Source organism: Micromonospora saelicesensis, from assembly GCF_900091575.1.
Lineage (GTDB): Bacteria > Actinomycetota > Actinomycetes > Mycobacteriales > Micromonosporaceae > Micromonospora > Micromonospora saelicesensis.
The window spans coordinates 341760-399430 of record NZ_FMCR01000002.1 but is presented as its reverse complement, the minus strand read 5'-3'; the positions used below and the strand labels follow the sequence as shown (position 1 = coordinate 399430).

At 72.0% G+C, this 57671-nt stretch carries 49 protein-coding genes and 1 pseudogene (1 of these 50 only partly in view); 22 read left to right on the top strand and 28 right to left on the bottom strand.

Annotation, left to right across the window (positions count from 1 at the left end; genetic code table 11):
- The 4 genes from GA0070561_RS09775 to GA0070561_RS09760 form a co-directional block, all read right to left on the bottom strand.
- Positions 1–897, bottom strand: the 5' portion of a protein-coding gene (locus GA0070561_RS09775; RefSeq protein WP_091398613.1) for a GH1 family beta-glucosidase. 480 nt of this gene lie to the left of the window's left edge; only the first 897 of its 1377 coding nucleotides appear in the window; the start codon lies at positions 895–897; its stop codon lies beyond the left edge, outside the window.
- A gap of 29 nt (positions 898–926) precedes the next feature.
- Positions 927–1766, bottom strand: coding sequence for a carbohydrate ABC transporter permease (locus GA0070561_RS09770; protein ID WP_091398610.1), 840 nt, complete (start codon positions 1764–1766; stop codon positions 927–929).
- Positions 1759–2751 (bottom strand): carbohydrate ABC transporter permease, encoded by a 993-nt coding sequence (locus tag GA0070561_RS09765; RefSeq protein WP_091398607.1) that lies wholly within the window; start codon positions 2749–2751, stop codon positions 1759–1761. Before GA0070561_RS09765 ends, GA0070561_RS09770 begins: the two co-directional genes overlap by 8 nt.
- 70 nt (positions 2752–2821) lie before the next feature.
- Positions 2822–4120 (bottom strand): ABC transporter substrate-binding protein, encoded by a 1299-nt coding sequence (locus GA0070561_RS09760; protein WP_091398604.1) that lies wholly within the window; start codon positions 4118–4120, stop codon positions 2822–2824.
- 235 nt (positions 4121–4355) lie between these two features.
- Between GA0070561_RS09760 and GA0070561_RS09755 the strand changes: the two genes are divergently transcribed.
- Both GA0070561_RS09755 and GA0070561_RS09750 read left to right on the top strand, forming a co-directional pair.
- Positions 4356–5555, top strand: a complete 1200-nt coding sequence (locus tag GA0070561_RS09755; RefSeq protein ID WP_091398601.1) for an ROK family transcriptional regulator — start codon at positions 4356–4358, stop codon at positions 5553–5555.
- A 229-nt stretch (positions 5556–5784) separates the two neighbouring features.
- Complete coding sequence (locus tag GA0070561_RS09750) at positions 5785–8421, top strand: discoidin domain-containing protein (protein ID WP_091398599.1); 2637 nt, start codon at positions 5785–5787, stop codon at positions 8419–8421.
- Between the two features lie 109 nt (positions 8422–8530).
- On the opposite strand, the gene GA0070561_RS09745 is transcribed toward GA0070561_RS09750, so the two are convergent.
- Positions 8531–9871: a flavin monoamine oxidase family protein gene (locus GA0070561_RS09745; RefSeq protein ID WP_244166135.1), complete on the bottom strand. Its 1341-nt coding sequence runs from the start codon at positions 9869–9871 to the stop codon at positions 8531–8533.
- A 150-nt stretch (positions 9872–10021) separates the two neighbouring features.
- On the opposite strand from GA0070561_RS09745, the gene GA0070561_RS09740 reads away from it, so the two are divergent.
- Positions 10022–10378 carry a YciI family protein gene (locus GA0070561_RS09740; RefSeq protein WP_091398594.1) on the top strand — a complete coding sequence of 119 codons (357 nt, stop codon included), beginning with the start codon at positions 10022–10024 and terminating at the stop codon, positions 10376–10378.
- A gap of 2 nt (positions 10379–10380) precedes the next feature.
- Positions 10381–11601: an RNA polymerase sigma factor gene (locus GA0070561_RS09735; RefSeq protein WP_091398592.1), complete on the top strand. Its 1221-nt coding sequence runs from the start codon at positions 10381–10383 to the stop codon at positions 11599–11601.
- Here GA0070561_RS09735 and GA0070561_RS09730 read toward each other — a convergent pair.
- The gene (locus GA0070561_RS09730; RefSeq protein WP_091398589.1) at positions 11555–13216 is read right to left on the bottom strand and encodes a DUF885 domain-containing protein; all 1662 of its coding nucleotides are present in this window, start codon (positions 13214–13216) and stop codon (positions 11555–11557) included. The genes GA0070561_RS09735 and GA0070561_RS09730 overlap by 47 nt on opposite strands.
- A 235-nt stretch (positions 13217–13451) precedes the next feature.
- Between GA0070561_RS09730 and GA0070561_RS09725 the strand changes: the two genes are divergently transcribed.
- Both GA0070561_RS09725 and GA0070561_RS09720 read left to right on the top strand, forming a co-directional pair.
- Positions 13452–14585, top strand: coding sequence for a carboxylate-amine ligase (locus GA0070561_RS09725; protein ID WP_091398587.1), 1134 nt, complete (start codon positions 13452–13454; stop codon positions 14583–14585).
- Between the two features lie 182 nt (positions 14586–14767).
- Positions 14768–15319: a GNAT family N-acetyltransferase gene (locus tag GA0070561_RS09720; protein WP_091400115.1), complete on the top strand. Its 552-nt coding sequence runs from the start codon at positions 14768–14770 to the stop codon at positions 15317–15319.
- Positions 15320–15380: 61 nt separating this feature from the next.
- Here GA0070561_RS09720 and GA0070561_RS09715 read toward each other — a convergent pair whose 3' ends face one another.
- A complete protein-coding gene (locus tag GA0070561_RS09715) occupies positions 15381–17165 on the bottom strand; it encodes an N-acetylglutaminylglutamine amidotransferase (protein ID WP_091398584.1) in 1785 nt (594 codons plus the stop codon).
- Between the two features lie 98 nt (positions 17166–17263).
- Positions 17264–17695: a MarR family winged helix-turn-helix transcriptional regulator gene (locus GA0070561_RS09710; protein WP_091398582.1), complete on the bottom strand. Its 432-nt coding sequence runs from the start codon at positions 17693–17695 to the stop codon at positions 17264–17266.
- A 97-nt stretch (positions 17696–17792) separates the two neighbouring features.
- On the opposite strand from GA0070561_RS09710, the gene GA0070561_RS09705 reads away from it, so the two are divergent.
- Complete coding sequence (locus GA0070561_RS09705; protein ID WP_208603723.1) at positions 17793–19571, top strand: ABC transporter ATP-binding protein; 1779 nt, start codon at positions 17793–17795, stop codon at positions 19569–19571.
- A 44-nt stretch (positions 19572–19615) separates the two neighbouring features.
- Here the strand turns inward: GA0070561_RS09705 and GA0070561_RS33915 are convergent, their stop codons facing one another.
- The gene (locus GA0070561_RS33915) at positions 19616–20527 is read right to left on the bottom strand and encodes a TetR family transcriptional regulator (protein ID WP_208603722.1); all 912 of its coding nucleotides are present in this window, start codon (positions 20525–20527) and stop codon (positions 19616–19618) included.
- A 109-nt stretch (positions 20528–20636) separates the two neighbouring features.
- Here GA0070561_RS33915 and GA0070561_RS09695 point away from each other — a divergent pair.
- The 6 genes and pseudogenes from GA0070561_RS09695 to GA0070561_RS09670 form a co-directional block, all read left to right on the top strand.
- Positions 20637–21539 (top strand): annotated as a pseudogene (locus GA0070561_RS09695) (ABC transporter ATP-binding protein); the annotation flags it as partial.
- A 119-nt stretch (positions 21540–21658) separates the two neighbouring features.
- Complete coding sequence (locus tag GA0070561_RS09690) at positions 21659–23284, top strand: ABC transporter permease (RefSeq protein ID WP_091398570.1); 1626 nt, start codon at positions 21659–21661, stop codon at positions 23282–23284.
- Between the two features lie 106 nt (positions 23285–23390).
- A complete protein-coding gene (locus tag GA0070561_RS09685) occupies positions 23391–23963 on the top strand; it encodes a hypothetical protein (RefSeq protein WP_091398567.1) in 573 nt (190 codons plus the stop codon).
- Between the two features lie 68 nt (positions 23964–24031).
- Entirely contained in the window at positions 24032–27121 is a 3090-nt protein-coding gene (locus GA0070561_RS09680; RefSeq protein WP_141710341.1) for an NACHT domain-containing protein, read from the top strand.
- 183 nt (positions 27122–27304) lie between these two features.
- Complete coding sequence (locus tag GA0070561_RS09675; RefSeq protein ID WP_091398562.1) at positions 27305–27562, top strand: hypothetical protein; 258 nt, start codon at positions 27305–27307, stop codon at positions 27560–27562.
- A 193-nt stretch (positions 27563–27755) separates the two neighbouring features.
- A complete protein-coding gene (locus GA0070561_RS09670) occupies positions 27756–28325 on the top strand; it encodes a carboxymuconolactone decarboxylase family protein (protein ID WP_244166134.1) in 570 nt (189 codons plus the stop codon).
- On the opposite strand, the gene GA0070561_RS09665 is transcribed toward GA0070561_RS09670, so the two are convergent.
- Positions 28322–29125 (bottom strand): hypothetical protein, encoded by an 804-nt coding sequence (locus tag GA0070561_RS09665; RefSeq protein WP_141710340.1) that lies wholly within the window; start codon positions 29123–29125, stop codon positions 28322–28324. The genes GA0070561_RS09670 and GA0070561_RS09665 overlap by 4 nt on opposite strands.
- A 245-nt stretch (positions 29126–29370) precedes the next feature.
- On the opposite strand from GA0070561_RS09665, the gene GA0070561_RS09660 reads away from it, so the two are divergent.
- Positions 29371–29820 (top strand): ribonuclease domain-containing protein, encoded by a 450-nt coding sequence (locus tag GA0070561_RS09660; RefSeq protein WP_244166133.1) that lies wholly within the window; start codon positions 29371–29373, stop codon positions 29818–29820.
- Between the two features lie 107 nt (positions 29821–29927).
- Positions 29928–30293: a barstar family protein gene (locus GA0070561_RS09655; protein WP_091398557.1), complete on the top strand. Its 366-nt coding sequence runs from the start codon at positions 29928–29930 to the stop codon at positions 30291–30293.
- Between the two features lie 237 nt (positions 30294–30530).
- Here GA0070561_RS09655 and GA0070561_RS09650 read toward each other — a convergent pair whose 3' ends face one another.
- The 8 genes from GA0070561_RS09650 to GA0070561_RS09615 all read right to left on the bottom strand — a co-directional run bounded on the left by GA0070561_RS09650 (position 30531) and on the right by GA0070561_RS09615 (position 41165).
- Positions 30531–32024 carry an FAD-binding oxidoreductase gene (locus tag GA0070561_RS09650; RefSeq protein ID WP_091398554.1) on the bottom strand — a complete coding sequence of 498 codons (1494 nt, stop codon included), beginning with the start codon at positions 32022–32024 and terminating at the stop codon, positions 30531–30533.
- Between the two features lie 150 nt (positions 32025–32174).
- Positions 32175–32900, bottom strand: a complete 726-nt coding sequence (locus tag GA0070561_RS09645; protein WP_091398550.1) for an HD domain-containing protein — start codon at positions 32898–32900, stop codon at positions 32175–32177.
- 82 nt (positions 32901–32982) lie between these two features.
- A complete protein-coding gene (locus tag GA0070561_RS09640) occupies positions 32983–34338 on the bottom strand; it encodes a pectate lyase family protein (RefSeq protein WP_091398546.1) in 1356 nt (451 codons plus the stop codon).
- Between the two features lie 53 nt (positions 34339–34391).
- Positions 34392–35606, bottom strand: coding sequence for a Gfo/Idh/MocA family protein (locus GA0070561_RS09635; RefSeq protein ID WP_244166132.1), 1215 nt, complete (start codon positions 35604–35606; stop codon positions 34392–34394).
- Positions 35596–37086 (bottom strand): mannitol dehydrogenase family protein, encoded by a 1491-nt coding sequence (locus GA0070561_RS09630; RefSeq protein WP_091398542.1) that lies wholly within the window; start codon positions 37084–37086, stop codon positions 35596–35598. The genes GA0070561_RS09635 and GA0070561_RS09630 overlap by 11 nt, the downstream gene beginning before the upstream one ends.
- Positions 37077–38381 carry an enolase C-terminal domain-like protein gene (locus tag GA0070561_RS09625; protein WP_091398538.1) on the bottom strand — a complete coding sequence of 435 codons (1305 nt, stop codon included), beginning with the start codon at positions 38379–38381 and terminating at the stop codon, positions 37077–37079. The genes GA0070561_RS09630 and GA0070561_RS09625 overlap by 10 nt, the downstream gene beginning before the upstream one ends.
- Positions 38378–39811, bottom strand: coding sequence for a glucuronate isomerase (gene uxaC, locus GA0070561_RS09620; protein ID WP_091398534.1), 1434 nt, complete (start codon positions 39809–39811; stop codon positions 38378–38380). The genes GA0070561_RS09625 and uxaC overlap by 4 nt, the downstream gene beginning before the upstream one ends.
- A 25-nt stretch (positions 39812–39836) precedes the next feature.
- Positions 39837–41165: a Gfo/Idh/MocA family protein gene (locus tag GA0070561_RS09615; protein ID WP_091398531.1), complete on the bottom strand. Its 1329-nt coding sequence runs from the start codon at positions 41163–41165 to the stop codon at positions 39837–39839.
- A gap of 236 nt (positions 41166–41401) precedes the next feature.
- On the opposite strand from GA0070561_RS09615, the gene GA0070561_RS09610 reads away from it, so the two are divergent.
- From GA0070561_RS09610 to GA0070561_RS09580, 7 genes are all read left to right on the top strand, one after another.
- Positions 41402–42532 (top strand): LacI family DNA-binding transcriptional regulator, encoded by a 1131-nt coding sequence (locus tag GA0070561_RS09610; RefSeq protein ID WP_091400107.1) that lies wholly within the window; start codon positions 41402–41404, stop codon positions 42530–42532.
- A gap of 19 nt (positions 42533–42551) precedes the next feature.
- On the top strand, positions 42552–43901 hold the full coding sequence (locus tag GA0070561_RS09605) for an ABC transporter substrate-binding protein (RefSeq protein ID WP_091398527.1): 1350 nt from the start codon (positions 42552–42554) through the stop codon (positions 43899–43901).
- Between the two features lie 195 nt (positions 43902–44096).
- Complete coding sequence (locus GA0070561_RS09600; RefSeq protein ID WP_091398524.1) at positions 44097–45080, top strand: carbohydrate ABC transporter permease; 984 nt, start codon at positions 44097–44099, stop codon at positions 45078–45080.
- Entirely contained in the window at positions 45080–45979 is a 900-nt protein-coding gene (locus GA0070561_RS09595) for a carbohydrate ABC transporter permease (protein WP_091398521.1), read from the top strand. The genes GA0070561_RS09600 and GA0070561_RS09595 overlap by 1 nt, the downstream gene beginning before the upstream one ends.
- On the top strand, positions 45963–46664 hold the full coding sequence (locus GA0070561_RS09590) for a hypothetical protein (RefSeq protein ID WP_208603721.1): 702 nt from the start codon (positions 45963–45965) through the stop codon (positions 46662–46664). Before GA0070561_RS09595 ends, GA0070561_RS09590 begins: the two co-directional genes overlap by 17 nt.
- Complete coding sequence (locus GA0070561_RS09585) at positions 46661–47518, top strand: DUF6807 domain-containing protein (RefSeq protein WP_091398520.1); 858 nt, start codon at positions 46661–46663, stop codon at positions 47516–47518. The genes GA0070561_RS09590 and GA0070561_RS09585 overlap by 4 nt, the downstream gene beginning before the upstream one ends.
- Positions 47519–47556: 38 nt before the next feature.
- Complete coding sequence (locus GA0070561_RS09580) at positions 47557–48066, top strand: hypothetical protein (protein WP_091398517.1); 510 nt, start codon at positions 47557–47559, stop codon at positions 48064–48066.
- 119 nt (positions 48067–48185) lie between these two features.
- Here the strand turns inward: GA0070561_RS09580 and GA0070561_RS09575 are convergent, their stop codons facing one another.
- Genes GA0070561_RS09575 through GA0070561_RS33540 form a run of 10 tightly spaced genes read right to left on the bottom strand, consistent with a single transcriptional unit; the run spans position 48186 to position 56871 of the window.
- A complete protein-coding gene (locus tag GA0070561_RS09575) occupies positions 48186–48941 on the bottom strand; it encodes a hypothetical protein (RefSeq protein WP_091398514.1) in 756 nt (251 codons plus the stop codon).
- 25 nt (positions 48942–48966) lie between these two features.
- Positions 48967–49428 (bottom strand): hypothetical protein, encoded by a 462-nt coding sequence (locus GA0070561_RS09570; RefSeq protein WP_091398511.1) that lies wholly within the window; start codon positions 49426–49428, stop codon positions 48967–48969.
- Complete coding sequence (locus GA0070561_RS09565) at positions 49425–50354, bottom strand: hypothetical protein (RefSeq protein WP_091398509.1); 930 nt, start codon at positions 50352–50354, stop codon at positions 49425–49427. The genes GA0070561_RS09570 and GA0070561_RS09565 overlap by 4 nt, the downstream gene beginning before the upstream one ends.
- Positions 50351–50866, bottom strand: a complete 516-nt coding sequence (locus GA0070561_RS09560) for a phage tail protein (protein WP_091398506.1) — start codon at positions 50864–50866, stop codon at positions 50351–50353. The genes GA0070561_RS09565 and GA0070561_RS09560 overlap by 4 nt, the downstream gene beginning before the upstream one ends.
- The gene (locus GA0070561_RS09555; RefSeq protein ID WP_091398502.1) at positions 50847–53516 is read right to left on the bottom strand and encodes a putative baseplate assembly protein; all 2670 of its coding nucleotides are present in this window, start codon (positions 53514–53516) and stop codon (positions 50847–50849) included. The genes GA0070561_RS09560 and GA0070561_RS09555 overlap by 20 nt, the downstream gene beginning before the upstream one ends.
- Positions 53513–53947, bottom strand: a complete 435-nt coding sequence (locus GA0070561_RS09550) for a GPW/gp25 family protein (protein WP_091398499.1) — start codon at positions 53945–53947, stop codon at positions 53513–53515. Before GA0070561_RS09550 ends, GA0070561_RS09555 begins: the two co-directional genes overlap by 4 nt.
- Positions 53944–54282: a hypothetical protein gene (locus GA0070561_RS09545; protein WP_091398496.1), complete on the bottom strand. Its 339-nt coding sequence runs from the start codon at positions 54280–54282 to the stop codon at positions 53944–53946. The genes GA0070561_RS09550 and GA0070561_RS09545 overlap by 4 nt, the downstream gene beginning before the upstream one ends.
- Positions 54282–55874, bottom strand: coding sequence for a contractile injection system protein, VgrG/Pvc8 family (locus tag GA0070561_RS09540; protein WP_091398493.1), 1593 nt, complete (start codon positions 55872–55874; stop codon positions 54282–54284). Before GA0070561_RS09540 ends, GA0070561_RS09545 begins: the two co-directional genes overlap by 1 nt.
- Positions 55871–56734 carry a CIS tube protein gene (locus GA0070561_RS09535; protein ID WP_091398490.1) on the bottom strand — a complete coding sequence of 288 codons (864 nt, stop codon included), beginning with the start codon at positions 56732–56734 and terminating at the stop codon, positions 55871–55873. Before GA0070561_RS09535 ends, GA0070561_RS09540 begins: the two co-directional genes overlap by 4 nt.
- On the bottom strand, positions 56734–56871 hold the full coding sequence (locus tag GA0070561_RS33540) for a hypothetical protein (protein ID WP_167362367.1): 138 nt from the start codon (positions 56869–56871) through the stop codon (positions 56734–56736). Before GA0070561_RS33540 ends, GA0070561_RS09535 begins: the two co-directional genes overlap by 1 nt.
- Positions 56872–57671: the final 800 nt, after the last annotated feature.

The window sequence follows — 57671 nt, the reverse complement described above, 5'->3', positions numbered from 1 at the left end:
CAGCTGCCGGAAGTAGTAGTTCACCCCGAGGAAGTCCGTCGGCGTGGCGATGACCGCCAGGTCACCGTCGCGTACCGGCGGCTCGACTCCGTAGGTGGCGATCATGTCGGCCGGGTAGCCACGCCCGTGGATCGGGTCCAGCCACCACCTGTTGACGTGCCCGTCGGCCCGGCGGGCCGCCGCGACGTCCTCGGGTCGGTCGGTCGCCGCCTCGATCGGGCTGAGGTTGACCACCAGACCCACCGAGGCCGGCCGGGCGGCGTTGGCGCGGATCGCCTGGGTGGCCAGGCCGTGCCCGAGCAGCACGTGGTGCGAGGCGTGCACCGCCCGGGTGAGGTCCCGCTCGCCGGGGGCCATGTTGCCCTCCAGGTGCCCGATCCAGCACACACAGAGCGGCTCGTTGACAGTGCACCAGTCGGCGACCCGGTCACCGAGGCGGGCGGCGACCACCGCCGCGTAGTCGGCGAACGCCTCGGCCGTGGCGCGCTCCGGCCAACCACCCCGGTCCTGGAGGACCTGCGGCAGGTCCCAGTGGTAGAGCGTGACGAACGGCCGGATCCCGTCGGTGAGCAGCGTGTCGACGAGCCGGTCGTAGAAGTCCAGCCCGGCGGTGTTCACCCGCCCGACGCCGTCGGGCATCACCCGGGGCCAGGCCACCGAGAAACGGTACGCGTCCACGCCGAGTCGGCGCAGCAGCGCCAGGTCCTCCGGCCACCGGTGGTAGTGGTCGCAGGCCACCGCGCCGGTGTCGCCGTTGTCGACAGTGCCGGGGGTCGCCGAGAAGGTGTCCCAGATGGACGGCGCCCGGCCGTCGACGTCGACGGCCCCCTCGATCTGGTACGCCGCCGTGGCGACACCCCAGAGGAAGTCGGGTGGCAGCTTGGACAGGTCGGGCACGGGTCGGTTCTCCTCTGGGGTTGGATGACTCACTTGACCGCGCCGGCGGTGAGGCCGGCGACGAAGTAGCGCTGCAGGGCCAGGAACCCGACGACGACCGGGATGCTGACCACCAGCGAGGCGGCCATGATCTGGTTCCAGTAGACGTTGAACTGGGTGGAGTAGCCCTGCAGGCCGACGGCCAGGGTGCGGCTGCCCTCGTCGGTCATCACCGACGCGAAGAGCACCTCACCCCACGCCGTCATGAACGCGTACACGGTGACCGCGACGACGCCGGGCACGGCGGCCGGCAGGATGACCTGGAACAGGGTGCGCAGCGGACCGGCGCCGTCGACCTGCGCCGCCTCGTCCAGACCCCGGGGGATCGAGTCGAAGTAGCCGACCAGCATCCAGATCGAGAACGGCAGCGAGAAGGTCAGGTACGTGATGACCAGGCCGGTACGGCTGGCGTACAGCTCGATGCCGGTGGCATTGCCCAGGTTGACGTAGATGAGGAACAGCGGCAGCAGGAACAGGATGCCGGGGAACATCTGCGTGGACAGCACCGTCACCGAGAAGACACCGCGACCGCGGAACCGGTACCGGCTCACCGCGAACGCGGCGAAGATGGCCACCGCCACCGAGCAGACCGCAGCGATGCTCGACACCACCAGGCTGTTCACCAGGTACCGGGCCAGCGGCACGGTGCTCCACATGTCGATGAACGGTTGCAGGGTGGGCCGGCTGGGCCACCAGGTGAAGCCGTTCTGCACGTCCTGCAACGGCTTGGCCGCCGAGGTGACCATCACGTAGAGCGGGATGACGACGAAGAGGGTGAGCAGGGTCAGCACGATGCGCCGGCCCCAGCGCTCACCGGCGGTCTCACGCATGGTCGTCCCTCCGACGGTTGGTGATCAGCAGGTACGCGGCCGAGACGATCAGCAGGAACAGCAGCAGCGCCACCGACATGGCCGACCCGGAGCCGAAGTCCCAGGTCTTGAAGGAGCTGCGGTAGATGTGGATGGAGATCAGGTCGGCCTGCTCCGGGGCGGAGCCGCCGAACAGCACGAACGGGGTGTTGAAGTCGTTGAACGTCCACAGGAACAGCACCAGCAGCAGCACCAGGTTGACCGGCCGTAGCATCGGCAGGGTGACCGAGCGCAGCCGGCGCCAGAACCCGGCGCCGTCGATCGCGGCGGCCTCGTACAGCTCGCCGGGCACGTTCTGCAAGCCGGCCATCAGGCACAGGAACGCGAACGGCCAGTTGCGCCAGACCGACACGACCAGCAGCGACCAGAAGCTGTTGTCGCCGATCAGCCAGAACGGCCGTTCGTTCATCAGCCCGAGCTGGTCCACGAGCACGTGGTTGACCAGGCCGGTGTCACGTTGCAGCAGGAAGCTCCAGGTGATCACGGCGGCGTAGACCGGCAGCGCGTACGGGGTGAGGAACAGCGCCCGCAGGATCGCCCGTCCACGGAACGGCCGTTGCAGGACGACCGCCGCCGAGATGCCGAGCAGCCAGGCGAACCCGACCGAGAGCAGGCTGTAGGCCAGGGTGATCCAGAACGAGTGCAGCAGTTCCTTGCCGGCGGCGCTGTTCAGGTCGAGCGTCGCCCGGTAGTTCTCCAGCCCGATGAAGGGCGCGGTGGACCAGTCGCGGATGTGGAACTGGGTCAGCTCCAGCAGGCTCATCCAGACCCCGACGACCATGGGGATCACGTGGATGGCGAGTTCCAGCACGACGGCCGGTGCGAGCAGCAGGTACGGCAGGAGCGAGCGGCGGGGGCCGCGGGGCCGGCGGGCCGGCCCCCGGGCCGGCGATCCGGCCCGGGGTTCGCGTCGGTCGGCGTCCGGCGCGGTGGTGCTGGTTGCCATCGGGGTCCTCTCGGAGGCGGTGGCCGTGGCCGGGCTCAGCGCCCGACCACGGCCACCGGTGACGCCTGGGTCAGCGCATCTTCTGCTGCGCGTCGGTCAGCTTGGCCTTCACCGACTCCTCGGTGACCGGCTTGCCGCTGGCCGCGTCGGCGAACAACTCCTTCATCGCGGTCCCGACCAGGGTCTCGAAGGTGCTCTCATCGGGCACCTGCGGCAGCGGGGCCGCGGTGGTGACCAGGGTCTCCTGGATGGTCTTCTGCTCCGTGGCACTGAACGCCGGGTCGGAGGCCGCGGTCTTCACCGCGGGCAGCGAGCCGTACGTCTTGTTGAGGATCGTCTGCTCCTCGTCGCTGGTCATGAACTTGACGAAGCTCAGCGCGCCGTCCTTGTTCTTGGTGTGCTTGAAGACCGCCATGTTGATCCCGGCGACCATGCTGTTGACCTTCTTGCCGCCGGCCGGCGGGCTGGCCAGGAACGGCACCGGTGCCACCCCGTACGCGTCGGCGGGCATGTTCTGCGTCTTCAGGTTCGACCCGGCGGACTGCCACAGCAGCATGGCGGCCTTGCCGTTGGCGAAGTCGGAGACCGACTGGTTCTGCGCGTACTCGGCGTTGCTCGGGTTGGTGATCTTGTCGGCGGCCATGAAGTCGATGTACCGCTTGATCGCCGAGACGTTCTGGGGGGTGTCGAAGGTCGGCTTGCCGGCCGAGTCGAACCACTCGCCGCCGTACTGCTGGCTGAAGGTGAAGGCGTGGTGGGCGTTCTCGGACGGGTTGGCACCCTCGATCGCCAGGCCCCACTTGCCGCCGGTGCTCAGCTTCTTGCCGTACTCGGCGAGCTGCTCCCAGGTGGTCGGCGGCGCGGTGATGCCGGCGTCGGCGAACGACTTCTTGTTGTAGTACAGGCTGTACGCCATGCTGTAGAGCGGCACGGCGGCCGGCGGCTTGCCGGGGGCGCCGGCGGCGGCGAGCGCGGCGGGCACGATCCGGTCCTTGCCGCCGACGGCCTGCAGGGCGGCGTCGTCGAACTCGACCAGCGCGCCGGTGGCCTGCAACGACGCCGACCAGGTGTTGCCGATGTTGACCACGTCCGGGCCCTTGCCGGAGGCGGCGGCGGCCAGCAGGCGGTTGAGCAGATCCGACCAGGGGACCACCTCGACGGTGACCTTGATCCCGGTCTGCTTCTCGAACTTGTCCAACTCCGGCTGGAGGATGGTCTTGTCGGCCTCCAGGCTGGCGCCCTGGTTGCTGGCCCAGTAGGTGAGCGTCTTGGGCGATGCGGCGGAGTCGTCGCCGGAGCCTCCGCAGGCGGTCAGCGAGGCGGCCGCCAGTACGGCGGCGGTGAATATCCCGAGGTGTCGTCTCGACACGGGTCAGCCCTTCCGGTGCGTGGTGGGGGTCCGCCGGCCTTCGTCACCGATAGGGGTCGGGCGACGGGGGCCGGCTGCGGACAGGGTTCGGGGGTGCGCCGTCGGTGTCCGTCGGCGTTTCCCGGGAGTTACATCACGGCTTAATTTATGTCGTCATTAAAGTTGCTGGTCGGTGGGTCGTCAAGCACGAGGCGGTTACAGTCGCCTCGAACGGCCGACAGGAACGAGGTGACGAGTGGAGCTGGCGCGAGCCACCAACCGCAGCGTGCGGTTGCGCAACCGGTCCGCCCTGCTGACCAAGCTCTTCCTGGACGGCCCGCTCACCCGGCAGGACCTGGTGCGCAGCACCGGGCTGAGCCAACCCGCGGTCAGCAACGTGGTGGCCGACATGATCGACGAAGGGCTGGTCGTCGAGGCCGGCGCCGCCGAGTCCGACGGCGGCCGGCCCAGCATGCTGCTGCGGATCGCGCACCGCTTCGCCTTCCTGATCGGCGTGGACGTCGGCGAGACCCGGGTCCGGGTGGAGCTGTTCGACTTCGCGATGACCCTGCTGGCCAGCGTCGAGTACCCGCTCGACCCGGCCCGCACCGAGCCCGACCTGGTGGCCGGGCACGTGCTGGCCGGCATCGAGGCGGTCACCGGTCAGGCCGGGGTGGCCCCCGGCGACGTGCTCGGCGTCGGCATCGGCGTCTCCGGCGTGGTCGAGCAGGGCACCGAGGCCGTCGTGCACGCCCAGGCCCTCGGCTGGGACCGGGTGCCGCTGGAGCGTCTGATCGGCGCCGGCACCGACCTGCCGCTGCACATCGACAACGGCGCGAAGACCCTCGGCCAGGCCGAGATGTGGTTCGGCGCCGGCCGTGGCGCCCGGCACGCCGTCTTCGCGTTGGTCGGCTCCGGGGTGGGTGCGTCGGTGGTGACCAATGGCGCCACCTACCGGGGGGCGTCCAGCAGCGCGGGGGAGTGGGGGCACACCACCCTGGTGTACGGCGGCCGGGTCTGCCGGTGCGGCGCGCGCGGTTGCCTGGAGGCGTACGTGGGGGCGGAGGCGATCATCGACCGCTACCGGGAGGCGCGCCGGGGTCGACCGGTGCCGGGCGAGGACGAGGAGTCCCAGATCGCCGCGCTGGTCGCCGCCGCCGAGACCTCGGCCACCGCCCGACGCGTGCTGGAGGACACCGCCGGCTACCTCGGCGCCGGGGTGGCCAACCTGATCAACCTGTTCAACCCCGAGCGCGTGGTGCTCGGCGGCTGGGCGGCGATGGCCCTCGGCGACCTGCTGCCGGCCGTGCGGGAGGCGGCCGGCCGGCAGGCGCTGCGCCAGCCGTACGAGCAGGCGTCGATCGAGCTGTGCCGACTCGGGGTGGACGCGGTGGCGCTGGGCGCGGCCACCCTCCCGATCGCCCGCTTCCTCACCGAGGGTGGCGTCCGCCGCTGAGCGGGGACGACTGCGGCGCCGTCGGCAAATTACCCAAAAAGAATCCTCGGGATAAATAACGAAGTTATAGATCGATGTCTTGACGCCGTCGCAATCTCGCCGCAACACTCCTACGAGAGCGCTCTCCGACCCGCGACGCCGCATCGGCGGCACCACCCACGGCGCCACGGGGCGAGCCGATCCCATCCGCGCGGCACCCCCTCGTAGCCCTCTATCGACAGGCGATGTCATGACATCTCGTGCAACATCCGTACGCCCGCGTCCTCGACGCGTCGTCCGGCACCTGCTGGTCGGGCTCACCGTGGCCCTGGTCGCGGCGCTCACCCCGACCGGTGCCACAGCGCCCGCGCAGGCCGCGCCCACCCTGCTGTCCCAGGGCCGCCCCGCCACCGCCTCGTCCAGCGAGAACGCCGGCACCCCGGCCTCCGCGGCCGTCGACGGCAACACCGGCACCCGCTGGGCCAGCGCGTTCAGCGACCCGCAGTGGTTGCAGGTCGACCTGGGCGCCCGGGCCACCATCAGCCAGGTGAACCTGCTCTGGGAGGGCGCCTACGGCCGGGCCTTCCAGCTCCAGACCTCCGACGACGGTGCCACCTGGACGACGATCTACTCGACCACCACCGGCACCGGCGGCACCCAGAACCTCACCGTCACCGGCGCCGGCCGCTACGTACGGATGAACGGCACCGCCCGGGGCACCGGTTACGGCTACTCGCTCTGGGAGTTCCAGGTGTACGGCGAGACCGGCGGCACCACGCCGACCTGCGGCAGCACCAACGTCGCGCAGGGCAGCCCGGCGACCGCCTCGTCCAGCCAGGACGCCGGCCTCGCGGCATCCGCGGCGGTCGACGGCAACACGGGCACCCGCTGGGCCAGCGCCGCCAGCGACCCGCAGTGGCTGCGCGTCGACCTCGGCAGCACCCGCACCATCTGCCGGGTGGTGCTCACCTGGGAGGCCGCGTACGCCCGGTCCTTCCAGCTCCAGACCTCGGCCGACGGAGCCACCTGGACCACGATCTACTCCACCACCACGGCCACCGGCGGCACGCAGTCCCTCACCGTCACCGGCAGCGGGCGCTACCTGCGGATGTACGGCACCGCCCGGGGCACCACCTACGGCTACTCGCTGTGGGAGTTGGCGGTGAACACCACCGGCGGCGGGACCGGCGAGCCCCCGGTCGACACGACCGACCCGCGCAACCCGAACCTCGGGCCGAACACGTTCGTCTTCGACCCGAGCACGCCGACGTCGACCATCCAGAGTCGACTGAACACCCTCTTCACCCAGCAGGAGACCAACCAGTTCGGCCCGCAGCGCTACGCGGTGCTGTTCAAGCCCGGCAACTACACCGCCGACGTCAACCTCGGCTTCTTCACCCAGGTCGCCGGCCTCGGCATGAGCCCCGACGACGTCAACCTCAACGGCCACGTGCGTGCCGAGGCGTTCTGGTTCGGCGGCAACGCCACCCAGAACTTCTGGCGGGCCGCCGAGAACCTGTCGGTCACCCTGCCCGCCGGGCAGACCGTGGAGCGCTGGGCGGTGTCCCAGGCGGCGCCGTACCGGCGGATGCACCTGCGCGGCGCGCAGAACCAGATCCAGCTCTGGAACGGCGGCGACGGCTGGTCCAGCGGTGGCCTGATGGCCGACACCCGCATCGACGGCCTGGTCGTCTCCGGCTCGCAGCAGCAGTGGTACTCCCGCAACAGCGAGTTCGGCAACGGCTGGACCGGCTCGGTCTGGAACATGGTCTTCCAGGGCGTCAACGGCGCTCCCGCGCCGAGCTTCCCCAACCCGTCGCACACCGTCATCCCGCAGACCCCGCAGGTCCGGGAGAAGCCGTTCCTCTACGTCGACGGCACCGGTGAGTACCGGGTCTTCGTGCCGGCGCTGCGCACCAACTCGACCGGAACCAGCTGGTACAACAAGACCCCGGCCGGCTCGTCCATCTCGCTGTCGCAGTTCTACGTGGTCCAGCCCGGCACCAGCGCCGCCACCATCAACGCGGCCCTCGCCCAGGGGCGGCACCTGCTCTTCACCCCGGGCGTGCACCGCGTCACCGAGCCGATCCAGGTCAACCGGGCCGACACTGTCGTCCTCGGTCTCGGCCTGGCCACCATCCAGGCCGACAACGGCGCGGTGGGCATGCGGGTGGCCGATGTGGACGGCGTGAAGGTGGCCGGCATCATGTTCGAGGCCGGCACGACGAACTCGCCGGTGCTGATGGAGGTCGGGCCGTCCGGCTCGTCCGCGAGTCACGCCACGAACCCCACCTCGCTGCACGACGTGTTCTTCCGCATCGGCGGGCCGCACGTCGGCAAGGCCACCAACACGCTGACGGTCAACAGCGACAACGTGATCGGCGACCACATGTGGCTGTGGCGGGCTGACCACGCCGCCAGCGGCGTACCGACCGGCTGGACGCTGAACACCGCCGACACCGGGCTCACCGTCAACGGCGACAACGTCACGATGTACGGCCTCTTCGTCGAGCACTACCAGAAGTACCAGACCATCTGGAACGGCAACGGCGGCCGGACGTACTTCTACCAGAACGAGCTGCCGTACGACCCGCCCAACCAGGCGGCCTGGATGAACGGGTCGACCCGGGGCTACGCCGCGTACAAGGTGGCCGATTCGGTGACCAGCCACCAGGCGTTCGGGCTGGGCAGCTACAGCTACTTCAACGTCAATCCCGCCGTCGTCGAGGAGCGGGCCTTCGAGGTGCCCAACAACCCGAACGTGCGCTTCACCAACATGGTCACCGTCTCGCTCGGTGGCGTCGGCACCATCAACCGGGTGATCAACAACGCCGGTGGCACCGCGAACGCGGCCAACCAGCAGGTGTACCTGACCACCTACCCCTGACCGGGGCGCCCGCGCCGGCCCGGTCCTCGGTGACCGGGTCGGCCGGGTAGCACCCAGGGCCGTGGCCGGCCCGGTCCCGCCGAGACCGGGCCGGCTGCGGTCGTGCCGCTCAACCGGCCAGCACCTCGGCCGCCGCCCGTTCGCCGGCGCGCACCGCGCCCTCCAGGTAGCCACTCCAGCGGGTGGCCGTCTCGGTGCCCGCCCAGTAGACCCGCCCCACCGGCGTCCGCAGGTGCGGGCCGTACGTCCGCCAGGTGCCCGGGGTGAGCGCACCGGAGAAGCAGCCCCGAGTCCACTCGTCGGCCGACCAGTCGTACTCGACGAGGTCCACCGGGTCCTCGGCTCGTGGCCCGACCACGTTGGCGAACGCTTCCAGCAGGCACTGTCGACGTCGCGCGGGGGACATGCCGCGAAGCGCGGCGGCGTCAGTGGAGTAGCTGAACCCGGTCAGCACCCCGAGCGGCGAGGTGGGGGTGGAGTTGTCGACCGTCTCGGTGAGCGGACCGGCGCTGCTGGTGGCCACCCCGGAGCGCCCGTCCGCCCGCCAGAACGGCTCCGGGTAGACGGCGTGCACCTTCAGCGCCGAACCCATCGGCATGCGCTGGGTGAGCCCGTCACGCAGTGGAGGCAGCGGCGGGTCGTACCGGATCCGGCCGGCCAGCGCCGGGGCCAGCGCGACCACCACGGCGTCGCCGTCGACGCGCCCGGTGTCGGTCCACGCCGTCGCGCCTTCGACGGTCTGTCCGATGGCTCGCACCGGCGCGGCCAGCGTCAGCGCGCCCTGCGGCAGGGCGGTGGCCATCCGTTCCGCCAGCGCAGCCGGCCCGCCCACGATCCGGTCCTGCTGCGCGCCGCCGGCCATCCCGAGCAACGGCCCGGTCCCGCCCGCGCTGCGCAGGTAGAACAGCAGGTGCAACAGGGACAACTCGTCCGCGCCGGTGGCCAGCAGCCCGCCGGCGAGCACCCGCCCCAGGTAGTCGGCGGTGTCGTGGTCCCCGGCCGTGGTGGCCAGCCACCCGCCGAGGGTCGTTCGGTCCCACCCCTCGGCCTCCGGCGTCGCCCAGGGTGCGGCTGGGTCCAGACGTGCGGCGTACTCGTCGAGCAGGCCGAGCACCCGGCCCACCTGCGCCGGCGGTTCGGCCCGGCGCTCACCGGCCCAAAGCACCGTGGGCGCGCCGACCGATGCCGAGGCGAAGGTGGCCAGCCCGTGCTCGGCGACCAACGCGTACATCCGGTCCTGGGTCGGCCCGATCCACTGCGCCCCCAGGTCGAGCTGCGTGAGCTCGGGCACCCAGCGGGTCAGCACCCGACCGCCCACCCGGTCGCGGGCCTCCAGCACCCGCACCTGGGCGCCGGCACGGCTGAGCGCCAACGCGGCCGCGAGCCCGGAGAAGCCGGCGCCGACCACGACCACCCGCAAGCCGTCGACCACATCGCGGTCTACCCACAACCGTCGCACCCATGACTACCGGCTCCGGTCGCGGCACACCCGGGCCGGGTCGGACGCCGAGAATTTTCCGCCGGCCTGTCGATCTGGGCGGCGGCCGATCGTGTGGAGGATGAGAGGTCGGCGACGCGCCGGCCCCCGCGAGGAGGAACGATGACGCTGTACCTGCTGAGCATCCACCAGCCGCAGGGTGAGCTGCCGCCGGAGCCGGAGTTCCTGGCCGGGGTGATGCGTCAGCTCGGCGAGCTGCGCGACGAGTTGGCGTCCACCGGGTCGTGGGTCTTCGGGCATGGCCTGCACGGCCCGGAGACCGCCACCGTGCTGCGTCCCCGCGACGGCGACGTCCTGGTCACCGACGGACCGTTCGTGGAGGGCAAGGAGTACCTGGGCGGCATCACCATCATCGACGTGCCGGACCTGGACGCCGCCCTGCACTGGGGTCGCCGTTACGCGTTGGCCACCACCCTGCCGATCGAGGTGCGCCCCTTCCAGGGCGGGGCCGGCGACTGACGGTGCCCGACGTGGAGGCGGTGTTCCGCGCGGAGTACGGCCGCGCGGTCGCCGTCCTGGTTCGCCTCCTCGGCGACATCGACCTCGCCGAGGAGGCCGTCCAGGAGGCTTTCGTCGTCGCGGTGGCGCGCTGGCCGACGACCGGCCTGCCGCCCAGTGCGGCCGGCTGGATCATCACCACGGCCCGGAACCGGGCGATCGACCGGCTGCGCCGCGACGCGTCCCGGGTCGACCGGCACGCCCAGGCGGCCCTGTTGTTCGCCGCCGACAGTCCCGTCGAGGAGGGACCGGTGCACGACGACCGGCTACGGCTGATCTTCACCTGCTGCCATCCGGCGCTCGCCCCGAGCACCCGGGTCGCCCTCACCCTGCGGCTGCTCGGCGGACTGAGCACCGCCGAGATCGCCCGAGCCTTCCTGGTGCCGGAGCCGACCATGGCGCAGCGGCTGGTCCGCGCCAAGTCGAAGATCCGCAACGCTGGGATCCCGTACCGGGTGCCCCGCGACGCTGACCTGCCCGACCGGCTGCACGCGGTTCTCGCGGTGCTCTACCTGATCTTCAACGAGGGGTACGCGGCCAGCGCCGGCCCGCACCTGGTCCGCGCCGAGCTGTGCGCCGAGGCGATCCGGTTGACCCGGCTGCTGGTCGAGCTGATGCCGGACGAGCCGGAGGCGCTCGGTCTGCTCGCCCTGATGCTGCTCACCGAGTCCCGCCGCGACGCGCGGACCAACGCCGAGGGTCAGCTGGTGGCGCTGCCGAGCCAGGACCGGGCCCGGTGGGACGCCGAGCTGATCACCGAGGGGCAGGCGCTGGTGCGCCGTTGCCTGCGCCGCGACCGGCCCGGCCCGTACCAGATCCAGGCCGCGATCGCCGCCGTGCACACGGCCGCGCGGCGCGCCGCCGACACGGACTGGGCGCAGATCCTTCAGCTGTACGACCAGCTGACGGTCGTCGCCCCCAGCCCGGTGGTGGCGCTGAACCGGGCCGTCGCGCTCGCCGAGGTGTCCGGACCGGCGGTCGCGCTGACCGAGGTGGACCGCCTCGACCTGGTCGGCTACCACGTCTACCACGTGGTCCGCGCCGACCTGCTGGCTCGGCTCGACCGGGGCGGGGAGGCCGTCGAGGCGTACCGGACGGCTGTCGCCCTGACGGACAACGCGGCCGAACGGGCCTTTCTCACCGCACGCGCGACGGCCCTGAGCGCGCGTCTGCCACCGGGATAGGCCGGGAATCGAGGGAAGCTGTCAACTGATCCAAGCCCAGCGACCCCAGCTCCAGGGCCTGGCGATGGAATGCGCGCCGGTCGCCGGGGAAGGACGAGCGGCCTGCCAGCCACACGCGCTCACCCACCTTGTAGGCCAGCGCCTGCCCTGGCCGGCCCAGGTAACGCGCGAGCTCGGCGGATGCGTACGGCCCTTGATGGCAGCGGTCCTGCAACAGCTTCAGCGCCGCGTCCGCCGTCCACACGGCTCCATCGCCAGATGGCATCGGCAGTCGCAGGTGCAGGCCGATGTCGAGTACGACCCGCGCGGCGCGCAGCAGCTGCATGTACAGGTACCCCAGTCGAGCACCCGGCTGTTCGTAGAACCCGAGCTCGTCCATGAACCGCTCGGCGTACAGTGCCCAGCCCTCCTGGCTGCCGGAGAGGCCGCCGAGCAGGTTGAGCCTCGGCCCGAGGCCTCCCCGGCAGACCTCGGAGCCGAGGTGGAGGTGGTGGCCGGGAACGCCCTCGTGATAGGCGGTGCTGTAGGCGTACCAGGTGGGGAAACTCGCTGCGTCCTCCGGGATGGACCACCAGACCCTGCCCGGCCGCGTCAGGTCCCGCGACGGCCCGGTGTAGGCGATGCCGGACGACGTCGTCAACCGTGACTCGATGCGCCGCAGCGGGGCGGGGATGTCGAAGTGCACGCCGTCCAGCCGCTCGGTGGCAGCCTCCAACAGCTCCTGCAGCCACGCGGCAAACGACTCCCTGCTGTGCAGGGTGCCGGGTGCGTCGGGGCTGGCGAGCCGGGCGAGCACCTCTGGCACGCCCCCGCCCAGCGCCTTCGCTTCCGCGATCAGTTCTGCCTCTGTCGCTCTGAACTCGTCCCAGCCCCAGTCGTACAGCTCACGCAAATCAGGCTGGGCCGCGAGGAAGGTGCGCACCCAGAGTGCGTACCGCTGCTGGCCGAACGCCTCATCCTCGACGGCCTGTGGGGCCAGGTCCGCGGTCAGCATCCCAGCCAGTTTCTGGTACGCCTCTCGGGCGTCCGTCGCTGCGGCCTGCAACGACGCCCGCTGACGCCCCTCGCCGTAGCGATCCACCAGGGCGACATCGTCGTCGATCCAGTTGCGGCAGCGCTGCGTGACGAGCTCCACTTGACGCCGCGCCGGCAGATTGCCGCGCTCTGCGGCGAGTACGAGGCTGCGGGCATACCCGTCCAGGGCGGCGGGGATCGAGGCCATGCGTGCGCCGACACGAGCCCAGGCCTCCTCGAAGGCCGCGCCCTCGGCGCCGGGGCCGGGAACCGCGGCCTCGACGGCCTGGCGGATGAGCTGGAGCGGACCGGTGGCGGCCGCGTGCAGTTCGCGCAGGTCCTCCCCGGCGTCGTGGAAGGCGATACGCGTGTGCAGCCGTTCGGCGAGGTGGGCGTGCAGCGGGCCCGCGGCCGGCAGTGCGTCGCCCAAGCTCTCGAGCTCGCGCAGGGCGCGGGCTGCGAGGTCGGCGCGGGCCTGGTGGCCCTCGGGGCTGTAGTCGGTGAGCCCGTCGACATCCTGCTCGCCAGCCTCGACTACCGCTGTGCAGGGGTCGAGGCTGGCCATGTCGCAGAGGAGCCGATCCGCGAAGTCCTCGATCATTGGGGCCATGCTAGGGCCTTGACCTAGCTGCGTGGTGCGAGCCGCATCGATCGCGGTGCCTCGGCTCGGCCGGGGCGGGGAGGCCGTCGACGCGTACCGGACGGCCGTCGCCTTCACGGACAACGCCGCCGAACAGGCCTTCCTCACCGCCCGCGCGGCGGTCCTCAGCGCGTGTTTGTCATCGGGGTAGGCCGGGAACCCGAGGCACCGCCGCAGCAGGGGATGGGGAGGGGCCATGGCGTACCGACCGACCGTCGTCGACACCGTGCCCGACCTGTCCACCCTCACTCTCGGCGTGGAGGAGGAGTACCTGCTGCTCGACCCGGACAGCGGGCGGAACCTGCCGGTCGCCGACCAGGTGCTCGCCGCGCTGCGTGGCCCCGCCCGGGACCAGAGCCGCCAGGAGTTCCGGCACAGCATGGTGGAGATGGTCACCCCGGTCTGCGCCGACCTCACCGAACTGCGCGCGCACCTGGTGGCGCTGCGCCGCTCCGCCGCGAAGGCCGCCACGGCGGCCGGGGCCCGGTTGGTGGCGGTCGGCGCCACCCCGGTGGCCGAGCCGCACCGGACGGTCCCCGACGAACCGCGCTACCACGCGATGTCGCGCCGGTACGGGCCGGTGGCGCACGACCCGGCGGTGTGTGGCTGCCACGTGCACGTCGGGCTGCCAGACCGGGAACTGGCCGTGCAGGTCTGCAACCACCTGCGGGTGTGGCTGCCGGTGGTGCAGGCGATCACCACCAACTCGCCGCTGCACGACGGGTACGACACCGGACACGCCAGTTGGCGCTCGATGCAGTTGGAACGGTGGCCCAGCATCGGTCCGACGCCGTACTTCGACTCCCTCGCCGACTACGACCGCACCGTCGACGAGCTGATCGCCGCCGGCATCATGCTCGACGCGGCGATGGTCTACTGGTACGCCCGGCCGTCGTCGACGTACCCGACGGTGGAGGTGCGGGTCGGTGACGTCTGCACCGAGGTGGACGACGCGGTGCTGGTCGCCGCGCTGGTCCGGTCCCTCGTGGCCACCCTCGTCGACGACGTACGCGCCGGGGTGACCGCCCCGGACGTCCGGGACTGCCTGGTCGCCGCGGCGCACTGGCGGGCCGCCCACGACGGTCTCGACGGCGAGCTGATCGACCTGCGTGCCGGTGGCACCCGGCCCGCCTGGGCGCTCGTCGACGAGCTGATGGCGGTGATCGCCCCGGCCCTGCTGCGCCACGGCGACCTCGGGTACGTGGTGGCGCAGCTCGCCCGGCTGCGTCGCGACGGCACCGGCGCCACCCGGCAGCGACGGGTGCTGGAGCGCGCCGGAGACCTGCACGTGGTCCTCGACGACCTGGTCGCCCGCACCGCCGCCGGCTGACCGCCGGCACGGTCCACCCTCTTATCTGGACACCTTGCGCTCGGACGGTTCTGCCATTGCCTGGCGAATCCCTCACGTCGTGTGGCATGCGGGTGAGGAGGGTTGCTGGTGCTCGGGCTGGGCACCAGGCCCGATTCGCCCCGCGGCGGACGGCGATAGTGCGGATCATGAAAGATAGGACGATGGCGAGACTCGAAACTCCACGACTCGTGCTGCGCCGTTGGCGCAATGACGACATCATGCCCATGACGGCGATCAACGCGGATCCGGACGTCATGCGCTGGATCGGCAGCGGGACGCCTGCCGATCCAGAACGCACGGCGGCGGGAATCGCCGGCTGCGAAAGCGCCTGGGACGACCACGGGTTCGGGTTGTTCGCGGTCGAGGTCCGCCAGACCAGCGAACTGGCGGGTTTTACCGGCTTGGCGATCCCAACCTTCCTGCCCGAGGTTATGCCCGCGGTCGAGATCGGTTGGCGGCTGGGCAGACCGTACTGGGGACAAGGCTTCGCCACCGAGGCCGCCCACGCAGCGCTGCACTTCGCGTTCGTCGATCGAGAACTCGATCGGATCCTCAGCATCCACCAGATCGGCAACGACGCATCTGAACGTGTCATGCAGAAACTCGGCATGCGGCTAGACCGCGAAACGATCGACCCCTCCTGCAACCGCCCGACCCGCGTTTATGCGATCACCCGCGATGAGTACAACCGCACTCGCGCCATACCGGCCTGACAGGCCACTCGACAGTTGTGAGGTGCCCACAGGGTGCTCCAAGTGTCCAGATAAACCCGGTTCAGCGGATGTCGTGGGTCTGTAGCCACAGCTCCAGCAGGCCGAGCTGCCACAGCTTGTTGCTGCCGGCCGCAGCCTCCGCCCGGTCCGGCTCGGCGAGCAGATGGGCCACGTACTCCGGGCGGAACAGCCCCCGCTCGCGCGCGACCGGCGCCTGCAACGCCTCGGCCACCAGCTCGCGCACCGGACCGTCCACCTTGCGCAGCGCCGGCACCGGGAAGTAACCCTTGGGCCGGTCGATCACCTCGGCCGGCAGCACCTCCCGGGCGACCTCCTTGAGCACGCCCTTTCCGCCCAGGCTGACCTTGTGCTCCGGCGGGCAGTGCGCGGCCAGGGTGACCAGGTCCTGGTCGAGGAAGGGCGTACGCACCTCCAGACCCCACGCCATGCTCATGCTGTCCACCCGCTTGACCGGGTCGTCGGGGAGCATCAGGTGGGTGTCCAGGCGCAGCACGGCGTCCAGCGCGGTCTGCGCCCCGGGCGCGGCGAGGTGCCCGGTGAGCAGGTCCCGGCTGGCGTCGTGCTCCAGCGCGTACGCCGGGCCGACGATGCGGCGCAGCTCGTCGTGGCCGCGGTCGAAGAACGCGGCGGCGAACGTCTCGGCGGCGCCGTGCCGGGGCGCCTCGACCAGTGGCTGGTGGTAGCCGTAGCCGGCGAACACCTCGTCGGCGCCCTGCCCCGACTGGGCCACCTTCACGTGCTGCGCCACCTGCTCGGAGAGCAGGTGGAAGGCGACCACGTCGTGGCTGCCCATCGGCTCGGTCATCGCCAGCACGGCCCGACGGACGGCGGGCACCAGGTCGTCGTCGGCCAGTCGGATCCGATGGTGGTCGGTGTCGTACGCGCGGGCCACCAGGTCCGAGTAGTGGAACTCGTCGCCGGACTCGCCGTCGCGGCTGTCGAAGCCGATGCTGAACGTACGCAGGTGTTGCTGGCCGGCCTCGGCGAGCAGCGCCACGATCAGGCTGGAGTCCAGACCGCCGGAGAGCAGCACCCCCACCGGCACGTCGGCGACCAGCCGTCGGCGTACCGCCGCGCGCAGCGCGTCGCCGATCGCGGCCCGCCAGTCGCCGGCGTCCATCCCGGCGTCGGCGGGCTCCCGCACGTAGTCGGGTCGCCAGTAGACCTCCTCACGGCTGCGCCCGTCCGCCTCGATCACCCGCAGGGTGGCCGGCGGCAGCTTGCGCACACCGCGCAGCACGGTACGCGGCGCGGGCACGATGGAGTGCCAGGACAGGTAGTGGTGCAGCGCCACCGGGTCGATGCCGGTGTCGACGTCGCCGGCCCGCAGCAGCGCGGGCAGGGTGGAGGCGAACCGCAGCCGCCCAGGTGTCTCGGCGAGGTAGAGCGGTTTGATGCCGAGCCGGTCGCGGGCCAGGATCAGCCGCCGCCGGACCCGGTCGACCAGCCCGATCGCGAACATGCCGACCAGGTGGTCGACGAAACGGTCACCCCAGTGGGCGTACGCCACCAGGATCACCTCGGTGTCGCTGGTGGAGTGGAAGGCGTACCCGGCCCGGCGCAACTCCTCGCGCAGCTCCGGGTAGTTGTAGATGCAGCCGTTGAAGACCAGCGCCAGGCCCAGGTCGTCGCGGACCATCGGCTGCCCGCCCGCGTCGGACAGGTCGATGATGGTCAGCCGGCGGTGCCCCAGGGTCACCCAGCCGTCGGCGAACAGGCCCTCGTCGTCCGGGCCTCGTGAGCGCATCGCCTCGGTCATCCGGGTGACCGCCGCCGCGTCGGGCGAGCGGCCGTCGAATCGCGCCTCCCCGCTGATCCCGCACATCAGCCGGGCCTCCCGTCACCTCGCCCCCGACCGGTGCCGGCCGGTCCCGCCGACCGGACGGGGGCGCTGGCTACCCGTGGGCGCGGGGAGCAAACCCGTCAGCCGCGCAGGGTACGCAGGATACGGGCGAGTTCGGCGCGGTCGGTGTCGTTGAGGTGGCCGAAGAATCGGTCGGCCTCGGCCCGGCGCGCGGCCCGGATGGCGGTGCTGACCCGGTCGCCCTCCTCGGTGAGCGCGACCAGTGTCGCCCGGCGGTCGGCCGGGTCGGGTCGGCGCTCGACCAGCCCCCGGGTCTGGAGGTCGTCGACGACCTCGGTCGCCGACCGGGGCGCGATGCGCAGATGCTCGGCGAGGGTGCCGGGGCGTACCTCGCCGTGCCGGGCCAGCACGCCGAGGGCCCGGGACTGGCTGGGGGTGACGTCCCAGGGCGCCAGTGAGTCGCGGGTCTGCCGGCGCAGACGGGACGCCACCGCCCAGAACGTCTCCGCCAGGCTCTCGTCGTCGGCGCTGTCGACGGTGTGCTCGGTCACCGGAATACGGTAGCAGGATATGTGGTTGCTCCCTCATGATGAGGTAACCTCAGCAATATCGCCGACGAAGGGTAGTGCCCCCTTGGAACCCACCCCGATGGGCCGCGACCGCGGCCACCGCACCCTCAGCGCCGAAGAGAAGACGCAGGCCCGTCAGGTGTCCCTGCGCCGCATCGGCCGCCTGTTCACCCCCCACCGGCCCGCGCTGGCCGCCGTCACCGCGATCATCGTGGTCTCCTCGATCATCGCGATGGCCACCCCGTTCCTGCTGCGTGCCGTGATCGACCGGGCCCTGCCGCAGGGCGACGTGACCCTGCTGGTCTGGCTGGTCCTCGGCATGGTCGCCGTCGCGGCGGTGACCTCCGCCCTCGGCGTCGTGCAGACCTGGATCTCCACCCAGGTCGGCCAGCGGGTCATGCACCGGCTGCGCACCGACGTCTTCAGTCACCTCCAGCGCCAGTCGCTCGGTTTCTTCACCCGCACCCGCACCGGCGAGGTGCAGTCCCGGATCACCAACGACATCGGCGGCATGCAGTCGGTGGTCACCTCCACCGCCACCGCCGTCGCCGCCAACCTCACCACAGTGGTCGCCACCACCGTCGCCATGGTCGCGCTCTCCTGGCAGCTCTCCCTGGTCTCGCTCGTGGTGCTGCCGCCGGCCATCTGGCTGACCCGTCGGGTCGCCCGGATGCGCCGCGAGATCACCGCCCAACGGCAACGCGAACTCGCCGACCTCAACGTCACCGTCGAGGAGGGGCTCTCGATCAGCGGCATACAGCTGGCCAAGACCCTCGGCACCGGCCCCGCGCTGATCGACCGCTTCACCGCCTCCTCGGCCCGCCTGGTCGACCTGGAGCTGCGCAGTGAGCTGGCCGGCCGCTGGCGGATGGCCTCGATGAGCATCATCTTCGCCGCCGTACCGGCGGTCATCTACCTCGCCGCCGGGCTGCCCGGCACCGCCGGCACGCTGAGCATCGGCACCCTGGTCGCCTTCACCGCCCTGCAGGGCGGCCTGTTCCGACCGCTGATGGGGCTGCTCAACGTGGGCGTCTCGCTCACCGCGTCGCTGGCGCTCTTCGCCCGGATCTTCGAATACCTGGACCTTCCGGTCGACGTGGCCGACCCCACCGAGCCGGTCCGCCTCGACCCGACCCGGGTACGCGGCCACCTGCGCCTGGAGGACGTCACCTTCGGCTACCCGGGCAGCGACACCGCCGCCCTCGCCGGGATCACCCTCGACGTGCCCGCCGGCACCAGCCTCGCCCTGGTCGGCGAGACCGGCTCCGGCAAGAGCACCCTCGCCGGGCTGATCAGCCGACTGCACGACCCGAGCGCCGGCCGTATCACCGTCGACGGCGTCGACCTGCGCGACCTGCGCCTGGCCGACCTGGCCGCGATCGTCGGCGTGGTCAGCCAGGAGACGTACCTGCTGCACACCACCGTCCGGGAGAACCTGCGCTACGCCCGGCCGGAGGCCACCGACACCGAGATCGAGGACGCCGCCCGCGCCGCCCAGATTCACGACCTGATCGCCGGGCTGCCCGACGGGTACGACACAGTGGTCGGCTCACGGGGCCACCGGTTCTCCGGCGGTGAGAAGCAGCGCCTCGCCATCGCCCGGACGCTGCTGCGCGACCCGCGCATCCTGGTCCTCGACGAGGCCACCAGCGCGCTGGACACCGAGACCGAACGCGCCGTACAGCGGGCCTTCGACGTACTCGCCCAGGGGCGCACCACGATCACCATCGCGCACCGGCTCTCCACGGTCCGCGACGCCGACCAGATCGCGGTGCTCGACCACGGTCGGATCGTCGAGGCCGGTACCCACGCCAGCCTGCTGGACCGCAACGGCCGCTACGCCACGCTGGCGGCCTGAACGCCGGATCACAACCGTCTCGAAACCGTCTCGGAACTGTCTCGTTATGGCGCGGTCAGGTGGCGGTAGACGGTGGCCCGCGAGACACCCAGCGCGGCGGCGATGGCGTCCACGGAGTGGGTGCCCGCCGCGTGCATGCGCCGGGCCGCCTCGACCTGCTCCCGGCCCAGAGCGGCCGGCCGTCCCGGCCGCCGACGTCGGCTCGCCGCCCCGCTCGCCGCGCCCGCTGGCGTCGCCGGGGTCGCGCTCCCCAGGGTCGCGTCCGCGTCCGGCCCGGCGGCGGCGTCCGCGTCCGGCCCGGCAGCGGCGTCCGTGCGCGGCCCGGCTTCGGCGTCTGTGTGTGGCCCGGCGGCGGCGTCCGTGCGCGACCCGGCCGCGGACCCCGCGGGTGGGCCGGCCGCCGTGTCCGCGGGATGCGGGGCCAGCAGTCGGCGTGCGCCGTCGAGCATGTCGGCGCGCAGCACCTCGTCGGGCACGTCGGTGAAGAAGACGACCGGATCGCTGCACGCGCCCACCGCCTGGACCGCGAGAACCCGCTCGCGGCGCCCCGCGTTCGGTCCGGCGATGAGGTCGTTGGCCCGCATCGCGACCTCCATCAGGCGGTGGTACGTGTCGCCTCGACCGACCAGCGCGATGTCGTGGTAGAGCATGCCGAGCGGTCGACGATGAGCGAGTATGACGTCCACCCAGCCCTCCAGGACCGTCCACCGGGCCTGCTCGGTGGGTTGCGTCTGCGCGGCGTCGAGCAGCGTCTCCAGGTCGGCCAGCAGTGGCTCGACCAGGGCGGCGAGCAGGTGCTCCTTGGCCGGAAAGTGGTACAGGATCGCGGTCTTGGTGAGCCGCAGCCGTTCGCCGATCTGCCGCAGCGAGGTGCGCTGGTAGCCGTGTTCGGCGAACAGGTCGAGCGCGGCGCGCAGGATCCGGGTACGGGTGTCGTCCGCGGGATCGGCGGTCATGCCGGCCAGCCTAGCGACGTCCTGACCGGTGGGCACGATCACCGTTGATTCCACTGACCGTCGGTCAGTACAGTGGTGACTCTCGACGCAGCCAACGGCAGGAGGGGCCATGCCCGTCATCTCGATCGGCAACCTGGTCAAGACGTTCGGCGCCATCCGGGCACTCGACGGGCTGGACCTGCACGTCGAGCAGGGGGAGGTGCACGGCTTCCTCGGGCCCAACGGCTCCGGAAAGTCCACCACCATCCGGATCCTGCTCGGGTTGCTCCGCCGCGACTCCGGCGACGCCCAGGTGCTCGGCGCCGACCCGTGGCGCGACGCGGTCCGCCTGCACCGCCGACTCGCGTACGTGCCGGGTGACGTCAGCCTCTGGCCCAACCTCACCGGCGGGGAAGCCATCGACCTGCTCGGTCAACTGCGCGGTGGCCTCGACCGGCGTCGCCGCGACGAGCTGCTGCACCGCTTCGACCTGGACCCGACCCGCCGCTGCCGCACCTACTCCAAGGGCAACCGGCAGAAGGTCGCCATCGTCGCCGCCTTCTCCTCCCCGGTGGAGCTGTACGTGCTCGACGAGCCGACCTCCGGCCTCGACCCCCTCATGGAGGCGGTGTTCCAGGACGAGGTCCGGCGGGTCAAGCAGGCCGGTGCCACAGTGCTGCTCTCCAGCCACGTGCTCGCCGAGGTCGAGGCGCTCTGCGACCGGGTCAGCATCATCCGCGAGGGCCGTACCGTCGAATCCGGCACCCTCACCGAGCTGCGCCACCTCACCCGCACGGCGGTGACCGTCGAGACCGCCCGCCCGGTCAGCGGCCTGGACGTGCTGCCTGGCGTGCACGACGTGCACGAGGTCGACGGCCGCACCCACCTGGAGGTCGAGCCCGCCCACCTCGACGAGCTGCTCGGCCAGCTCATCCGCTTCGGCGTCCGCGCGCTGACCAGCACACCACCGACCCTGGAGCAGCTCTTCCTACGCCACTACGGCGACGACCCCGCCGCCGCTGCCACCGGCGCTCCCGCCACTGCTGCCGCGGGCGCTTCCACCGCCACTGCTGCATCGGGCGCTCCCAGCGCTCCCGCCGCCGGCTCCTCGGACGCCGACGCGCAGGTTGACGCCCCGCACGGCGGTGCCCGGTGAGCGCCCTCACCGGCACGACCCGGCTGGCCCGGCTCGTGCTGCGCCGCGACCGGATCCGCCTCGCCATCTGGATCCTCGGCACGCCCCTGCTCGGCTACGCTCTCGCCGGCAGCGTCGCCAGCATCTACCCGGGCCAGGAGGCCCGGCTGGGCTACGCCACCACCTCGGCGTCCAGCCTGGTCGCCCGCGCCTTCAACGGCCCCATCCACGGCACCGACCTCGGTGCCGTGGTCGTCGCCGAGACGTACGTGACGCTGGCTCTGATCGTCGCGCTGCTGAGCACCTTCGCGGTGACCCGGCACACCCGCCAGAACGAGGAGACCGGCCGGGCCGAACTGCTCGGCGCCAACGTGGTCGGCCGGTACGCGCCGCTCACCGCCGCGCTGTTCGTCATCGTCGCGGCGAACACAGTGGCCGCCGTGCTGCTCGCGGTCGCGCTGGCCGGCGCCGGTCTGCCGCTCGCCGGCTCCGTCGCGGCAGCGGCCGCGATCGGCGGCGTCGGGGTCGCCTTCACCGCGATCGCCGCGGTCACCGCCCAGCTCTCCGTCACCGCGCGCGGCGCCAACGCGCTCGCCGCCGCCACCGTCGGGCTCGCCTTCGTGCTGCGCGCCGCCGGAGACGTCTTCGGCGAACAGAGTGCCGACGGCACCCGAGTGCGCAGCGCCTGGCCGTCGTGGATCTCCCCGCTCGGCTGGGGCAACCAGGTACGAGCCTTCGACGGTGAACGCTGGTGGGTGCTCGCCCTGCCCGTCGCACTGCTGCTCGTCGGAGTGGCGCTGGCGTACGCCCTCGCCGAGCGACGCGACCAGGGCGCCGGGCTGATCGCCCCTCGACGCGGCCCGGCCACCGCCGCGCCACGGCTGCTCAGCCCTGCCGGGTTGGCCTGGCGGATGCAGCGCGGCACGCTGCTCGGCTGGGCGGTCGGGGTGGCCGTGCTCGGCTTCTCCATGGGCATCGCCGGCGACGAGTTCAACGACATGATCGACGCGAATCCGGCCGCCGCCGAAGCGATCAACGCGATGGGTGGCGGGGCCGACCTGATCAACGCGTACCTGGCCGCGATGCTCGGCCTCTTCGCCCTGACCATCGGCGCGTACGTCGTGCAGGCCCTGCTCCGCGTACGAGGCGACGAAGCCGACGGGGTGCTGGAGGCCGCCCTCGCCACGGCGGTCAGCCGTACCCGCTGGCTCGGCACCCAGGTTCTCGCCGCGACGCTCGGTGCGGTCGTCCTGCTGCTCGTCGCCGGTGTGACCACCGGCCTCGGCTACGGCATCGTCACCGGAGACCCGCTCGGCCAGGCCGTCGAGCTGGGCGGTGCCGCGCTGCTGCGCCTGCCCGCCCTGCTCGTGATCGCCGGGGTGGTGACCGCGATCTTCGGGCTGCTGCCCCGCTGGTCGGTGGTGCTGTCCTGGACGGCGCTGCTGGTCTTCCTGCTCCTCGGGCAACTCGGCGCGGTGTTGGAGCTGCCGCAGGCCGCGCTCAACGTCTCGCCGTACACCCATGTGCCGGCCGTGCCCGCCGTCGACCCGGCGGCGCTTCCCCTGGTGGTGCTGGCGGCGGTGGCCGCGGCCCTGCTCGCCGTCGGCGTGGCCGCCTTCCGCCACCGCGACGTCCCGTCCTGAGCCGCGTTCCGTACTGAACTGCCGCCGATGACAGGAACCGGGCCGGGCAACTCGCGGGTGTGGCTCGGGGCGGACGAGGTTGCCTGGTGCTGGCAGCCTCGAGCGCGTGAGCGACCTTCTGACGCAGCTTCCGGCGCTCCTCGGCGTCCTGGTGGGCACCGTGGGCACGATCCTCGCCACCTCCCTCGCCGACCGCGCCCGATGGCGGCGCAGTCAGAGCGTCCGCTGGGACGAGCGGCGGCTCGACGCGTACGTCGACTACGCGCACGCCCTCAAGGAGAGTCACGCGGTGGCGCTGCGGCTCACGGCCGACCACCGGCCGGGATCGCGAAGCCACCCCATCGACCGTGAGGAGGGGCTGGTCCGGTTGGCTGAGGCGGACGCTCGGCGCACCATCGTCTGGGAGAACCTGCTGCTGCTCGGCGACGAGCCGACGGTCGCCGCTGCCGCCCGCTGGCGGGACGCGATCTGGCAGGTCGAACGGCTCGCCCGGGGAATCGTCGAGCCACCATCGGACGTGGCGGGCATGCTGACCCGCGTCGACGAGGCCCGCGACGGCTACTACCGGGCGGCCCGGCGCAGTCTGGGGGTGCGCGGGGGGTCGGTGGAGCAGTCCGCGACGCTGCGGCAGGCGTTCGTCGACCGGTCCACCGCGACGCCGGAGGCACCCGCCACCTGAGTGCGGCGGTGCCGGGGCCCGAAGCGGGCGGGGTGTCCTGGCGGGCGCGGGTCGACCACAATCGTGCGGTGCGGCGTCGCGGGTGGAAGTGGGGATCGCTGGGCGTCGTGGCCGCGCTGGCGGCGGGCGGCACGGCGTGGGTGTGGCTCCGGTACGACTTCGAGAAGGTCAACTGGACCTGGGGCGTCGTCGCCGGGGTCATCGCCGTCTACGTCCCGCTGGACCAGCTCTTTCGCACCGAATCGACGGGTCTCGCCGAGGCGGCCGCCCACCGACGCGCCGCCGCCGACGAGCTCGTGGAGCTGATTCGACGCGATCCGACCGACGAGGCGCTGTTGCGTACCGTCGACGAACCTTACCCGCTGCCGGTGCGGTGGCGCACCGCTCCCGACCGGTTCCTCCCCTCCTGGCGGGCCATCGGCCGATCCAGCTCCGCCGTCCCGGTGGACCTCGCCGGTGGCAACGGGACACTGTGGAGCTGCTACCGGCGCGTGCCCTCTGGGCGGCTGCTGTTGCTGGGACCGGCCGGCTCCGGCAAGTCGATCCTCGCGCTGCGGATGGCCCGGGAGTTGCCCGTGCACCGCGAGCCGGACACCCCGGTGCCCGTATTGGTCCCCGCTGACTCCTGGGATCCCGATCAGGAGGGTTTCCACGACTGGTTGGTCGACCGGATCGGGCGGCGCTACCCGCAGCTCGCGGCCGGTCACCCGCGCCGCGATGCCGTGCTGCGCGACCTCATCGAGACCGACCTGGTGGTGCCAGTCCTCGATGGACTGGACGAGGTACCCGAAGACCGGCTGATCGCCTGCCTCGACGAACTCAACGCACTGCCGACCCAGCGTTTCGTCCTCACCTGCCGGACCTCGGTCTACGAGCGTTACCTGACCCAGGGGGAGAAGCTACGCGGCGCCGCTGTGGTCATGCTCGGACCGCCGGCGCCCGCAGAGGTCGCCGACTACCTGGTGGACGCGGCCCCGCTGCATCAGGTCGACAACTGGACCTCCGTCGCCACCACCCTCGGGGACGCCCCGCAGCTGACCGCCGCCCTCTCCACCCCGCTGATGGTGGCGATGGCCCGCAGCGCCTTCGACCAGCCGGGCACCGATCCCCGGGACCTCGTGCCCCTGGCTCGCGAGCGGGGCCAACGCTCCGTAGAGGACGATCTGCTGACCAGGGCGGTGGATGCCGCGCTGCGGTCCCGCCGCGGTTCCCAGGGGCTACGGCGCTGGGAACCCGAGACCGCCCGGCGCTACCTGGCCTTCCTCGCCGCGCACATGGAGTCGCTCGACGTCCGGGAGTTCCGCTGGTGGCAGTTGGCGAACGCGCAGCCTGGCCCGTTCTGGGCGCTCGTCGCCGGTGCGCGTACCGCGGTGGCGGTGTGGCTGACGCTGACCCTCTCCGCGGACGCCCTCACGGCGACGGCGGAGCTGGTGACCCACCCACCGACCCGGAATCTCCTCGACGCGCTGGTCCGCGAGACGGACGCCCTGGCGATCACGGCCTTCCTGCTGGCCTCCGTCGTGGCGCTGATCCGCGGCTCGGGTCGGGCCGGTCGAGAACGACCCCGCCGGGTGGCGTTCGTCGGTGGGCGCCGGGCGTTTCGCGTCGGGCTGCCCGGCGCGCTGCTCGGCGGGGCTTTCCTGGGACTGTCCACGTTCAGCTTCCTCACCGCCTTTGCGCCCACTCCGCAACTGGTAGCGCTGCTGGACCGCGTGCCGGGGCTGCCACCGTGGCCCGACCCGGCCCGGGCCGCCGTCATGGTCGGTCTGGTGAGTTGGGCGTACCAAGCGGTCCTGGCCGGACTGCGGGTGGACGTCGCCGCGCCCGCCGCCGAACTCGGTGCGACCAGCGTTGTCGAAACCCTGGAAGCGGACCGCGCCGCCAGCGTGGCCTCCGCGCTGGCCAGCGCCGCCACCGGCGTCATCCGGCTGCTCCTCGTCATCGCGGCGCTGCGTCTCACCGGGGTGCTGTCCGCCGTACCGCCGCTGCCGGCGCTGGTCTGGGCCGGGGTGGGGCTCGGGCTGGGCTGGTGGCTGCACCGGCGCGGGGGCGGGGCGTGGCTGCGCTTCGCCCTCACCCGCGCAGCCCTCGCCCTCCGTGGCCGCACACCGCACCGACTGCTCGCCTTCCTGGCGTACGCCGAGACCGTCGGCCTGCTACGCGACGGCGCGGGGGCCTACCGGTTCCGGCACGGCCGCCTGCAGAGCCGACTCGCCGGCGGGTCGGTGAGCGCGCGACGGGGGAGCCGGCTGCGTGAGGAGTTCGGAGTCGAGCTTGCCCGCGCCGGTTACTGGCCGGAGGCGCTGGGCGTCTTCGCTGACGTCACGCAGGCACGGGCCGCGAGCATCGGGCACGCCGACGACCTCACCATGGCGGCGCTGCGCCGGGCGCTGCTGGCCGGGGCGGCAGCGGGCGAGTGGACCCGGCTGGCGAGCCTGCTGGCGCTCATCCCACCACCCACCGAGCCGACGCCGTCGGCGGTGCAGCGGCAGCGGCTCGCCCGGCTGATCGCGGAAGACGCGCCGGTGACACAACTGCTCGTCGCGGCGGAGGAGCTGAGCCAGGCGGCCAACGGCATCACATCGGAGTCCGCCTCCGCGACCCGCCCGGCCGCTCCTGGAGTGCAGGAGTTCCTGGCCGTCCTGCACCACCTGAGCGGGGACGAGGAAGCCGCACGCAGCCGCTTGGACCTGATACGTACGGCTGCCAGCCAGGACCTCGGTGAGCCGGCACCCATCGGTGCGGGACTACTCGCCGGTTTGCTCGTCGACGACGGTGAACCCGCCACGGCCCTGGTCGTCTGCCACCAGGAACTGCTCCTCGCCGATCAACCGCCCGACCGGGTCGACCTGCTGCTCCTCGCCGAGACGTGGCGCTGGTCGGTCGAGGTGATGCGACGCGACACCGACGAACAGGCCGAACTGCGTCGCCGTATCCGAGCGGTGCTGGCTGGGCGGCGCGAGCACCCACGGCGGATCGAGCTGGGCCGACGCGAGCTGGCCGAACTGGGCCTCCAGCTGTGCCACGCCGTGATCGAGCACCAGACGTTGGGTCCGCTCGCGGTCGCGGCGTCCCGACGGCTGGTCGCCGTCCTCACCGAGCCGGCCATCGTGGTGCAGACCGTCAACCGCAGCGCCCCGATGTGGCACGGCGGCTGACGCGTGTTCAGGGGAGATGCCCATTCGATGGAGATCGCTGGCGGATCGTCGCGGTAGCGCCGCCCGTTGTCGGGAGCCGAACCGCACGTCCCCATGCAAGCCTTTAGTTTCACGAACTTCGATGTCCCGGTCTCGGTTCAACGCGGAGCCGCCATGCGCCGTGGACGGTGATGAGGAGGCTTCATGCGCGGACGCAGATGGGCGACCCTGGTGACGGCGGCGGCGCTGGCACTGGGCGGGTTGGTCGGGTTCAGCGCCACTCCGGCTGCGGCGGATCCGCCGGGCGGCACGCTGCGCAACGTCTACTCCGACGGCCAGTTCTGCAACAGCTACGGCAGTGAGGGTGTTCAGACCGGTCTCTGGAGCTGGTACTACTGCGAGTACCGCCAGTACGGCCCCAACGCCCCCGGCTTCTACTTCCTCTGGACCTTCACCTACTAGCGCGCACCTGCTCGGACGGGCGCTCCCGAACCCGATTGGCCGCCGCCGGGTCGACCGGACCGGCGGCGGTCATCCGCCATGGGACAGGTGGCTACGCAGCTGATCCGTCGGTGCGGGCGCGCACGGCCGATTTCCTGACAGCGTCCGCAGTGCCAACGGCGTACCGTCCGGGTCGAGCATGGGGAGGAGTCGGATGAGTTTCCTGCAGCAGGCAGCGCAGTCGCTGGACACCGAGCGGATGTTCGATGCCGACACGAAGGCGATGGGCTACCTGCCCAACTACACCAGATTGTTCGCCCAGAGCCCGGCGGTGTACCTGGCATGGCAGCAGCTCAACGGTGCGGTGAAGGCCGGGATGGAGCTGCGCCGCTATGAGTTGGCGACCCTCGCCGCGGCCCGGGCACTGAAATCCTCCTACTGCGGCCTGGCGCATGGAAAGGTCCTACGCGACAAGTTCTTCGACGCGCCAACCGTCGCCGCCATCGCGTCAGACCATGGCGGCGCCGGTCTCTCCGAGCAGGAGGTCGCAGTCGTCGACTTCGCCGGAAAGGTCGCGGCCGATGCGAACTCCGTCACCGAGGCCGACGTCGCCGGCCTGCGTGACCACGGTCTCGATGACACGGATATCTTCCACGTGATCCTCGCCGTTGGCGCCAGATGCTTTTTCAGCACCGTCCTCAGCGCTGCCGGGGCCGAGCCCGATCCGCAGTACAACGAGAGCCTCGACGTGGATCTGCGGCAGGCGCTGAGCTTCGGCGGTTAGACGTTCGGGGGAACTCGGGGCGAGGGTGCCGACTCTGGTGAGGGGTTGGCGTGGCGGTGGAGGAGTTCGGCTATCCATCGTGCGGCTTCTCTTTGCGCGCTGAGCATGTGGTCGCGGGCGTCGGCCAGGTCGTGGTCGTCCGCGTGATCATCCAGGATCGTCGCCCACTGGCGGCTGAGCTCCTCGGCGTACCGGGCCTTTCGGATCTGCTCGTCGAACTGGTATTCCAGCTTGACCAGGCGGTCGACGTGCGGCTGGAGCGCGGGCAGGATCCGCTCGTCGAGTCGTACGGCGGCGTCGGGGCGGCAGGTGAGGGTGATGTCGCCCCGTTGGTAGTGCCACAGGGGATCCTCGGCGAGCGCCCGCTGCAACGCCACCTCCAGGTCTCCGGCCCGGTGTGGGGGCAGGTCCCGGGCGGCGTCGGCGGCCAGCCGGGTCAGCCGCTGGATCGCGTTCGGTTGGAAGTACTGGACGTACCAGCTCAGCACCTCGGACCGCAGGCTCGCGGCTGACGACCAGGCGAACGTGGCGCGGATGTGGAACGAGTACACGTATCCGCGTGCCGGGACCGCGATCAGCCGGGGTGCGTCGCGTTGTTCGACGAGTGGACCGGACGGCGACGGCGCGGCAGCGGAGCCGACGGGCGCCTCGTCCTGGAGCGCGGCGACCAGCCGATCCCAGCTACGTGCCCACCACCGCCAGCCGCGCACACCGGCGTCGCGGGCGACGGTCAACCCTCGTACGCCCCGGTGCCGCCACTGGTCCGCGGGCCTCGGCCTCCCGTCGGGGGCGTCCGTCATTGCACCCCTCCACGGTCACGGATCCGCGTTTCACGCTAACAACCGGTGACCGATTTGCCCGCCGCCACGCCGTCACCGAGCAGACGGCATATCGACACCAACCAGACCGATGATCAGTCGGCGTTAACCGAGCATTGTGGAGCAGTTGGGGTGCGGAGGGGTGTTGCCGTCGACCGGCAGCGGTGAGACTGGGTTCGGTCCGACAACCATGCGGATCGATGGATTGGATGGTCTGGAGGCAGCCTGTGTCCACCCTCGTGTCCCCGCTGGCCACGCTCGGCGCGATCCGCCGGCGTACCACCACCCTCGCCCTGCTCCTCGCCATGGTCGCCGCCGCGCTGGTCGGCCCGTCCGTGGTCTCCCCTCGGTTGACCGACCCGGCCTCGGCGGCGGTCTACAGCTCCTGCACCATGAGCCGCTGCGCGGACGCCCGCACCGCCCGTTCGGGCTGGTCCGCGAAGGGGTTCCCGACCAGTCGAGGCTGGTACTCCTGGAGCGGCGGGAAGTCCAACTTCGCCGGCGGCCAGTTCTACAACTACGAGGGTCAACTGCCCACCAACGCCACCTACTACGAGTACGACGTCTACCCGCGCACCCAGGGCGCCGCCCGGGACGCGTACCGGATCGTGGTGAACCGCAGCACCGGGGTCACCTGGTTCTCGCCCAACCACTACACCGACTTCTACCGACTCTGACCGACCTGGGGGCCGGCCTGCCTCGGTCGGCCGGCCCCCGCTGCGGCGTCGTCCCGGTCGGATGTCGCCCGGTCAGATGTCGTACCGGTCAGATCAGGAGGAACGTGATGGTCGACGAGCACGCGGGTCGGGTGCCCGACTGGCTGATCGTCTGCCGCGACGGCGGCCTCGACGTGCCCGGCGCGGTGGTGCTGGCCGGAGCGACGACGCGAACAAGGGCCGGGCTCTTCGCTACGCTCGCCGCCGTGCTGGCCCTGCCGGAGTACCTGGGGGAGACCTGGGACGCCCTCTCCGACGTGCTCCGGGACCGGCTCGACGCCGGTCCGCTCACCCTGCTGATCACCGACGCCGGCCAACTGCTCGCCGACGAGCCGTCCGATCAGCGCGGTCTGCTGCTCGCCGTGCTCGGCGACCTCGCCACCAGCGCCCCGCACCTGCTGCGCGTCGTCCTCAACGAGACCGCGCCGTCCTGACCGGTGGGTCGAGCCCCGCAGTCGGCGGCGGTGGGGACCGCATCTCACAGTGGGTGACGGCAGCCGAGGGCAGTTTCTTCGACGAGCGGTATACCTCAGAGGTATGAATATGACTCTGAGGTATACCGCACTCACGAGTGACACGCCTCCCGCGCCGAGTTGCGCCTCCCTCCCGGACGCGAGGTTGGTTGGTCCGGCGGTGCGGGTCGGTGTCACCCGCACCGCCGGTCATCCGGGTCAGTGCGTCGCGGGCGGGATGCTCTGCTCGTACTGGAAGACGTTGTGCGGGTCGTACTTCGCCTTGATCTTGCGCAGCCGAGGGAAGTTGTGCCCCCAGTAGGCCTTCTCCCACTCGGCCATGCCGATGTTCGGCACGTTGACGTAGGCGCCGTCCACGTAGGGCCGCAGCGCCTGGCTGAACTCGGCGATCCAGGTCTGGGCGATCGGGGTCACGGCGTCGTCGCTGTCGGGTTCGCCGCGAGTGCCCCAGCCGACGCCGGGCTCCGAGTAGAAGAGCGCGTCGCGGTGCGGGAAGGCCGCGCCACCGAAGGGCTCCTGCCGTTGCGCCCCGCGGCCGAAGGCCTGGGTGAAGAAGTTGCTGTCGGGCGAGGGCGACTTCTCCATGAACTCACGGACGATGCTGACCGCCTTCTCCGGGAACGGCTCGCGGGTGAACTGGGAGAAGAACTTCCATTTCGCCGGCTCGTCCTCGTTCGGGATCTGGAAGCCGGCGTAGACGTCGCCCCAGCCACCGATCTGCACGGTGACCGTGGGGTTGCCGATCGACAGGATCGGCGCCAGCAGCTTCCTGGCCTCTGCCTCGGACCCCTCGGCGAGCACCGCGAACAGCAGGATCTCATCCGGGTGGACCTCGACCTGGCTGCCGAGGCGGGGGTCGGTGAAGGGCGCGACGCGCTGCCAGGCGTCGAAGACCTCGTGCAGGTCGCCGAGGCCGGGCCAGGTCACCTGAAGGTAGGCGACGCTCGTGAGCGGAGCGACCTTGTAGGTCAGGGAGGTGACGATCCCGAAGTTGCCGTTGCCCGCTCCGCGCAGTGCCCAGAGCAGGTCCGAGTAGTTCCACGGGTCCACCTCGAGCACCTTCGCCCCGTCGGCGCCCGCCGCCACGACGATCTCCGCGCCGATCAGGTTGTCGCAGGCCATCCCGAGGTAGCGGGTGAGGAAGCCGAAGCCACCGCCGAGGGTGGCCCCGGAGAGGCCCACGGTCCCCTCCGTGCCCGTCGTCGCCGCGAGGTCGTGCTCGCCGAGGGCGGTCACGGCCTCCGACTGGGTGAGCCCCGCGCCGACCTTCGCAATGCGGGCGGCGGTGTCGATGTGGACGTCCTTCAGCTCGCTGACGTCGATCACGATGCCGTTGTCGACGTTCGACCAGCCTTCCAGGTTGTGCCGGCCACTGCGTACCCGCAGCGCGACGTCGTGCTGCCGCGCCCAGGTGAGCGCGTTGACCACGTCCTGGGTCTCCTGAGCGAAGACGATGACCAGCGGATAGTGCACGAACAGCTCGTCCCAGCCGAGGCTGGCCTCCGCGTAGTTGGGGCTCTGCGGGCGGACGATCCGTCCGGTCAGCTGTGCCGGGGGGAACTTCGTGTCGGAGGGCCACCCGGGACCGTCGGCCGCGACGGCCGAGCTGCCGGCGATCACGCTCGGGATAGCGACCGCTCCGGCGCCGACGGCCGTCGCCCTGAGCAGATCACGACGGGAAAGGTCACGCATGGTCCGAATCCTCTCGATTGGTGACACGCCCGAAAAGCGAACCGAGAGGGGCATTTCCTCTCATCTGGCGCAAACCAACCGTAATGCCCGAGGCTTCCCGGCAGATCTGAGAACTTGTCACGGAACCCGGTCGGGTGATCCGGGGACAGGTCAGTTCGGGGCGGGCTGGTCCAGGATGGCGCTGAACCGCTCCTCGGCGAGGTCAAGCTGGCCGAAGATGTGCCGCTTCACAGCGGGCGACAACGGGGTGTCCGGCCGGCCGATCAGGTCCCGGAACAGCGGCACCAGCGGCCGGTACTTCCGGGCCGACGAGATCACCTTCGGCCCGACCGTGTGGATCACGCCCACCCCGTTGTCGGTGAAGTCCGACACCTTGATCACCCGGGCCCAGGGCTCCCGGTCCAGACTGACCGCCAGATGCTCCCGGTACTGCGCGTTGCGGTCCCGCTCGGGGTCGTACACCGGATTGGTGACCGCGGCGACCAGGGTGGCCACCCGTGGCCCGAACCGCGCGGCGAGCGCGGCCAGCGCCGCCCCGGTCGGGTCGGTGCCCGGGTCGCCGTCGGCCAGCTCGACCGGATGGTCCTCCACCGCGTCGTGCAGCAGACCGGCGACGATCACGTCCACGTCCCGCACCTGGTAGTGGTGCATCAGCCTGATCGCCACCCGCAGCAGGTGGTTCAGGTACGGCTCGCGGACGCGTCGATCGTCGCGGTGCAGTTCGGCGGCGAGGTCGAGCGCGGCGGTCAACCGCGCCCGGGCGGCGTCGTCGAACTGCTGGACCTCCAACCGGAAACGTTCCAGCAGGCCCGGTTCGCCGTGGATCTCGGTGATCGCGTGCATCGGCATGCTGCCCAGGTGCGGCGGGAAGTCCATGCGTCACTTATAGCCGATCTTCACCACATCGATGAGCCCGTACGTCGCCGACCCGACCGCGAGTCGCGGGCGCGGCGAGCCGTCAGATCGGCAGCCGATCGGCGCCGGCGAGCGGGCCCACCAGGAGGGGGACCAGCGGCGCCGGCAGCACGGGGTCGCGGCGCAGGGTGGGCGTCCAGCCCGCGTCCGAGGCCAGGTCGGGGTCATGGGTCGCGTTGTACGCCGCCAGCAGGTCGACCGGTCGGGCCGCGCCGCCGCCCTGGCGGACCCAGGAGCCTCGCTCGGTCAACGCGGTGCCGCCCCAGTCGTAGAGCAGGTCCGCCGGGTCGACGGCCGCGTCCAGTGTGAAGAAGTTGTTCTGCGCGTAGATCGCCGACTGGACACCGACGCCGAGCGCGTACTGGAAGTCGTCCCCACCGAGTCGGTAGTGGTTGTTGTAGACGTCGACCTGACCGAAACGCACCCGGGGCAGCCGTTGCAGGACGCCGTCGAAGAGGTTGTGGTGCACTGTGACCCTCAGCCGGCCCACGTCCGGGCCGACGGTGTTGGACGAGCCGATCAACATCAGCTTGTCCCGACCGGTGAAGCGGTTCCAGGAGGCGGTGACCAGGCTGGCGGTGTGTGTGACGTCCAGCGACCCGTCGTGCACCTGGTACGGCCGACCGAAGTACACCGGCTGGGCGCTGTCCGGGTTGTCGCCGTCGGTGAAGGTGTTGTGGTCGACCCAGACGTTCTCGCTGCGGCGTACCGAGATCTGGTCGTACTGGCTGTTCCAGTTGCCTGCCTCGCCGTCGGTCGGCGACCAGGCGGGGAAGCAGTCCCGGGCGTCGACGAGGGTCAGATTGCGGACGATGACGTTCGACGCCCGGTCGATCATGAGCGTGAGGCCGGTCAGTCGAGCGCCGCGCAGCCCGACGATCGTGGTGTTCGGCCCGACGTTGATCTGGGTCTGCCGGGTCTGGTTGGTCACCGAGCGCACCCGAGCATCCTCCAGCGGCCCGCTCGGTGGCACCCGTCCCCACACCGCCGGGTCGTACGCGGCCAGGTAGGCGTCCAACCGGTAGGCCGGGTCGGCCAGGTCGGCGCAGCTCAGCGGCGTGCCGCCGGGTCCTTCGAAGCCATCGATGGCACCGTCGACGTAGATGAGCTTCGGGGTGGCGTCGGCGGCGTTGCCGGCGTTGTCGCCGCCCAGCGCGGCGACCAGCTCCGCCCGGTCGTGGACCACCCGGGTCCGCTCCGGGGTGGCCGCCGAGCCGCCGGTGGTGCCGGGGCCGTCGGCCGCCCAACCGTCCCGCTCGGGCAGCGTCTGCCGGCCGAGGTGGTCGGCCAACCAGGAGAGCCGGTCGGCGGACGGGACGTCCGGACGGGCAGCGGCGGCGGCCGGGGCGGCGCCGAGAAGAAGGGCGACCACTGTGGCGCCGCCGAGGATTCTGCGCATCGACTCACTCCATTCGTTGGTGGTGGAGGTCCGTCCCAGGTAGGTGTCTGCCGCTATCCGGCCAGCTCGGCGCGGTACGCGCCGGACGCCCACGGCACCCCCAGTTCGCTCGGCAGCGCCCCCCGCTCGGCCGACCGGCGCAACACGTCGACGACGCCCCGCAGGTGGCGGACCCGCTCCCCGCCCTCGCCCAGGGTGGTCACCAGCTCGCCGTCGAGCAGCCGGGGCTCCGGCGCGGGCCGCAACGCGTCCAGCAGCGCGGTGAACGGTGCGGTACGGGCCAGCGGTGCGATCAGTGGCACGCCCACCGGGTCGACCCGGTGGGCGAGCAGGTTCTCCAGCAGCCCCAGCCGCCCCGGCACCCGGCGGGTCACCACGTCCCCGGGCAGGCGCAACCGGTCGGTCGGGTACTCCAGCACCGCCTGCCCCGTCGTACCGGTCACCACCACCTCGCCCGCCACGAACTCCTCGGCGGCCAGGGTCACCGCCACCAGCACCGGCGGCCCGGCGCGGAACCGGACCCGCAGCACGGCGGTGTCCTCCACCTCGATCGGCCGGACCCGGTAGCGTTCCACCTCGATCGCGACCGGCCACGGCGTCGCCCCGGCGAGCGCCTCGGCGATCGCCAGGCACTGCATCACCGCGTGCGCGAGCGGGTTGGCGAGCGCGCCGTCCAGCACCGGTCGGCCGTCCACACTCCGTCGACCGGCCCAGGGGGAGCGGGCGTAGTAGGCGTCCGGCCGTTGCCAGGCGGCGATGGTGGAGATGCCGGTGACAGTGCCCAGCCGGCCGGCGGCCAGCGCGTCGGTCAGCGCGGTGAGGGCCGCCGAGCCGAGCGCCTGGAAGCCGACCTGGGCCACCCGGCCGGCGGCGGTGAGGGCCCAGGTCAACTCCTCGTGCTCGGCCAACGACAGCACCGGCGGCTTCTCCAGCAGCAGGTCCGCGCCGGTGGCCAGGGCGTCGCGGGCGATCGCCAGGTGGGTGTGCGGCGGCGTGCAGATCACCACCACCTCCGGGCGGGTGGCGGCGAGCATCGCCCGATGGTCGGTGAACACCGCCACCCCGGGCGGCACCGGGGCGGCCGGGTCGTCCTCCACCGGCCGGACGTCGACCAGGGCGACCAACCGCAGCCGACCGGCGGCGTGCAGGGGCGCGATCACCCGCCGGTGCCAGCGGCCGTGCCCGTTCGCCCCGATCACCGCCACCCGGGGCGGCGGGGTTGTCCCGTTCACCGCCGACCGGTCCGGGTCGACCCGGTCACCGGGCACCGGCCAGGGTGGCCTCGACGCCGTGCCGTTCCAACGCGGTGAGCCAGGCGATCACGTCGGCGCGGACCTCGTCGTCCTCGGCCACCTCCACCGGGATGACGTCGCGCAGCGCGAAGACCGCGTCGACAGCGCCCGCCGGGCTCTGCACTCCGGCGTCCAGCGCGGCCCGGATCGGCCCGGCCAGTGGGTCCTGGAGCGGCAACGGCCGGCCGTCGTCGGCGTACCCCAGCGCGAAGCGCAACCAGGACGCCACGACCAGAGCGCCCCAGCGCGCGGACCGCCCGGTCGCGCGCAGGTCGGCGATGGTGTGCAGGACGCGCTGCGGCAGCTTCTGGGAGCCGTCGATCGCCACCTGGAGGGTGCGGTGGTGGATCGCCGGGTTACCGAAACGGGCGAGGGCCTGCTCGCCGTAGTCGACCACCCGCACCCCGTCCGGTGGGGTGAAGCTGGCCGCCACGTCCTCGGCGATCAGCCGGCGCAGCACCTCACGCAGGTGCGGGATCTCCAGCGCGTCGGCGATCGTCTCCCGACCGGCCAGGGCTCCGAGGTACGCGATGGCGGAGTGCACCCCGTTGAGGGCGCGCAGCTTCAACCGCTCCCACGGGCCGGCGTCGTCGGTGAGCACCGCCCCGGCGAACTCCCAGCCGGGCCGACCGCCGGGGAAATCGTCCTCGATCACCCACTGCGCGTAGGGCTCGGCGGCCACCGCGGCCAGGTCGGTCACGCCGAGCGCCCGCCGGGCCGCCTCGATCGTCTCCGGGGTGCTGGCCGGCACGATCCGGTCCACCATGGTGCCCGGGCAGGTGACGTTGCCGGCCACCCACTCGACCAGCCCGGTGGGCACCGCGTCGGCCCGGCTGACCGCCTGGTCGAGCATGCCGCGCAGTCGTCGACCGTTGGCCGGCAGGTTGTCGCAGCTCACCAGAGCCACCGGCCCGGCGTCCGCGGCGGCCCGGGCGGCCAGCCCGCGCAGCAGCAGCCCCGGCACCGTGGTCGGCGGTCCGCCGCCGGCCAGGTCCGCGGCGAGCGCCGAGTCCGGGGACAGCCGGCCGGTCACCGGGTCGAGTTGGTACGCCTTCTCGGTGACGGTCAGGGTCACCACGCGGACCGCCGGGTCGGCGAGCAGCGCCACCACGGCGTCCGGGTCGCTGGGCGCGTGCCGGACACCGCTCAGGGCGCCCACCACCCGGGTGGAGCTGCCGGCTGCGGAGAGGGCGCTGACGCTGAACAGGTTGTCCTGCGCGGCGATCGCCTCCACCACTGCGGTGCTGCGTGGGGCAACGGCCACGATGCCCCAGTCACCGCCGGCGGCGCCGACCGCCGCCTCGGTGAAGACGGCCTGGTGGGCCCGGTGGAACGCGCCCAACCCCAGGTGTACGACGCCGGTCGGCACGGTGCCCGGCCGGATCAGCGGGCGGGCCTCGGCGGGCAGCCGGCGCAGCATGCCCAGGCCGAGCCGGGAGCCGACGGTCACCGCCATGCCGGACCGCCCGGGAAGCGGAACTCGGCGATCGACGCGGGCTTCATGGTGGCGCTGTAACCGGGCCGTTCGGGCAGTAGATAGCGGCCACCTCGGGTCCGCACCGGATCGACGAAGTGTTCGTGCAGATGGTCGACGTACTCGATCATCCGACCGTCCAGACCGGTGCCCACCCGCAGGTAGTCGAAGATCGCCAGGTGCTGGACGTACTCGCAGAGGCCCACGCCGCCAGCGTGCGGGCAGACCGGCACGCCGAACTTCGCCGCCAGCAGCAGCTCGGCCAGGACCTCGTTGACGCCGCCGACCCGGCAGGCGTCGACCTGCATCACCCCGATCGCCTCGGCCTGGAGCAGCTGTTTGAAGACCACTCGGTTGGCGGCCACCTCCCCGGTGGCCACCCGGCAGCGGCCGGCGGTCAACTCGGTCACCGCGCGGGCGATCCGAGCGTGCCCGAGGATGTCGTCGGCGTGGGTGGGCTCCTCGATCCAGTACGGGTCCACCTCGGCCAGCGCCGTCATCGCGGTGATCGCCTCGTCGACGTCCCAGACCTGGTTGGCGTCCATCATCAGCAGCGCGTCCGGGCCGATCTCCTCCCGGATGATCCGGGCCCGCCGAAGATCGTCGGCGAGCGGGCCGCCGACCTTCATCTTCATCGCCCGCCAGCCGTCGGCGTACGCCTGCCGGGTCAGCGCCCGCACCTTGTCGTCGGGGTAGCCGAGCCACCCGACCGAGGTGGTGTACGACGGGAAACCGTCACGTTCGAGGGTGGCCAACCGGTCGGCCAGCCCGTCGCGCCCCTTGTCGAGGATGGCGGCCGCCTCGTCGGGGGTGAGCGCGTCGGTGATGTGCTTGAAGTCGACGCTGGCCACGAGATCGTCGGTCGGCAGGTCGGCGAGGAAGCGCCACATCGGCTTGCCGGCCACTGTGGCCCGCAGGTCCCACACCGCGTTGACCAGCGCGCCGGTCGCCATGTGGATGACGCCCTTCTCCGGGCCCAACCAGCGCAGCTGCACGTCGGCGCTGAGCGAGCGCCAGAACGCCACCGGCTCGGCCGTGATCTCCTCGATGGTGCGCCCCTGGACGTGGTGGGCCAGGGCGCGCACCGCCGCGCAGGTGATCTCGTTGCCCCGGCCGTTGGTGAAGGTGAACCCGGCGCCGGTCGGGCCGGCGTCGGTGCCCAGCTCCACGTACGTCGCCGAGTAGTCACCCCGGTTGATCGCGTCGGAGCCGTCGCCCCGGGCGGCGGTGGGGAACCGCACGTCGTGCACCTCGACGGAGGTGATGGTGACGGTCATTGAGCCTGTCCTCCGAAGTTGAAGACCCGCTTGGGCAGCCGGTACGCCAGGTCGACGATGGTCTCGGCGGCCTCGTCCATCGGCAGCCGGTGCTCGGCGACGAGCCGGGCCAGGAAGCCGGCGTCCACCCGGCGGGCCACGTCGTGGCGTACCGGGATGGAGCAGAACGCCCGGGTGTCGTCGACGAACCCGGTGGTGTTGTAGAAGCCGGCGCTCTCGGTCACCGTCTCCCGGAACCGGCGCAGCACCTCCGGGGAGTCCAGGAACCACCAGGGCGCGCCGAGCAGCAGCGCGGCGTACCCGCCCGCGAGGGGTGCCAACTCGCGGGTGAAGGTGTCCTCGTCGAGGGTGTAGAGCACCAGTCGCAGCCGGGGGTCGTTGCCGTAGCGCTCCAGCAGCGGGGCGAGCGCGTGCACGTACTCGGTGGCCTGCGGGATGTCGCCGCCGACGTCGCGGCCGTGCCGGGCGTGCAGCCACCGGTTGTGGTTGCGCACCGCGCCGGGGTGCAGCTGCATGACCAGGCCGTCGTCGAGCGACATCCGGGCGAACTCCATGAGCATGTGCGCCCGGAACGCCTCCGCGTCGGCGGCGTCGGCCTCGCCGCGCCGGCCCCGGTCGTAGAGCCGCTCGGCCTCGGCCGGGGTCAGGTCCAGGGTGCGCGCGGTGGGGTGGCCGTGGTCGGAGGAGGTGGCGCCGGCGGCGATGAACGCGGCGCGTCGGGCCCGCAGCGCGGCCAGGTAGCCGGCGTACGTGCCGGTGTCCTCACCGGCCCGGTCGCCGAGACGGTCCACGTTGGTCGACCAGCCCTCGAACTCCATGTCCACCACGTCGTCCGGGCGGAACGTGGTGACCACCCGGCCGCCCGGCCCGCCCCACCCGTCGGCGGCGAGCTTGGCGTGTTGCGCGAGGTCGTCCAGCGGCGACTCGGTGGTGGCGAGGACCTCGATGTTGAACCGCTCGAACAGCGCCCGCGGCCGGAAGTCCGGCTCGGCGAGCCGGGCCGCGATCTCGTCGTAGACGGTGTCGGCGGTGCTCGGGTGAAGCGGCGTGTGCACCCCGAACACGGTGCGGAAGGTCTGCTCCAGCCAGAGTCGCGACGGGGTGCCCCGGAACAGGTGCCAGTGCGCGGCGAAGCGTTGCCAGATCACCCGGCCGTCGGTCTCCACCGGGCTGCCGTCGCGGGTGGGCACCCCCAGATCCGCTGGGGGTACGCCCTGACTGAGCAGCATCCGGGTCAGGTAGTGGTCGGGCACGATGAGCAGCTGCGCCGGGTCCGGGAAGGGTCGGTCCTCGGCGAGCAGGGCCGGGTCGACGTGCCCGTGCGGCGAGATGATGGGTTGCTCCGCCGCCAGGGCGTACAGCTCCCGGGCCAGGGCGCGCTGGCCCGGCTCGGGCGGCAGGAGCAGGTCGGTGTGGTCGAACGTGGGCACGGAGTGGGGCTCCTCGTCTCCTGTGTCAGCGGGGGGTGAGCAGGTCGGCGACGCGAACGGGTTGGCCGGTCTCGAAGGACCGGTTGGCGGCCAGACCGGTGAGCAGTGCCAACGCGCCGTCGTCCGCGGTCGCGGCGCGGCCCAACGGGTCGGGTTGACCGCCGAGGAGCACCCCGGTCATCCGGGCGTCCGCGCCGCCGTGCCCGTGCCGACTGCGACCCTCCACCGGGATCTGCCGGGGCGGGGCCCAGAACGGGCGCAGGGTAAGCGTCGCACCACCGCCCTCGGCCGGCGCCTCGGCACCGTGCAGGGCGGCGCCCTTGACCGCGCCGGCGGTGCCCCGGTCGACGAAGTCGTTCTCGGCCACGTCCAGCTCCAGTCGGCCCCGGCTGCCGTTGACCATCACCCGGTAGCCCTCCCAGGGCGCGTACGCGGTGAGGTGGTAGGTCATGGTGGCGCCGGTGGAGTAGCGGGCCAGCACCGCCATGTCGTCCTCGATGCTCACCCCGGGCGCGAAGACGTTGCGGTCGCGCTGGTAGCCGTCCTCGGCCTCGGCGTCGAGGTACAGCTCGCGCAGCCGGGGGTGCGCGTCCAGCCGCAGCGCGAACGGGTCGTCGGCGGCGGCGGGGGAGCCGTACGCCCGGTCGTAGTCGCGGGCGTAGCCGTGCCGGCGACCGTCCTCTCCGTAGAAGAAGAGTCGGCCGGCCGCGTACACCTCGACGGGCGTGGCCGCCAGCCACCAGTTGACCAGGTCGAAGTGGTGGCTGGCCTTGTGCACCATCAGCCCGCCGGAGGTGGCCTTGTCGCGGTGCCAGCGGCGAAAGTAGTCGGCGCCGTGGCGGACGTCGAGCAACCACTCGAAGTGCACCGAGCCGATCTCGCCGACCGCGCCCTCGGCGAGCAGCCGGCGAACCTGTTCGTGCAGCGGGTTGTAGCGGTAGTTGAAGGCGACCGTCACCCGCCCACCGGTCTCGGTGACCGTGTCCAGGATCCGCCGGCAGCGGGTCACGTCCACTGTCATCGGTTTCTCGGTGACGACCTCCCGGCCGGCGCGCAGCGCGGCCACCACGTACTCGTCGTGGGTGACGTCCACGCTGGTGACAAGGACGACGTCGACGCGCTCCTTGTCCAGCATTGCCGCGAAGTCACCGGCCGGGTACGTGGGCACCGGGCGGTGACCCAGCTCGCCCAGCCAGCGGTTGTGCGCGTCCATCCGGGCCTGGTTGACGTCGGCGAAGGCGACCAGTTCGGTGGTGTCGGCGTGGTCGAGCACCAGCGCCCGGACGAACATCTCGGCCCGCGCGCCGGTGCCCACGACGGCGTACCGGACTCGCCCGGCGGCTCTCGGTGACATGCGGTCGCCTCCCGTGGTGCTGCAAAGGTTTGCAATGAAGTAATCACGATCGATCCGTTCGCGTCAACGACGACAGCGGGATCGGCGTCATTTGTCAGCGTTTGGGGGGTGGCTGGTGACCAAGGGGAGCGTGGGTGCAACAAAGCCGTAATCATTGACCGTTGACACTGGCGCAACCGTTTGCATTAATGGGCCACACCTGCGTGACCGCCACCACATCGGACGAAGGGGCCGCCGTGCCAGTCACCATCCGGGACGTCGCCCGGGCGTCCGGTGTGCACATCTCCACCGTGTCCCGCACCTTCTCCGCTCCACACCTGGTCAACCCGGAGACCCGGGTCCGGGTGCTGGCCTGCGCGGAGGATCTGGGCTATCGGCCGAACCGCGCCGCCCGGGCCCTGATCACCGGGCGGACGCACAACATCGGGCTGATCATCGCGGACATCGCTAACCCGTTCTTCCCGCCGCTGATCAAGGCGGCGGAGAGTCAGGCCCGGCACCGCGACTACCACGTCTTCGTGGCCGACACCAACGAGGACCCGACCGCCGAGGAAGAACTGGTCCACGCGCTGGCCAAGCAGGTGGACGGGGTGCTGCTGTGCAGCCCTCGGATGAGCAACAGCCTGATCGAGCAGCTCAGCCGCGAGGTGCCACTGGTCGTGGTGAACCGCCAGGTGACCGGCCTGCCCTGCGTGCTGATGGACGTCGGGCAGGGCGCCCGCTCGGCGATCGAGCACCTGGTCGGCCTGGGGCACCGCAGCATCGCGCTGCTCGGCGGCCCGCGCAGCTCGTGGACCAACCGGGAGATGCGCCGTGCCGCCGGCGCCGCCGCCCGAGCCGGTGGCGCGGAGCTGACCATGCTCGGTCCCAACGCGCCCACCGAGGTCGGCGGCTCCGCAGTCGCCGAGCAGGTGCGACGCAGTGGTGTGTCGGCAGTGCTCGCCTACAACGACCTGATGGCGATCGGCCTGATCGAGGGGCTGGACGCGCTCGGGGTCCGGGTGCCGCAGGAGGTGAGCGTCGTCGGGGTCGACGACATCACCCTGAGCCGGCTGACCCGCCCCAAACTGACGACGGTGGCCACACCCACCGGGGCCGCCGGCCGGACGGCCGTCGACATGCTGCTGCAACAGGACATCGAGTCACCGCGCGGTGCGCGGGGGTCCGGTTCCGGCACGGCGCTCGGCGTCCGTCGTACCACCGCACAGGTAATGCTCCAGACCGACCTGGTCATCCGCGACTCGACCGGCCCGGGCCCGTACGCCCGACCGGCACGTCCCCTGGCCGCACCACGTGGCCCGGGCCCGCATTGCCCTGCGGGCCCGGGCATCCCGACTGCGGCCACCGGTGACGCCGTCGCCTCCTAATGCCGAGGAGTGAGCGCACATGCACCCCGCAACGCCCCCCACCACTGACGCGCCCGTCGGGCGCGCCCACCGTACCCCGCTGCCTCGGCGGCGCCTGCTGCGTGGCCTGCTCGCCGTGACGGTCGCCGCACCGCTGATGTTCGGCGCCGCCGCCTGCGGAGACGACGACGGCGGCGCGGCCGACCCGAACGCCCCGGTCAAGCTCTCCATCTTCTGGTGGGGCGGCGACGCCCGGGCCAAGCTGACCGAGGACGCCCTGGCCCTCTACACCAAGAAGCACCCGAACGTGACGTTCGAGAAGACCTGGCAGGCCAACCAGGGCTACTTCGACAAGCTGGCCACGCTCACCGCCGGCGGCAACCCGCCGGACCTGTTCCAGATCGACGACAACTACCTGGCCGAGTACGCGGCCCGCAACACCACGCTGGACCTGACCTCGTACCAGAAGTCCGGAAAGCTGGACACCTCCAAGTTCCCCGAGAGCCTCTGGCAGTACGGCGTGGTCGACGGCAAGCTCGCCGGTCTGGCCGCCGGGGAGAACACCCAGGGCCTGGTCTACAACAAGACGCTGTTGACCAAGAACAACCTGCCCGAGCCGACCACCGGAATGTCGTGGGAGGAGCACATCGCCTGGGCCGAGCAGGTCACCGCCAAGACCAAGGTGCCCGGCACCCAGGACCCGAGCGCCGACTACAAGGCGTTCTGGGTCTGGCTCCGGCAGCAGGGCAAGGACCTCTACAAGGGCTCCGAGCTGGGCTTCACCGCCGAGGACGTGACCAAGTGGTTCGACCTGTGGAAGGGCGCCCGGGACCGCAAGGCCACCCCGACCGCCGACGTCATCCACGAGGGCAACTCCAGCGACATCACCAAGCAGCTGGTGGTCACCGGCAAGTCGGCCACCTCCTGGGTCTGGGCCAACCAGATGCCGGACCTGAAGAAGAACACCAAGGACGAGCTGGGCGTGATCGCCTACCCCGGTGACCCGAGCGCGCAGTGGGCCCGGGCCTCGATGTACTGGTCGGTGTTCAAGGGCAGCAAGAACAAGGACGTCGCGGTCGACGTGATCAACTTTTTGAACAACGACCAGGAGGCGGTCAAGCTGCTCGGCACCGACCGCGGTCTGCCGTCCAACCAGGATCTGCGCCGCGTGGTCAGCGACGACACCACCGACCCGGCCATGAAGCAGTCCATCGCCGTCGAGGCGGAGCTGACCCAGAAGTTCGGCAAGTCACCGCAGGTGCCGATCAAGGGACACAGCAAGGTGCGTTCCGAGCTGATCAAGGCTGCCGAGAACGCGCAGTACGGCCGGGCCACCACCGCCGAGGCCGCCGCCCAGTTCATCGAGGCGTGCAAGTCCGCCATCGCCTGACGCCGTCCAGGGTCTGTGTCGAAGTCCCTGGCCGGCCTGCGGCGGGCCCAGGCAACGACCGGCCGCGTTGGAGATTGGTCCGGATACAACACCGGTATCCGGACCAATCTCCGCCTTGCCGGACCGCCGCCTGGACTCCGCCTCGGCTCGACCGGGGACTTCGACACAGACCCATCGCGAGGAGAGGAGCTGTTCGTGGCGTTGACCACGGCACCCGACCCGACCCGACGCGGCCCGGGATCCGACCGGGCCCACGCTGAGAGGCGTGGGCCCGGGCGCTTCCGGCACAGCGAAGGTCTGGCGGGGTACGTCTTCCTGTCGCCGTGGCTCATCGGCCTGATGGGTGTCACGGCAATCCCCATGCTGCTGTCGCTCTACCTGAGCTTCACCAACTACGACATCCTCACCCCGTTCTCCGAGGTGGAGTGGGTGGGGCTGGCCAACTACGAACGGATGTTCACCGCCGACCCGTCGTACTGGCACGCGGTGCGGGTCACACTGACCTTCGCGCTGATCGCCGTACCGCTGAAGCTGGCCGCGGCGCTTGGCGTGGCGCTGCTGCTCAACCGCGCCTGGCGCGGCGTCGGGCTGTTCCGCGGGTTGTTCTACCTGCCGTCCCTGCTCGGCGGCAGTGTCGCGCTGGCCATCGTCTGGGTCAACATGTTCAACCGCGACGGCGCGTTCAACTCGCTGCTGAGCCTCTTCGGCATCACCGGCAAACCGTGGGTCAACGACCCCGACTGGGCCCTGGAAACACTGATGGTGCTGGCCATCTGGCAGTTCGGCGCACCGATGGTGATCTTCCTGGCCGGGCTCAAGCAGGTGCCGACCGAGCTGTACGAGGCCGCGTCGGTCGACGGGGCCGGCCGGTTCCGCCAGTTCCGCAACGTCACCCTGCCGATGCTCTCCCCGGTCATCTTCTTCAACCTGGTGCTGGAGACCATCAACGGCTTCCAGGGCTTCACCGCCGCGTTCGTGCTCAGCAACGGCACCGGCGGCCCGGTCGACTCCACCCTGATGTACACGCTGAACCTCTACATCACCGGCTTCACCGACCTCAACATGGGCTACGCCTCGGCGATGGCCTGGGTGTTCCTGCTCGCCATCGCGGTCATCACCGCGATCTTCTTCAGCACCGGACGGTTTTGGGTGCACTACTCCGACGGGGAGGACCGGTGATGGTGACGGTGACCCCGACGACCGCAGCGCCGACCGCAGCGCCGCCGACCGCGCGCCGACGGCCCGGCGGACGGCCCGTGCTGCGGCTGGTGATCCTGGTGGCGATCGTCGTCGTGGTGCTCTACCCGCTGATCTGGATGGTGGGCACCTCGCTGAAGTCCCAGGAGGAGATCGTCAACAACGTCGGGCTGTTGCCCGAGCGTTTCACCCCGGGCAACTACACCGCCGGGTGGTCCAACTTCGACGTCAGCTTCGGCCGGTTCTTCCTCAACAGCGCGATGGTCAGCCTGCTCACCGTCGTCGGCAACGGGCTCTCCTGCCTGCTGGCCGCGTACGCCTTCGCCCGGCTGCGGTTCCGGCTGCGCGGCATGTGGTTCGCCGTCATGATCGGCACACTGCTGCTGCCCCAGCACGTGCTGATCGTTCCGCAGTACATCCTGTTCCGCACGCTCGGGCTTGTCGGCGGTGACTGGCCCTACCTGCCGCTGCTCATCCCGCAGTTCCTGGCCACCGAGGCGTTCTTCGTCTTCCTCATGGTGCAGTTCATGCGGGGCGTTCCCCGGGAGCTGGACGAGGCGGCCCGCATCGACGGCGCCGGCCCGTTCGGCATCTTCCGCCACATCATCCTGCCGCTGAGCCGCCCGGCGCTGGTCACCACGGCGATCTTCTCGTTCATCTGGACCTGGAACGACTTCTTCCGCCAACTGGTCTTCCTGTCCCAACTGGAGGACTACACCGTTCCGGTCGCGCTGACCCTGTTCATCGACTCGACCAGCCAGAGCGCGGTCGGCCCGATGTTCGCCATGTCGGTGCTGTCGCTGCTGCCGGTCTTCCTGTTCTTCGTCGCGTTCCAGCGGATGCTCGTCGAAGGGATCAACACCAGTGGCATCAAGGGCTGAACCCGCCGACACCGGCGGGCGGCGGGACTGGCGCGACGTCGCCCGTGACGCCGCCGACCTGGCACTGCTGGGCATCCTGTTGACCCTGGCGGCGGTGCCCCTGCTCACCGCCGCCGCGGCGGCGGGCACGGCCAGCGCGGCGGTGCACGACTGGACGCGTACCGGCAGTTGGCCGTCGGCGCGCACGACGGTGCGCCGGTTCGGCCGCTCGGTGCTGCCCGGTGTGCCGGTCAGCCTGCTCGCGCTCGCCGGCGTCGCGCTGCTCGTCGCCGACCTGGCGGCGCTGGCCACCGGCCGGGTGCCGGGCGGCACGGCCGCGCTGCTCGTGACGGCGCTGATCGCGGCCGGCCTGGCCGGTTACGCCGGGCTGGTCGTCGTCGAGGTGGGCGGCAACGGGGGCGGGCAGTGGCGGGCCTCGGCCCGCGCCGCCGCCCGCGCCTGCCTCGACGCGCCCACCCGTTGGGCGGCGCTCACCGGGGTCGTCGCACTGGCCGGGCTGCTCACCGTCCTGGTCACCCCGGTCGCGGTGCCGATCCTCGCCGGCTACACAGTGGCCGCCCTGCACGCCGTCACCGTCCGCCGACCGATCACGGCTGCCGTCGTGGGCGGCGGGCAGAGACCAGCCGACCCCAACGCCCGCCGGCCGGTCCCGGTCGCCGTCGCCGGCCGCCGGGAGATGCCGTGAGCGGGGAGCCGGTGCGGCTGACGGTCGGGGCCGCGGAGGTGGCCGAGTACGTGCTCGACCCGGCGTTGGACGCGCGGCACGGGCCCCGACCGTACCTGCACCCGGTCCGCACGCTCGGCGGAACTGTGGTCACCGACGCGCTTCCCGCCGATCACGTGTGGCACCTCGGCGCGTCCCTCGCGGTGCAGGACGTCGACGGCAGCAACCTCTGGGGCGGGCGCACCTACGTCCGCGACATCGGCTACACCTGGCGGGACGACCACGGCGTCATCGCGCACACCGGCGAGGTGGAACGGTCCCCGGGCCGGTACGCGCACGATCTCCAGTGGCGCGACCGGGCCGGCGGGGTGCTGCTGACCGAGCGGAGGTGGCTCACCGCGTCGGTGGTCGCGCCGGACGCCTGGCGGCTCGATGTGGAGTCCGTTCTCGTCGCCCCGGACGACCGGGAGATCCGGCTGGGTAGCCCGGCCACCAACGGCCGCCCGGGCGGGGCCGGCTATGGCGGGTTCTTCTGGCGGGCCGCCGCCGACGGCGAACCGGCGGTGTTCACCGCCGACGCGGCCGGGGAGGAGACGGTCAACGGCAGCGCGGCGCCGTGGCTCGCGCTGAGCGGCGTCGGGTCGGGCGGCGGGGCGTACACCCTGGTCTTCGCGGGCCTAGGCCGCGACGACCGGTGGTTCGTGCGGACCGGGATGTATCCGGGAGTCTGTGTGGCGTTCGCGTTCGACCGCCCGGCGGTGGTGCCGGCCGGTGGGAGCCGGCACGGCAGCTACCGGGTGTGGGTGGTCGACGGAACCCTCGACCGGGACGTCGTAGCGGCACTGGTCGCGACGGTGCCGTACCGTCCCGGATGAGTCGAGTCAGTCACGTCCACGGGGGTTCCACGAGTGCGATGAGGACCAACGCCGCCATGCGGAGGCTGCTCGGCAGCGCGGCCTTCGCCGCCGACCAGCCGACGGTTCCCGAGTTGGACCAGGACACGCTCGACGCGGGCTGGACGGTGGAACCGAGCGGCGCGCTCCTCCTCGTGGCGCATCGGCCGAAGCGCATGCACGACATCCCGGCGGAGGCGCTCGGGGAGGGCGAGTACGAGATAAACGACGTCCACGTGTCTCTTGACGACCTGGGTAGGGAGAAAACCGAGTTCCTCCCCAGGGCGGCGTCGCGTGGGCTGTACTTCGCCCGCCGGATGCTGGCGGCGGCGCGTGGCCTGCCGGGCTCGGAGACGCTCCTGGCCGCGGTCGCCATCCACGTCGACGTGGATGACGAGGACTTCGCCCTCCAGGGCGCGACGATCCGCTTCTTCAGCCGGCGGGGGTCCTATCCCCAGTGGTTCGACGAGCTGGAGGCCTACACCCGGGAGGCGATCGCCGTGCTGGACCTGTCCGACCCGACAACCTGATCCCCGTCCAGGCTCCGGCCCCCGGACACCCCGCCGTTGATCATGAGGTTGTTGCCAGTCCGCCCGGCGTGTCATGGCAACAACTTCATGATCAACGGAGCGAGGGGCTGGTGGTGGCGTCAACGGGTCGGTAGGGCGGCGGTGACTCGGATGGCCTTGACGATCGCCGGGATGGAGCCGATCAACAGCACCAGCCCCCAGATGATCGCGATGATCGCGAAGATCAGCGCCGCCACGTCGTCGACGATGCTGACCAGGATCACCGGCACCAGGTTGTGCAGGAACTCCAGCACGACCGTGCACAGCAGGGTGGTGAGGATCAGCAGGACGAGGCCCTTGTTCTGCAGGAAGCGCGGCTGGGCCAGCACCAGCATCCCGGCCCACACCAGCTTGAGCAGCAGCACCAGCCCGAGCAGCACCGCGGCCTCGCCGACCGGGAAGAACCCCCACAGCGCCAGGTACGCCAGGGTGCCGAACGGGACGGCCAGGAACAGCGACACCATGATGGACAGCTCCACGAACGCGACGACCAGCGCGATCAGCCCGACGATGATCAGGATGATCGAGAAGATCAGACTGGCGACGCCCTGCACCCGACCCTGCACGCGCTCGGGCAGCAGCAGGCCCAGGCAGAACAGCCCGGTGCTCCAGACCGCCACCGCGTCGATCAACGCCAGGTAGCCGGTGCCCCGGCCGGACGGTTCGCTGACACCGGACACGTCGTCGATCTCCACGTCCAACGCGCCGGCGCTGTCCGCGAGGGCCGCACCGGCGTCGCCGCCGCCGAGCAGCAGCCCGGCGCCGAGTTCCACCCCGATCGCCAGGACGATGGCGAGCATGGCCAGCAGCAGGAACGGCTTGCGCAGATCACCCACGGCGGCACCTTCCTCTCAGTCCGGGTCAGGACGTGGCCACGGCGACCGTGCAGCCGCCCAGGCCGGGGCAGACCAGGCCCACCTCGGTGGCCTGGTCGACGGCGATCTTCGCCACCGCGCCGGTGCCGTCCGCCGCCGGCTCGACCTCGTCGCGAATGGTGAGGTCGGCGTCGCCGGGTGCCGGAGCGACGACCGTGAACCGCGCCGCGCTGCGCAGCACCAGGGTGCGCAGCCCGCCGGGGTCCGCGACCCGCACCACGCAGCTGCCGGAGAACGCCAGCCGACCCGTCTCGTCGGCGCAGTCGGCGCTGACCGTCGCCGGATCCACAGCGGAACGCTCGCCACCCAGCGCGCCCAACCGGTCGACGAACCCGTGCCGGGCCCCCGGATCACCCCGGTCGTCGCGGCCCGCCCCGACCGCGACGACGAAGAGCGCCACCAGCAGGACGGTGAGCAACCCCAGCAGGGCCTTCTGCCGACCACTCATCGCGCCACGGCCTGCGCCACGATCTCGGTGAACCGGATCGTGTCCACCCCGGCGAAGTAGGAGTTCGTGCCCTGCGTCTTGCCGACCACCAGCAGCGTCACCTGGTGGGGGCCCTTGGCGAGCCGGACCGTGCCGACGTCCAGGAACTCCGTCTTGCGCACCGTCGGCGTGAAGCCGAGGAACGTGCCGCCGACCTGGTTGCCGTCGATGGCGAAGACGGTGTTGGCGTAGTCGAGGGCCGTGGTGCGTACCGCGGCGAAACGCCAGGTGCCGTCGGCCGGGATCTGCACCGTCACGGTGACCTGATCGCCGATCGCCAGCCCCGTGAAGAAGAGTTGCTTGTCCCCGGACCAGGTCACCCCACAGCAGTTGGGCTGCGCGCCCACGGCCGCCTTGCTGTTCTGCGGCGACTTGATCACCGCACCCTCCACCAGGCTCTCCGCCTCCACGGTGACCACCCGCGGCTCGCCGGGGGCCGGCTCGCCGTCGCGGGTCAGCAACACCACCCCCACGGCGACCACCACCAGCACCAACGCCGCCGCGGCGGCGATCCACAACCACGGGGTACGCCGTGGCGGCGCGACCGCCCGCACCTCGTACGTGACCCGGCCGCTGGAGCGGGAACTCTCCTCCGGCGCGGTGTTCGCCGAGTACGCGAACCCGGTCATGTCGTAGCGGCGGGGCGGGGTGCCGGCCGGCACGGCGAGCTTGACCAGGAACGACACCGAGCCCTGGCCGGGCACCACCCGTTGGGGTTCGGCGACGGTGAACCACGCCCGCTGGGAGCCGTCACCGGGTGCCACGTCGAACACCACTGTGTCCGGCGCGTTGCCCGGGTTGGAGACGGTGAAGGTCAGCTCGCCGCTGTTGCGCGGGTCGAGGGTGAACTGCTCGGCGGCGGCGACGACCGCCCACTCGGTGGTCATGACGACTCCTCTTCCAGGACGATCTCGACAGTGGCCGAGGCGGGTTTCTCCGCCTCGACGATGCGGGTGATCACGGCGAGCTGGCCGGCGGCGGCGACCGGCACCCGCACCACGACGTGGAAGGCCCGCTCGGCGGGCTCGTCGATGGCGAAGCCCGACATCCCGGTGGCCAGCTCCAGGGCGCGGCGCATTCCGTACGGGGTGCCGCGCCAGCGGGCCAGCAGCGCGGCGTTGGCCACCAGGTCGCGCAGCCGACCCACCGGCAGCGGCAGTGGGGTGTCCGGCCGGGGCGAGGCCACCACGTGGTCCATGGCCACCCAGCGGGTCAACCGCACGACCAGCCCGTCCGGCGCCCGGTACGGGTCGAACAGCGCGTCCACCTCGGCGAGGATCGCCTCGTCCGGGGCGTGCAGCCCCTCCATCACGTCCAGCAGCGCCCAGAGCACGCTGCCCGGCACGCAGGCCCGCTGGTAGGCGGCGGGCAGCAGCCGCTCAATCGCCGAGCGTCGCATCCTGGCGCACCACCTCGATGTCGTGCTCGCCGGAGCAGAGCAGCCAGGTATCGGGGACGGTCACCACGTCGGCGGTGGCCTGGTTGGCACTGGGCGTCCAGGTGACCGCGTCGGCGCTGCGGTGCACGCCGCGTTCGCCGCTGGCCAGGATCAACCGCTCCGCCGCGCCGGTGCCGCCGGCTGTCGTGCTGGCGGCCGTCGGGCCGCTCACCGCGATGGCGTCGACCGGCACGAACCGGGTCCGGTCCCGCAACGGCAACCCGCAGTTGACCGACACCGCCTGCCACTGCGGCTGGGCGGCCAGGGTGTCCAGCCGCAGCACCCCGCCGCTCTGCGTGGCCGCCACCGCCTGCTGGCCGGTGAACGCGAGGTCCCGGCAGGTGCCGCCGAGCCACCCGGCCTGCATCGACTGCCACTTCACGTCGGACTCGAACAGCCGGGTGCGGTGGCAGCCCTGGCCGGGCTTCTTCGGGTCCGGTTCGCCGGCGCCGCTCCACAGCAGGGTGGCCGGGCCGTCGTACTGCACGGCGAGGACCCGGTTGTCCACGTTGGCCAGACCGACGTGGTTGAAGCTGCCGGGTCGGCCGCCGCTGGTCGACAGGTACACCCCGAAGCTGGCCTGCGCGGCCACCGCCACCCCCGGCGCGCCCCGCTCGGAGACGAACGTACGGACCGCGTAGAAGCCCCGGTCGGCGTCGGACGGGTCGACCAGGATCTGCAACGGCACCGCCCCGGGCAGCAGCGACACCTCGTACAGGCCGGTGTCGGTGGCCACCAGCAGCGCGCCCGCGCCGTCGCGGTCCAGCCAGGCCACGTCGGAGATCCGCGAGTCCAGGTCGGTGAGCAGCGACCACGTCTCGCCCAGGTCGGTGCTCAGGTGCACCCGGGAGCCGCCCGAGGCGCGCAGCGTCACCACGGCCACCGAGCCGGGACGAGCGACGATGCCCGGTCGCACCGGCGCGGGCGCGGGTGCCACCCGCAGCACCGTCTCGTCGTCGAAGCGACCGGCCGGTTCCCAGCCCGCGCCGCCGTTGCTGGAGCGGAACAGCACCGGGCCGCGCCCGGCGTACCAGGTGCGCGGCTGGTACTGGTCCACGGCCAGGGCCCGGACGTCGGCGTCGGGGGCCTCGTCGACCACGAACCGCACCGACTCGACGTAGCGCACCCCCGGCTCGGCGTGCTCCAGCAGCCGGTACACGTTGGACGCCCGCAGCGGCTCGCCGAACGGCCAGCCGGTCGGGTTGAGCGCGGTGGGCAGCGGACTCAACGTCTGGTGCAGCCGGTCGTGGATGCGGCGACGGACCGCGTCCACGTCCTCCTCGCGGCGGACCACCACCCGGGCCCGCACGGACACCGCCTTGAACCGCGCCCAGGTGGCCCGGGAGCGGATGCCGACCATCCGGCGTTCCTCCAGGTCCGCCTCGACCCGGTGGCGCGCCTCGGGCACCTCGTGCTCGCGCAGCACCGCCACCGGCAGCCGACCGCCCGGTCGGGCCGCCTCCGGCACGTACGGCACCAGCACCACCTCGACCTCGCCCGGCCGGGCGAAGCTGTACACCGCCGCGCGGGTGAACGCCCGCGCCCGCGCCACCGCCCCGGAACTGGTCGCGAGGACCTCGAAGTCGCGGGCGGTGACCGCCCGCTGCTGGGCGAAGAACTCGTACGGGCCGCGCAGCAGCACGGACTCCAGCGCCTCCATCTCCCGGCCGCCGGCCGCCGGGGTGGGGTTGTCCACGCGTACCCCGGGTAGTGGGTCGCGCAGGCTGGTCAGCGTGCCCGCCGCCACGTTGCCGGTGGGCCCGCCACCGGCGCGGTACCAGAGCCGGATCTGCCGTCCGGCCGGCGGCACCGCCGCGACGGTCACCGGCGGCACGGTGCTCGTCGGCGTGGCCGCGTCGGCCGTGGCCTCGCCGTGGGTCGCCCCGGCGGTGGGTCGCAGGTCGAGGGCCGGGGCGAAGATGACAGTGCCGGAGCAGCGGTCGACCAGGTACGCCTTGGCCTGCGGACCGAGCCCGGCGAAGCTGTCCACCGGCTGCCAGATCTCGAACGTGCGACCGTCGTGCTCGCGGGCCGCCGCGCCCAGCTCGACAGTGCCGGCCGGCACCTCCACCCCGAGCAACAGGTCCAGCGCCTCGGCGGTGTGTGTCAGCGGCGCGTGCGTCGCGCGCAGCACCTGTCCCGGCTGGCCTGTGCCCACCCCGAGCAACTCCGCTTCGACCGGTTCGCAGTGGTGCATCCGTACCGTCACCGACGTCTCGTCGGCGGGCAGCAGCGTCGGCTCGGTGGTGACGAACACGACCGGCCGAGGGTCCGCGCCCCGGGCCGCGGCGACCCGCAGCCCGGCCGGGATCCGGACCGCACCGCGATCGGTGCCGGTACGGGTGAACCGGACGTCCGCCCAGGCCGCGGTCGGCGCGTGCCGGGTGACCCCGAGCAGGTTCAGAAACGAGACGTACGCCTTCTCCGGCAACTGGTTCAACCGGTAGATCATCACCTCGGTGAGGTGCGCGAACGTCTCCACCAGCGCCATGCCGGGGTCGTGCGCGGACAGGTCGGTCCACGCCGGGCAGGACTGGCGGATCCGTTCCCGGGCCTCGGTGACCAGGTCGAGGAAACCGCGATCGTCCAGATGCGGCACGGGCAGCGTCATGACGCTCCTCCCTGGGCGGGCTCGTCGACCGGGAGCAGATCCACGGAGAAGACCAGTTGCCCGGGGGTCAGGCTGGCCCGCACCCGGTAGTCCAACCGGATCACCAACCGCCACGCGTCGTCCGCGTCCGGCCCGGCGTCCACGTCGATCACCTCGACCCGGGGCTCCCACCGGGCGATGGCCTGCCGGACGTAGTGGATGGCCAGACCGGCAGTGGTGTCATCGTTGGGCGCGAAGACCAACCGGTGCAGCCGGGAGCCGTACCCGGGCCGCATCAACCGCTCGCCCGGCGTGGTCGACAGGAGCAGGAACAGCGCCTGCCGTACGCTCTCGTCGCCCTCGGTCATCGCCAGGCCGCCGGCCGCGGTGAGCGCCAACCCGCCGGTGCGGCCGGCGTCGAAGCCGGCGCCGACGAAGCGGAAGGCCCTCATCGGTCCGCCCCCAGGAACTGCTGGCGGGGGTCGCGCACCGTGTGCTTGACCAGCCCTGGCGGTGTGCCGTTGGTGAACCCCTCCAGGTGCGACAGCACCACCCGGTGCCCGTCGACGCGGACCCAGTCGCTGTAGCCGACCCGGACGGTCAGCGTCGTCGTGCACGGCTTGATGGTCGGGCCGTAGTTCGGGCAGGCAACGATTGTGCGTCCCTCCGGGTCGTCGTCGACGAGCACGGGCACACCGGTGACGGTCACCCACTGCCGCGAGGGTCGGTTCTCGGCCCGGCCGTCGTGATCGCAGGTGATCACGGAGTCACGGTGGATCCAGCGCATCAGCCGCCTCCTTCGTGGTGGGCGCGGGCGAGCGAACGGGCCCGCTCCGCCGCGGTGGTCGGGTCCTCGGTCGAGTCGGCGTGCAGGAAGTCCACGCTGCGGGCGCGCACCACCATGGCCCGGCCGGGCGCGGAGATCACCAGGTCGGACGCCGCGTGCAGGATGGCCAGGTCGGGGGTCAGCTCCAGGAAGCTGCCGCCCTCGGTGCCCAGCCGCAGACTGCGCCGCACGTCGTCAACGACGATCGACTGCCCGCCGGCGGTGCGCATCGTCCAGCGGCGGGCCTTTCCGTCGTCGATGCCCGCGTCGTACGGCTCGACGGCGCCGAACAGCGAACCGAGCACGATGCCCGAGGCCGGCTCGCCGCCGGGCAGCACCACCAGCACGGTGTCACCCGGATCGGGCAACGCCACCAGACCCTTGCCCGGTCCGGCCCCGGGGCAGAGCACGGCGAGCCAGCCGACGTCCAGGTCCCCGTACGCCGGCAGGGTCAACCGGACCCGCCCCAGCCCGTCCGGGTCGGCGACGTCGGTGACGCTGCCGAGGGTGACCACCGCCCCGCCGGTCGGGGTCGCCGGGGCGGCCGGCGGCACCGTGGAGAAGCGGGTCAGGTGCCCGTTACCGTCCACTGTGTGCACCACCTCGGTCAGCACGTACGTCCCGGCGACCGGGTCGGGCACCCCGCCGAGGTCGACGCGGCGCCCCGGCCGTAGTGCCGGATCGCCCTCGGCCACCCCCTCGGCCGTGGCCAGCGCCGCCGCCCGGGTGTCCAACCGGGCCTGGGCCAGCGCCGCCAACTCGTCGTCGCTGCGGCCGGGCTGGTCCACGGCGGTGCGAACGCCGTCGGCACCCACGTCGGTCGGGTCCGGGCGGTCGTCGGCGGGTCGGCCGCAGCGCGCCTCGTCGACCTGCTGGCTGATCACCTCGGCCCGCTGCGGGTGCCAGCCCAGCGCCGCGCTGGCACCGCTGGCCTGGTCGGTGTTGGTGGACAGCCGCACTGTGTGCACCCCGGCGCCGAGCGTCAACGCGACCGGCTCCCCGTAGCCGGCGAGGGTGACCAGCCGCAGGCCGTCACCGTCGGCGGCCAGGTGCAGCCCGGCCCGGCCGGCCACCTCGCGCAGCAGCTCCAGATCGCTGTGCCGGTGCTGGAGCAGCCGCTCCAACCGAGGGCCGTCGACCTCGGCGGTCACCGCCAGCCCCACCGCGCCGCACAGCTCCCGGGCCAGATCGACGGCGGTCACCGAGGTGAAGACCCGCAACCCCTGCCGCTTGCGCAGCCGGTGCAGCGGGTCGTACGCCCGCAGCCGCAGCACCGCCGCCCCGTCGGCGGCGTACTCCACCTCCACGCAGGTGACCTCACCGGTGAACAGGGCGTCCGCGTGGTCGGCGAGCCGTACGTCGAGGGCCGTGCCGGGGCGTACCGCCGGGTCGAACGCGCCGGTCCCGGCGGTGGTGGCGAGCACCAGCTCGGCCTGGGTGGGCTGGTCGAGCCGGGCCGCCACCCGCAGTGAGCGGACCCGCTGACGAGCCGCACCGACCAGCTCGACGCCGTCGAGCAGGACGATCAACGCCCGGGGCGCGACGCTGGTCATGGCATACCCCGGGGATTGCCGGACCCGCTCGGAGCCGCGCCGGTGGCCGTATCCCACGGCGCGCTGGCGACCGAGGCGCCCAGGTACGACGCTCCCGCGCCCACCGCACCCGCTACCGCCCGCGCCAACCCGGTCACCGAACCCGCGCCGGCGGTCGGTGGGACGGCGAGGGTGGTGCCGGCCGGCACGGCGAGGGGATCGGTGATCCGGTTGTGTTCGGCCAGCAGCCGCCAGCGCAGCGGCGAACCCAGCGCGTCGTTGGCCAGCAGGTCGAAACGCACACCGGAGCGACCCGGCTCGGCAGCGCCGTCACCGGCGGCGATCACCGCGCTGCCCGGCGCGGCGGTCGGCGTGCTCGCGGCGGCCAACTCCTCGGCGAAGCCGGCCTCGGCCTGGTCGGCCGTCTCGGCGGCGCGGACCAGCTTCAGCCGCAGCCAGGACCGTCGCGGCGACCCGGTGCCGGTGAACGCGTCGAACCGTTCCGCCACCGCGATGATCACACCCGGCACGTTCCAGGTCTTTCCCCAGACCAACCGGACCAACGGCGGTCGCAGCCAACCATGCTCGGCAGTGGAGTTCTCGGCCAGCATCCACAGCGGACGGGTGAGCACCCGGACGTCGGCCGGACGGAGTTGCGCCTCCACGAAGTCGACGTCGAAGAGTAGGTCCAACACCAGTTCGGTACGGCCACCACCGGTGAAGACCAGCGGATCGTCGGCCAGACCGGACCCGGTGAGCTGCCCGCCGCCGGCACCCCGCTGCCGTACGCCGGCGAGCCGCGTCACCTGCACGGTCTCCGGGTTGAGCAGGCAGTCCACCCGAACGCCTGAGGAGTCGATGAGGAAGGCGACGCGTTCCATCAGTCACCCGCCTGTTCCCGATCGAGCCGGTTCAGCTGGGCGGTGTCCACCGCCGCGCCAGCGACCGACCACAGCGCGGTGTCGTCGGGCAGTGCCGGCCACGGGTCGAGCGCCGTGGCGTCGGCCCGGAACACCATGCTCTCCGGCCCCCGCCCGACGCCCGGATCGCGCTGCGCCGAGCCGTTCCAGGCGACACCTCCGGCCCTCGCGGCCCGACCGTTCCGGTTTCCGGTGCCCTGTCCACCTCGCTCGCCAACCCGCTGCCCCGACCGTGACCGATCGTCCGGAAGGGCCGGCCACAGGCCCCCGCCGGTCACCGCCACGCCGCCGGCCGCCGTCCCCCCGCCATCGGTCGACCCCCAGCCCGTGTCCGCCTCGCCGACAGCTGACCGCCCGTGCCGAGCCGCCCCCCGGTTCGGACTCGCCCCGGCGACGCCGGCGGAGTCAGTCGTGGACCTTGGAAGGTAAGCGCCCCTGGAGGGGCCGAGATCTTCCAAGATCTCAGTGGGGGCGGTATGGATTGGGGGGAGGGTTGGCGGACGTCGGCCCCCGTCCGACGCGAGCGGCGCCTCGGCGGTCATCGCGACCTCGGTGACGTCGCTGCTGCCCGGTGGGCTGGTACCGCTGATGCCGGGGCTCCCGGACCGGTCGGCTGTGCTCGCTGTGTGCGCCGACCTCCCGGTCCCGCCCGTCGGAGGCAACCCGTCTGGCCCTCCGCCCCCGGTCACCAACTCCGGCTCGTCGACGCCGTACGCCGCGACCACCGTTGCGTCGTCACCCACAGTGCCGTGCGTGGCGGACGGGCGGCCACGGCCTTCGGGGTGCGCGGCCAGGTCGGGGCCACTCATGCTCGTTGTGCTGCCGGGGGTACCACGACCCGTCGTGTCGGGGGCACGACGACCCGTCGTGTCGGGGGCACGACGACCCGTCGTGTCGG

What these genes read in the sequence shown, in the direction of transcription:
- GA0070561_RS09770 (WP_091398610.1), bottom strand. Translation starts at nt 1,766, where the DNA reads ATGCGTGAGACCGCCGGTGAGCGCTGGGGCCGGCGCATCGTGCTGACC.
- GA0070561_RS09535 (WP_091398490.1), bottom strand. Translation starts at nt 56,734, where the DNA reads ATGGAACGCGTCGCCTTCCTCATCGACTCCTCAGGCGTTCGGGTGGAC.
- GA0070561_RS09580 (WP_091398517.1), top strand. Translation starts at nt 47,557, where the DNA reads ATGAGGACCAACGCCGCCATGCGGAGGCTGCTCGGCAGCGCGGCCTTC.
- GA0070561_RS09625 (WP_091398538.1), bottom strand. Translation starts at nt 38,381, where the DNA reads ATGACCGTCACCATCACCTCCGTCGAGGTGCACGACGTGCGGTTCCCC.
- GA0070561_RS09615 (WP_091398531.1), bottom strand. Translation starts at nt 41,165, where the DNA reads ATGTCACCGAGAGCCGCCGGGCGAGTCCGGTACGCCGTCGTGGGCACC.
- GA0070561_RS09640 (WP_091398546.1), bottom strand. Translation starts at nt 34,338, where the DNA reads ATGCGCAGAATCCTCGGCGGCGCCACAGTGGTCGCCCTTCTTCTCGGC.
- GA0070561_RS09605 (WP_091398527.1), top strand. Translation starts at nt 42,552, where the DNA reads ATGCACCCCGCAACGCCCCCCACCACTGACGCGCCCGTCGGGCGCGCC.
- GA0070561_RS33540 (WP_167362367.1), bottom strand. Translation starts at nt 56,871, where the DNA reads ATGGTGTTCCGGGCCGACGCCACGGCGCTCGACCCGTGGCCGGCACTG.
- GA0070561_RS09550 (WP_091398499.1), bottom strand. Translation starts at nt 53,947, where the DNA reads ATGAGGGCCTTCCGCTTCGTCGGCGCCGGCTTCGACGCCGGCCGCACC.
- GA0070561_RS09715 (WP_091398584.1), bottom strand. Translation starts at nt 17,165, where the DNA reads ATGTGCGGGATCAGCGGGGAGGCGCGATTCGACGGCCGCTCGCCCGAC.
- GA0070561_RS09765 (WP_091398607.1), bottom strand. Translation starts at nt 2,751, where the DNA reads ATGGCAACCAGCACCACCGCGCCGGACGCCGACCGACGCGAACCCCGG.
- GA0070561_RS09560 (WP_091398506.1), bottom strand. Translation starts at nt 50,866, where the DNA reads ATGCGACGCTCGGCGATTGAGCGGCTGCTGCCCGCCGCCTACCAGCGG.
- GA0070561_RS09730 (WP_091398589.1), bottom strand. Translation starts at nt 13,216, where the DNA reads ATGATCGAGGACTTCGCGGATCGGCTCCTCTGCGACATGGCCAGCCTC.
- GA0070561_RS09655 (WP_091398557.1), top strand. Translation starts at nt 29,928, where the DNA reads ATGGTCGACGAGCACGCGGGTCGGGTGCCCGACTGGCTGATCGTCTGC.
- GA0070561_RS09630 (WP_091398542.1), bottom strand. Translation starts at nt 37,086, where the DNA reads ATGGCGGTGACCGTCGGCTCCCGGCTCGGCCTGGGCATGCTGCGCCGG.
- GA0070561_RS09725 (WP_091398587.1), top strand. Translation starts at nt 13,452, where the DNA reads ATGGCGTACCGACCGACCGTCGTCGACACCGTGCCCGACCTGTCCACC.
- GA0070561_RS09665 (WP_141710340.1), bottom strand. Translation starts at nt 29,125, where the DNA reads ATGACGGACGCCCCCGACGGGAGGCCGAGGCCCGCGGACCAGTGGCGG.
- GA0070561_RS09565 (WP_091398509.1), bottom strand. Translation starts at nt 50,354, where the DNA reads ATGACCACCGAGTGGGCGGTCGTCGCCGCCGCCGAGCAGTTCACCCTC.
- GA0070561_RS09595 (WP_091398521.1), top strand. Translation starts at nt 45,080, where the DNA reads ATGGTGACGGTGACCCCGACGACCGCAGCGCCGACCGCAGCGCCGCCG.
- GA0070561_RS09650 (WP_091398554.1), bottom strand. Translation starts at nt 32,024, where the DNA reads ATGCGTGACCTTTCCCGTCGTGATCTGCTCAGGGCGACGGCCGTCGGC.
- GA0070561_RS09675 (WP_091398562.1), top strand. Translation starts at nt 27,305, where the DNA reads ATGCGCGGACGCAGATGGGCGACCCTGGTGACGGCGGCGGCGCTGGCA.
- GA0070561_RS33915 (WP_208603722.1), bottom strand. Translation starts at nt 20,527, where the DNA reads ATGACCGCCGATCCCGCGGACGACACCCGTACCCGGATCCTGCGCGCC.
- GA0070561_RS09705 (WP_208603723.1), top strand. Translation starts at nt 17,793, where the DNA reads ATGGGCCGCGACCGCGGCCACCGCACCCTCAGCGCCGAAGAGAAGACG.
- GA0070561_RS09570 (WP_091398511.1), bottom strand. Translation starts at nt 49,428, where the DNA reads ATGAGTGGTCGGCAGAAGGCCCTGCTGGGGTTGCTCACCGTCCTGCTG.
- GA0070561_RS09540 (WP_091398493.1), bottom strand. Translation starts at nt 55,874, where the DNA reads ATGACCAGCGTCGCGCCCCGGGCGTTGATCGTCCTGCTCGACGGCGTC.
- GA0070561_RS09740 (WP_091398594.1), top strand. Translation starts at nt 10,022, where the DNA reads ATGACGCTGTACCTGCTGAGCATCCACCAGCCGCAGGGTGAGCTGCCG.
- GA0070561_RS09545 (WP_091398496.1), bottom strand. Translation starts at nt 54,282, where the DNA reads ATGCGCTGGATCCACCGTGACTCCGTGATCACCTGCGATCACGACGGC.
- GA0070561_RS09670 (WP_244166134.1), top strand. Translation starts at nt 27,756, where the DNA reads ATGAGTTTCCTGCAGCAGGCAGCGCAGTCGCTGGACACCGAGCGGATG.
- GA0070561_RS09645 (WP_091398550.1), bottom strand. Translation starts at nt 32,900, where the DNA reads ATGGACTTCCCGCCGCACCTGGGCAGCATGCCGATGCACGCGATCACC.
- GA0070561_RS09555 (WP_091398502.1), bottom strand. Translation starts at nt 53,516, where the DNA reads ATGACGCTGCCCGTGCCGCATCTGGACGATCGCGGTTTCCTCGACCTG.
- GA0070561_RS09750 (WP_091398599.1), top strand. Translation starts at nt 5,785, where the DNA reads ATGACATCTCGTGCAACATCCGTACGCCCGCGTCCTCGACGCGTCGTC.
- GA0070561_RS09720 (WP_091400115.1), top strand. Translation starts at nt 14,768, where the DNA reads ATGGCGAGACTCGAAACTCCACGACTCGTGCTGCGCCGTTGGCGCAAT.